At 74.0% G+C, this 53,025-nt stretch carries 42 protein-coding genes and 1 rRNA gene; 25 read left to right on the plus strand and 18 right to left on the minus strand.

Annotation, left to right across the window (positions count from 1 at the left end):
- Positions 1–82: ribosomal RNA gene (gene rrf, locus ACZ5WK_RS36075) — 5S ribosomal RNA — on the plus strand; the annotation flags it as partial.
- 172 nt (positions 83–254) lie between these two features.
- On the opposite strand, the gene ACZ5WK_RS36080 is transcribed toward rrf, so the two are convergent.
- Positions 255–1,943, minus strand: a complete 1,689-nt coding sequence (locus ACZ5WK_RS36080) for a proline--tRNA ligase (protein WP_465554088.1) — start codon at positions 1,941–1,943, stop codon at positions 255–257.
- A 299-nt stretch (positions 1,944–2,242) separates the two neighbouring features.
- Between ACZ5WK_RS36080 and ACZ5WK_RS36085 the strand changes: the two genes are divergently transcribed.
- The 4 genes from ACZ5WK_RS36085 (at position 2,243) to ACZ5WK_RS36100 (ending at position 7,445) form a co-directional block, all read left to right on the plus strand.
- Entirely contained in the window at positions 2,243–3,685 is a 1,443-nt protein-coding gene (locus ACZ5WK_RS36085) for a glyceraldehyde-3-phosphate dehydrogenase (RefSeq protein ID WP_405362084.1), read from the plus strand.
- A 260-nt stretch (positions 3,686–3,945) separates the two neighbouring features.
- Positions 3,946–5,610 (plus strand): peptide-N4-asparagine amidase, encoded by a 1,665-nt coding sequence (locus ACZ5WK_RS36090; protein WP_465554090.1) that lies wholly within the window; start codon positions 3,946–3,948, stop codon positions 5,608–5,610.
- 177 nt (positions 5,611–5,787) lie between these two features.
- On the plus strand, positions 5,788–6,516 hold the full coding sequence (locus tag ACZ5WK_RS36095) for a DUF5995 family protein (protein WP_465554092.1): 729 nt from the start codon (positions 5,788–5,790) through the stop codon (positions 6,514–6,516).
- A 200-nt stretch (positions 6,517–6,716) separates the two neighbouring features.
- A complete protein-coding gene (locus ACZ5WK_RS36100; RefSeq protein ID WP_465554094.1) occupies positions 6,717–7,445 on the plus strand; it encodes a flavodoxin family protein in 729 nt (242 codons plus the stop codon).
- 257 nt (positions 7,446–7,702) lie between these two features.
- On the opposite strand, the gene ACZ5WK_RS36105 is transcribed toward ACZ5WK_RS36100, so the two are convergent.
- From ACZ5WK_RS36105 to ACZ5WK_RS36130, 6 genes are all read right to left on the minus strand, one after another.
- The gene (locus ACZ5WK_RS36105) at positions 7,703–10,591 is read right to left on the minus strand and encodes a serine/threonine-protein kinase (RefSeq protein WP_465554096.1); all 2,889 of its coding nucleotides are present in this window, start codon (positions 10,589–10,591) and stop codon (positions 7,703–7,705) included.
- A gap of 163 nt (positions 10,592–10,754) precedes the next feature.
- Positions 10,755–11,933, minus strand: coding sequence for an FHA domain-containing protein (locus ACZ5WK_RS36110; protein WP_465554098.1), 1,179 nt, complete (start codon positions 11,931–11,933; stop codon positions 10,755–10,757).
- 308 nt (positions 11,934–12,241) lie between these two features.
- On the minus strand, positions 12,242–13,147 hold the full coding sequence (locus ACZ5WK_RS36115; RefSeq protein ID WP_465554100.1) for an arginase family protein: 906 nt from the start codon (positions 13,145–13,147) through the stop codon (positions 12,242–12,244).
- Between the two features lie 109 nt (positions 13,148–13,256).
- Complete coding sequence (locus tag ACZ5WK_RS36120; RefSeq protein WP_465554102.1) at positions 13,257–13,730, minus strand: SsgA family sporulation/cell division regulator; 474 nt, start codon at positions 13,728–13,730, stop codon at positions 13,257–13,259.
- Positions 13,727–13,957: a hypothetical protein gene (locus ACZ5WK_RS36125; protein ID WP_465554104.1), complete on the minus strand. Its 231-nt coding sequence runs from the start codon at positions 13,955–13,957 to the stop codon at positions 13,727–13,729. Before ACZ5WK_RS36125 ends, ACZ5WK_RS36120 begins: the two co-directional genes overlap by 4 nt.
- A gap of 86 nt (positions 13,958–14,043) precedes the next feature.
- On the minus strand, positions 14,044–15,336 hold the full coding sequence (locus ACZ5WK_RS36130; RefSeq protein WP_465554106.1) for a chitinase: 1,293 nt from the start codon (positions 15,334–15,336) through the stop codon (positions 14,044–14,046).
- 260 nt (positions 15,337–15,596) lie between these two features.
- Here ACZ5WK_RS36130 and ACZ5WK_RS36135 point away from each other — a divergent pair, with 260 nt between their 5' ends.
- Together ACZ5WK_RS36135 and ACZ5WK_RS36140 are read left to right on the plus strand one after the other, a co-directional pair.
- Positions 15,597–16,919, plus strand: coding sequence for a sensor histidine kinase (locus tag ACZ5WK_RS36135; protein ID WP_465554108.1), 1,323 nt, complete (start codon positions 15,597–15,599; stop codon positions 16,917–16,919).
- Positions 16,907–17,563, plus strand: coding sequence for a response regulator (locus ACZ5WK_RS36140; protein ID WP_465554110.1), 657 nt, complete (start codon positions 16,907–16,909; stop codon positions 17,561–17,563). Before ACZ5WK_RS36135 ends, ACZ5WK_RS36140 begins: the two co-directional genes overlap by 13 nt.
- On the opposite strand, the gene ACZ5WK_RS36145 is transcribed toward ACZ5WK_RS36140, so the two are convergent.
- Positions 17,487–18,695: a glycosyltransferase family 4 protein gene (locus ACZ5WK_RS36145; RefSeq protein WP_465554167.1), complete on the minus strand. Its 1,209-nt coding sequence runs from the start codon at positions 18,693–18,695 to the stop codon at positions 17,487–17,489. The two genes, ACZ5WK_RS36140 and ACZ5WK_RS36145, sit on opposite strands and share 77 nt — an antisense overlap.
- A gap of 1,362 nt (positions 18,696–20,057) precedes the next feature.
- Here ACZ5WK_RS36145 and ACZ5WK_RS36150 point away from each other — a divergent pair.
- From ACZ5WK_RS36150 to ACZ5WK_RS36180, 7 genes are all read left to right on the plus strand, one after another.
- A complete protein-coding gene (locus ACZ5WK_RS36150; RefSeq protein WP_465554112.1) occupies positions 20,058–20,999 on the plus strand; it encodes a GNAT family N-acetyltransferase in 942 nt (313 codons plus the stop codon).
- Complete coding sequence (locus tag ACZ5WK_RS36155; protein ID WP_465554114.1) at positions 20,992–21,780, plus strand: aminotransferase class IV; 789 nt, start codon at positions 20,992–20,994, stop codon at positions 21,778–21,780. The genes ACZ5WK_RS36150 and ACZ5WK_RS36155 overlap by 8 nt, the downstream gene beginning before the upstream one ends.
- A 134-nt stretch (positions 21,781–21,914) precedes the next feature.
- Complete coding sequence (locus tag ACZ5WK_RS36160) at positions 21,915–22,727, plus strand: ABC transporter ATP-binding protein (protein ID WP_396319680.1); 813 nt, start codon at positions 21,915–21,917, stop codon at positions 22,725–22,727.
- Positions 22,724–25,264 carry an ABC transporter permease gene (locus ACZ5WK_RS36165; protein WP_465554117.1) on the plus strand — a complete coding sequence of 847 codons (2,541 nt, stop codon included), beginning with the start codon at positions 22,724–22,726 and terminating at the stop codon, positions 25,262–25,264. Before ACZ5WK_RS36160 ends, ACZ5WK_RS36165 begins: the two co-directional genes overlap by 4 nt.
- A gap of 307 nt (positions 25,265–25,571) precedes the next feature.
- On the plus strand, positions 25,572–26,060 hold the full coding sequence (locus ACZ5WK_RS36170) for a hypothetical protein (RefSeq protein WP_465554119.1): 489 nt from the start codon (positions 25,572–25,574) through the stop codon (positions 26,058–26,060).
- Entirely contained in the window at positions 26,057–27,685 is a 1,629-nt protein-coding gene (locus ACZ5WK_RS36175) for a multicopper oxidase family protein (RefSeq protein WP_465554121.1), read from the plus strand. The genes ACZ5WK_RS36170 and ACZ5WK_RS36175 overlap by 4 nt, the downstream gene beginning before the upstream one ends.
- Positions 27,686–27,984: 299 nt before the next feature.
- Entirely contained in the window at positions 27,985–29,346 is a 1,362-nt protein-coding gene (locus ACZ5WK_RS36180) for a DUF2252 domain-containing protein (RefSeq protein WP_465554123.1), read from the plus strand.
- Between the two features lie 35 nt (positions 29,347–29,381).
- Here ACZ5WK_RS36180 and ACZ5WK_RS36185 read toward each other — a convergent pair whose 3' ends face one another.
- On the minus strand, positions 29,382–30,320 hold the full coding sequence (locus ACZ5WK_RS36185) for an LLM class flavin-dependent oxidoreductase (RefSeq protein ID WP_465554124.1): 939 nt from the start codon (positions 30,318–30,320) through the stop codon (positions 29,382–29,384).
- A gap of 86 nt (positions 30,321–30,406) precedes the next feature.
- On the opposite strand from ACZ5WK_RS36185, the gene ACZ5WK_RS36190 reads away from it, so the two are divergent.
- Positions 30,407–31,168 (plus strand): helix-turn-helix domain-containing protein, encoded by a 762-nt coding sequence (locus tag ACZ5WK_RS36190; RefSeq protein WP_465554126.1) that lies wholly within the window; start codon positions 30,407–30,409, stop codon positions 31,166–31,168.
- On the opposite strand, the gene ACZ5WK_RS36195 is transcribed toward ACZ5WK_RS36190, so the two are convergent.
- The gene (locus tag ACZ5WK_RS36195) at positions 31,147–31,569 is read right to left on the minus strand and encodes a hypothetical protein (protein ID WP_465554128.1); all 423 of its coding nucleotides are present in this window, start codon (positions 31,567–31,569) and stop codon (positions 31,147–31,149) included. The two genes, ACZ5WK_RS36190 and ACZ5WK_RS36195, sit on opposite strands and share 22 nt — an antisense overlap.
- Before the next feature lie 363 nt (positions 31,570–31,932).
- On the opposite strand from ACZ5WK_RS36195, the gene ACZ5WK_RS36200 reads away from it, so the two are divergent.
- The gene (locus ACZ5WK_RS36200) at positions 31,933–33,486 is read left to right on the plus strand and encodes a hypothetical protein (RefSeq protein ID WP_465554130.1); all 1,554 of its coding nucleotides are present in this window, start codon (positions 31,933–31,935) and stop codon (positions 33,484–33,486) included.
- Positions 33,487–33,824: 338 nt separating this feature from the next.
- Here ACZ5WK_RS36200 and ACZ5WK_RS36205 read toward each other — a convergent pair whose 3' ends face one another.
- Genes ACZ5WK_RS36205 through ACZ5WK_RS36215 form a run of 3 tightly spaced genes read right to left on the minus strand, consistent with a single transcriptional unit; the run spans position 33,825 to position 37,028 of the window.
- Complete coding sequence (locus tag ACZ5WK_RS36205; protein WP_465554132.1) at positions 33,825–35,360, minus strand: Clp protease N-terminal domain-containing protein; 1,536 nt, start codon at positions 35,358–35,360, stop codon at positions 33,825–33,827.
- Positions 35,357–36,676 carry a caspase family protein gene (locus ACZ5WK_RS36210; RefSeq protein WP_465554134.1) on the minus strand — a complete coding sequence of 440 codons (1,320 nt, stop codon included), beginning with the start codon at positions 36,674–36,676 and terminating at the stop codon, positions 35,357–35,359. Before ACZ5WK_RS36210 ends, ACZ5WK_RS36205 begins: the two co-directional genes overlap by 4 nt.
- Position 36,677: 1 nt before the next feature.
- Complete coding sequence (locus ACZ5WK_RS36215) at positions 36,678–37,028, minus strand: effector-associated constant component EACC1 (protein ID WP_465554136.1); 351 nt, start codon at positions 37,026–37,028, stop codon at positions 36,678–36,680.
- 113 nt (positions 37,029–37,141) lie between these two features.
- Here ACZ5WK_RS36215 and ACZ5WK_RS36220 point away from each other — a divergent pair, with 113 nt between their 5' ends.
- The gene (locus ACZ5WK_RS36220; protein WP_465554138.1) at positions 37,142–37,732 is read left to right on the plus strand and encodes an HAD family hydrolase; all 591 of its coding nucleotides are present in this window, start codon (positions 37,142–37,144) and stop codon (positions 37,730–37,732) included.
- 71 nt (positions 37,733–37,803) lie between these two features.
- Here the strand turns inward: ACZ5WK_RS36220 and ACZ5WK_RS36225 are convergent, their stop codons facing one another.
- Together ACZ5WK_RS36225 and ACZ5WK_RS36230 are read right to left on the minus strand one after the other, a co-directional pair.
- Entirely contained in the window at positions 37,804–38,721 is a 918-nt protein-coding gene (locus tag ACZ5WK_RS36225) for a diacylglycerol kinase (RefSeq protein ID WP_465554141.1), read from the minus strand.
- Between the two features lie 58 nt (positions 38,722–38,779).
- Positions 38,780–40,402, minus strand: a complete 1,623-nt coding sequence (locus ACZ5WK_RS36230) for an FAD-binding oxidoreductase (protein ID WP_465554143.1) — start codon at positions 40,400–40,402, stop codon at positions 38,780–38,782.
- Between the two features lie 20 nt (positions 40,403–40,422).
- On the opposite strand from ACZ5WK_RS36230, the gene ACZ5WK_RS36235 reads away from it, so the two are divergent.
- Both ACZ5WK_RS36235 and ACZ5WK_RS36240 read left to right on the plus strand, forming a co-directional pair.
- On the plus strand, positions 40,423–41,112 hold the full coding sequence (locus ACZ5WK_RS36235; protein WP_465554145.1) for a TetR/AcrR family transcriptional regulator: 690 nt from the start codon (positions 40,423–40,425) through the stop codon (positions 41,110–41,112).
- A 145-nt stretch (positions 41,113–41,257) separates the two neighbouring features.
- Positions 41,258–42,844 carry a glycerol-3-phosphate dehydrogenase/oxidase gene (locus tag ACZ5WK_RS36240; protein ID WP_465554147.1) on the plus strand — a complete coding sequence of 529 codons (1,587 nt, stop codon included), beginning with the start codon at positions 41,258–41,260 and terminating at the stop codon, positions 42,842–42,844.
- A 31-nt stretch (positions 42,845–42,875) separates the two neighbouring features.
- Here the strand turns inward: ACZ5WK_RS36240 and ACZ5WK_RS36245 are convergent, their stop codons facing one another.
- Together ACZ5WK_RS36245 and ACZ5WK_RS36250 are read right to left on the minus strand one after the other, a co-directional pair.
- The gene (locus ACZ5WK_RS36245; protein ID WP_465554149.1) at positions 42,876–43,169 is read right to left on the minus strand and encodes a hypothetical protein; all 294 of its coding nucleotides are present in this window, start codon (positions 43,167–43,169) and stop codon (positions 42,876–42,878) included.
- A 177-nt stretch (positions 43,170–43,346) separates the two neighbouring features.
- Complete coding sequence (locus ACZ5WK_RS36250; RefSeq protein WP_465554151.1) at positions 43,347–44,111, minus strand: SDR family oxidoreductase; 765 nt, start codon at positions 44,109–44,111, stop codon at positions 43,347–43,349.
- Positions 44,112–44,222: 111 nt separating this feature from the next.
- On the opposite strand from ACZ5WK_RS36250, the gene ACZ5WK_RS36255 reads away from it, so the two are divergent.
- Together ACZ5WK_RS36255 and ACZ5WK_RS36260 are read left to right on the plus strand one after the other, a co-directional pair.
- Positions 44,223–45,128 (plus strand): LysR family transcriptional regulator, encoded by a 906-nt coding sequence (locus tag ACZ5WK_RS36255; RefSeq protein ID WP_465554153.1) that lies wholly within the window; start codon positions 44,223–44,225, stop codon positions 45,126–45,128.
- A 198-nt stretch (positions 45,129–45,326) separates the two neighbouring features.
- Entirely contained in the window at positions 45,327–45,902 is a 576-nt protein-coding gene (locus ACZ5WK_RS36260; RefSeq protein WP_465554155.1) for a TerD family protein, read from the plus strand.
- A 29-nt stretch (positions 45,903–45,931) separates the two neighbouring features.
- On the opposite strand, the gene ACZ5WK_RS36265 is transcribed toward ACZ5WK_RS36260, so the two are convergent.
- Entirely contained in the window at positions 45,932–47,260 is a 1,329-nt protein-coding gene (locus ACZ5WK_RS36265) for an FAD binding domain-containing protein (protein ID WP_465554157.1), read from the minus strand.
- Between the two features lie 200 nt (positions 47,261–47,460).
- Here ACZ5WK_RS36265 and ACZ5WK_RS36270 point away from each other — a divergent pair, with 200 nt between their 5' ends.
- The 4 genes from ACZ5WK_RS36270 (at position 47,461) to ACZ5WK_RS36285 (ending at position 52,831) form a co-directional block, all read left to right on the plus strand.
- Positions 47,461–49,500 (plus strand): oxidoreductase, encoded by a 2,040-nt coding sequence (locus tag ACZ5WK_RS36270; protein ID WP_465554159.1) that lies wholly within the window; start codon positions 47,461–47,463, stop codon positions 49,498–49,500.
- Positions 49,501–49,534: 34 nt separating this feature from the next.
- On the plus strand, positions 49,535–50,092 hold the full coding sequence (locus ACZ5WK_RS36275) for a PadR family transcriptional regulator (protein ID WP_465554161.1): 558 nt from the start codon (positions 49,535–49,537) through the stop codon (positions 50,090–50,092).
- A 240-nt stretch (positions 50,093–50,332) separates the two neighbouring features.
- Entirely contained in the window at positions 50,333–51,043 is a 711-nt protein-coding gene (locus ACZ5WK_RS36280) for a hypothetical protein (protein ID WP_465554163.1), read from the plus strand.
- Between the two features lie 150 nt (positions 51,044–51,193).
- Positions 51,194–52,831 carry an amidohydrolase gene (locus tag ACZ5WK_RS36285; RefSeq protein WP_465554165.1) on the plus strand — a complete coding sequence of 546 codons (1,638 nt, stop codon included), beginning with the start codon at positions 51,194–51,196 and terminating at the stop codon, positions 52,829–52,831.
- The last annotated feature ends 194 nt before the right edge of the window (positions 52,832–53,025 follow it).

The raw sequence follows: 53,025 nt of genomic DNA on the forward strand, positions 1-53,025 counted from the left end.
CATTCCGAACCCGGAAGCTAAGCCTCACAGCGCCGATGGTACTGCAGGGGGGACCCTGTGGGAGAGTAGGACGCCGCCGAACAATCATTCACAAATAGGCTCCATCCGGGAACGGATGGGGCCTATTTGCATTTCTGCTAACGGCCCCACACGAAGGCCGCCCGCCGACGCGCCCCGTGAACCGGGGAAGCGTCAACGGGCGGCCTGCAAAATGGCGTGCGCGCTGGTGCTACGCGGTGGTGCTACGTATGGTGCTACACGGAGAGTCGCGTCAGCGCGTCCTCGACGGTCAGCTCCTCGCGCTCACCGGTTCGCCGGTCCTTGAGTTCGACGACGCCCTCGGCGGCCCGCCGGCCGACCACCAGTACCGTCGGCACGCCGAGCAGCTCCGAGTCGGTGAACTTGACGCCGGGGGAGACGCCGGCACGGTCGTCGACGATGACCCGCACCCCGGCCGCCGCCAGCTTCTCCGAGAGCTCCAGGGCCAGTTCCGTCTGGACGGCCTTGCCGGCCGCCACGACGTGGACGTCAGCCGGGGCGACCTCGCGGGGCCAGCAGAGGCCCTGCTCGTCGGCGGTCTGCTCGGCCAGCGCGGCGACGGCGCGCGAGACGCCGATGCCGTACGAGCCCATGGTGACCCGGACCGGTTTGCCCTCCTGGCCCAGCACGTCGAGCTCGAAGGCGTCGGCGTACTTGCGGCCCAGCTGGAAGATGTGGCCGATCTCGATCGCCCGGTCCAGCCGCAGGCCGGTGCCGCAGCGCGGGCAGGGGTCGCCGGGCTCGACGACGACCACGTCGAGGTACTGCTCCACCTCGAAGTCACGGCCGCACACCACGTTGCGCGCGTGCGTGCCCGGCTTGTTGGCGCCGGTGATCCAGGCCGTGCCCGGGGCGATCCGCGGGTCCGCGAGGTAGCGTACCCCGGCCAGTCCCTGCGGCCCGACGTAGCCGCGCACCAGGTCGGGCCGGCCGGCGAAGTCCTCGGCGGTGACCAGCTCGACCGCGGCCGGGGCGAGGTGCTCGGCGAGCTTGCCGAGGTCCAGCTCGCGGTTGCCGGGGAGGCCGACGGCCGTGATCTCGCCGTCGACCTTGACCAGCAGGTTCTTCAGGGTCGCGGAGGCCGGGACGCCGAGGTGGGCGGCGAGCGACTCGATGGTCGGGGTGTCGGGGGTGGGGATCTCCTCCAGTCCGGGGTGCGTCGCACCCTCGACAGCGGGGACGACCGTGGTGACGGCCTCGGTGTTCGCTGCGAAGTCGCACGCGGGGCAGTCCGCGAAGGTGTCCTCGCCGGCCGCGGCGGGGGCGAGGAACTCCTCGGAGGCCGAGCCGCCCATCGCGCCGGAGACGGCGGAGACGACCCGGAAGTCGAAGCCCAGCCGCGTGAAGATCCTGATGTAGGCCTCGCGGTGCAGCCGGTAGGCCTCGCCCAGTCCCTCGTCGGTGACGTCGAAGGAGTACGAGTCCTTCATCTGGAACTCGCGGCCGCGCAGCACACCGGAGCGGGGCCGGGCCTCGTCGCGGTACTTGGTCTGGATCTGGTAGAGGATCACCGGCAGGTCCTTGTAGGACGAGCACTGGTCCTTGACGACCTGGGTGAAGATCTCCTCGTGCGTGGGCCCGAGCACATAGGGCGCGCCCTTGCGGTCCTTGAGCTGGAAGAGCAGGTCGCCGTACTCGTCGGCGCGGCCGGTCGTCTCGTAGTTCTCGCGCGGGAGCAGCGCCGGCAGCAGGACCTCCTGGCCGCCGATCGCGTCCATCTCCTCGCGGACGATCCGGGAGACGTTCTCCAGGACCCGCTTGCCGAGCGGCAGCCAGATCCACACGCCGGCCGCAGAGCGGCGGACGTAGCCGGCCCGGACCAGCAGCTTGTGGCTGGTGGTCTCGGCGTCGGCCGGGTCGTCCCGCAGTGTCTTGAGCATCAACTGGGACATGCGCAGGACCATTTGGCTCTCCCCGGGGGTTCTTTGAACGCTGCTGCCAAGCGTATCGAGCCCTGTGACGCCCGCTCCGGGAGCGCCGCCGCCCCCCTCGGCCGTACTCGTCGCCCGCGCACTCGGGACGGCCGCCGCCCGTGCCCGGCGGCGGCCGTTGCGGGGCGGCCGTCCGGCGGGGCGGGGCGGTCCCGGACGGGCGGGAAGGGCGGTGTGCCACGGGAAGGCCATGCTCAGAGGGGGTCCGGCCGAGGGGGCACAGCGGCCGGAAGGTAGCATGAGGGCACCCTCCTAGCTCGAAAGATGGACTTGTGACTGTCAACGACGACGTGTTCACGGACTGGAAGAACCGCGAGGAGATCGCGGAGTCGATGATTCCGATCATCGGCCGACTGCACCGGGAGAGGGACGTCACAGTCCTGGTTCACAGCCGCTCCCTGGTGAACAAGTCGGTGGTCAGCATCCTCAAGACCCACCGGTTCGCCCGCCAGATAGCCGGGGAGGAGCTCTCGGTCACCGAGACGCTGCCGTTCCTTCAGGCGCTCACCACGCTGGACCTCGGTCCCTCGCAGATCGACATCGGCATGCTCGCCGCCACCTACGGTGCCGACGACCACGGCCTGTCGGTGGAGGAGTTCACCGCCCGGGCGGTGGCCGGCGCGACGGGTGCCGACAAGATCGAGCGCTCCGGCTCGCGTGACGTCGTCCTCTACGGCTTCGGCCGCATCGGCCGTCTCGTCGCCCGCCTGCTGATCGAGAAGGCCTCCGACAACGGCCTGCGGCTGCGGGCCATCGTCGTTCGCCAGGGCGGCGACCAGGACATCGTGAAGCGCGCCTCGCTGCTGCGCCGCGACTCCATCCACGGGCAGTTCCAGGGCACCATCACCGTTGACGAGGCGAACAGCACGATCATCGCCAACGGCAACGCGATCAAGGTCATCTACGCCAACGACCCGTCCGAGGTCGACTACACGGCGTACGGGATCAACGACGCCATCCTGATCGACAACACCGGGAAGTGGCGCGACCGCGAGGGTCTGTCGAAGCACCTCCGCCCCGGCGTCGACAAGGTCGTCCTGACCGCCCCGGGCAAGGGCGACGTCCCGAACATCGTGCACGGCGTCAACCACGACACGATCAAGCCGGACGAGCAGATCCTGTCCTGCGCCTCGTGCACCACCAACGCGATCGTCCCGCCGCTGAAGGCGATGGACGACCAGTACGGTGTGCTGCGCGGCCACGTGGAGACCGTCCACTCGTTCACCAACGACCAGAACCTGCTGGACAACTACCACAAGGCCGACCGCCGCGGCCGCTCGGCACCGCTCAACATGGTGATCACCGAGACGGGGGCCGCCTCGGCCGTCGCCAAGGCGCTGCCGGACCTCAAGGCGAAGATCACCGGCAGCTCGATCCGCGTGCCGGTGCCGGACGTCTCGATCGCCATCCTCAACCTGCAGCTGGCCCGCGAGACCACCCGCGAGGACGTCCTCGAGTACCTCCGCGACATCTCGCTGACCTCGCCGCTGAAGCGCCAGATCGACTTCACCACCGCCCCCGACGCGGTGTCGAACGACTTCATCGGCTCGCGCCACGCCTCGATCGTCGACGCCGGCGCCACCAAGGTCGAGGGCGACAACGCGATCCTCTACCTGTGGTACGACAACGAGTTCGGCTACTCCTGCCAGGTGATCCGGGTCGTCCAGTACGTCTCGGGCGTCGAGTACCCGACGTTCCCGGCCCCGGTGGTCTGATCCCGGCGGTCTGCTTCCGGGGTTCGATCCCGGTCCTGATCCCTGATCCCGGACCCTGATCCCGGACCTCGATCCAAAAGCGCAGGCCCGAAGGCCGCTCCCGCTTCCGGCGGGAGCGGCCTTCCTGCTTGGCCGGGGTGCCGGCCCTGGCGTTGCGCCGGCCCGTCCGTGAGGCGAGGATCATCTCCGCTATTGACGGTGGCATGCCAGTGTCGGGAGGATGCCGGGGTCGTCCGTCCGGGCCGAGGAGAGGGACACCGATGGCTGTTCGTCCGCTGATTCGCCGAACCGGCCGCCTGCTGGGGGCGGCCGTGCTCGCCCTCACCGGGGCGCTGGCCGCCGCCGGGCCCGCGCAGGCCGACTTCGGGAGCGACTATCACGACCCGGTCAGCGCGGCCAAGCCGCTCACCAGGCCGGACACGCGCTCCTGCACGGTTGAGGTGATGCACGACCAGCCGTTCCGGGACGGGTACGGCAGCCCGCCGGACACGCCGTACAGCGCCACGGTGGTGCCGCCCGCGGGGTGCACGGGGCCGTGGTCGGCCGTGGTGATGGAGCTGCGCGGGCAGGTGGCCGGGCGGCAGTTCGACCGGCTGTTCAGCGTGCGGGTCGGCGGGGTGCAGGTACTGCTCTCGTCCACGCCCGAACCGTCCAAGGACGGGATCGAGTGGGCGGTCGAGCGGGACGTCACCCGCTATGCGCCGCTGTTCGCGGGCGGGGCGCAGCCCTTCTCCTTCGACCTGGCCAACGTCACCGACGACACGTACACCGGCGTGTTCCGGATCTCGGCGAGCTTCACCTTCTACACCACCTCCGCGCGCTGGCCCGCCGCCCGCACCGCCGACCGGGTGCTGACCACCGGGGCGTTCGGGCTCACCCAGGCCGCCCCGACGGCTGCCCGCGAGCTCACCTTCCCGCAGAACCTGGAGCGGCTGACCGCCGAGGTGTACGCGCGGGGCGGGGGCGCCTGCGAGGAGTTCGCGTACGCCTCCGCGCCGGACGAGTTCGCACGCGCCAACCCGGGGACCGGCATCTGCGGGAAGGGACCGTTCCGTGAACTGCGGCTCAGCGTCGACGGGCGGACGGCCGGTGCGGTCTGGCCGTACCCGGTGATCTACACCGGCGGGTGGGACCCGCTGCTCTGGCGGCCCACGCCCGGCATCTTCGCGTTCGACCTGCCCGCCTACCGCCTCGACCTCACCCCGTACGTCGGCCTGCTGCTGGACGGCCGCCCGCACAGCGTCGGCATCACCGTCAACGCGGCCGAGGCCCAGAGCAACGACGTCTGGAGCGGTCAGGTCAACCTCTTCGCCGAGACCGACCACGGCGCCGCCCGCACCTCCGGGCAGCTCACCGAGTACCGGGTGGCCCCCGAGGCGACGGTCGGGACGGTCCTGGCCGACCACGGCGGCGGCAGTGGGGACTGGGACGTGACGGCGAACCGGCACGACCTGGCGCGCGGCTGGGTGCAGACCTCGCACGGGCGCATCACCACCGAGGTCCGCGACGACCTCGTGTTCGGCTCGGCCCAGCAGCTGCGCGACAGCGGCAACGACCTGACCCTGCGGGACCGCACCGACCTCACCCGGACCACCGCCACCTGGGGCGCCGGCCCGCGCCGCACCACCACCGTCCACGAGGGCGAGCCGCTGGACGTCACCTACAAGGTCACCCACGACGCGGCCGGCAACAGCGACCAGCGGACGGCCATGGAGCTCGGCTACCACCGCGGGTCCACCACCACCGTCGGGGCCCGGACCACCGAGCGTTCCACCGTCGACCACACGCTGCGCCCGACCGCCCACCGGCACGACGGCGACACCACCGTCCGCACCGGCGGCTCGGCGGAGGACTACCGCAGCACCGGGCCGGACGGGCCGTACCACCGCAGCATCACCACGGTGGACGGCTGGCCCGTGGGGTAGGCCCGGCGGCTGCCGGGGTGGCGGCGGTTCCGAGCCGCCCCGGTGGTCCCCGCGGGGGCGGTTCGGGTGAACGGGGGCGGTGTGTCCGGGACGGTGGCGGGCGTGGCGGCGACAGCCTGTCTGTATAGGTGGCAGTCGGACCGAACGGCACCGCCGAACGCCTCGGAAGGGGACACCATGACCCGGTCGAAGACCAGGGCCGCGCAGAGCGTCGAGGAGGTCATCGGGCGGATGCGGGCGATCAAGGCCCGGCTGGACCCCCGGGACGGCGTGGCCTGTTTCAACCGGATGTACCTGCGGGTCACCGAGCTGGTCGGCGAGCGGCTGGTGGCGGGCTACTTCCAGGACCAGGCGTTCATCGAGCGGCTGGACGTGGTCTTCGCCAACCTCTACTTCGACGCGGTGGACGCGGACGAGACCGGCCGGCCGGTGAACCCCTCCTGGCAACCGCTGTTCGAGGCGAGGGACAACCGGGTGGTCTGGCCGGTCCAGTTCGCCTTCGCCGGGATGAACGCCCACATCAACCACGATCTCCCGCTCGGGATGGTGGCCACCTGTATCGATCGCCGCACCACCCCGGACACCCCGCCCGTGCACGCCGACTACCTCAGGGTGAACGAGCTGCTCGCCCAGGTCGAGGCGGAGGTCCGGGCCTCGTTCGAGGCGCAGACCGTCAAGGTCACCACCGGAGCGGCCGAACCGCTGAAGCACATCGTCGCCAGCTTCTCCATCGCCGGCGCCCGCGACGCCGCCTGGGCCACCACCCAGACCCTCTGGCACCAGCGCAACCTGCGCCCGCTCTACGACGCGACCCTCACCACCGTCACCGCGGGCACCGTCCTGGCGGGCCGGATGCTCCTCACCCCCGTGCTGCCCCCGGTCGACCGGCCCGACGGTGGCGCCTGACGGATCCCTCTTCCCCCTGGCCCGCCCGCCGGGGTCAGGCAGTCGGCCCAGTCCGACAGGCGGCGGCGGAGCGGGACGGTTGGACTGGTGGGCGACCCGTCCCGTCGCAAAGCCCCGCAAGGCCCCACGGGGTCACCCGAAAAAGGCTCCGCGGGGCCACCCGCAAGGCCCTGCAAGGCCACCCCCGAAAGGCCCCGCCGATGTCCCAGCCGGTGTCCGCCCCGCCCCACCGCTACGACGACCTGCGCGCAGTGGTCCTCAACTGCACGCTCAAGCGCTCACCCGAACGCAGCCACACCCAGGGCCTGATCGACGTCAGCACTGGCATCATGCAGCGGCAGGGCGTCCAGGTCGACGTGCTCCGCGCGGTCGACCACGACATCGCCACCGGTGTCTGGCCCGACATGACCGAGCACGGCTGGGAGACCGACGACTGGCCGGTCCTCTACAGCCAGGTGATGGCCGCCGACATCCTCGTCCTCGCCGGCCCGGTCTGGCTCGGCGACAACTCCTCCGTGATGAAGCAGGTGATCGAGCGGCTCTACTCCTGCTCCTCGCTGCTCAACTCCGAGGGCCAGTACGCCTATTACGGCCGAGTCGGCGGCTGCCTGATCACCGGCAACGAGGACGGCGCCAAGCACTGCGCGATGAACGTCATCTACAGCCTCCAGCACCTGGGGTACGTCATCCCGCCGCAGGCCGATGCGGGCTGGGTCGGCCCGGCCGGCCCCGGGCCGTCGTACCTCGACGCCGGGTCGGGCGGTCCGGAGAACGACTTCACCAACCGCAACACCACCTTCATGACCTGGAACCTGCTCCACCTGGCCCGGATGCTGAAGGACGCCGGCGGCGTCCCCGCCCACGGCAACCAGCGCTCCGAGTGGGACGCCGGCTGCCGCTTCGACTTCGAGAACCCCGAACACCGCTGACCGCGCCCGACCCGGCAGGCCCCGGATCTGCCCGGGGAGCGGTGTCGGCGCTGTCGACATGGTGCGGCCACTGTTCGTAGACCGTCGGTGGCCATGATGGCGATCTCCCGGCAGCGGGTGAGCGACTCCGGCGCCACGCTGGCCAGAAGACCCGGGGCCGCCGCGATCGCTGCCGGCCGCATCGGCCCGTGGGGCTCCACGCTCTACCGTCGGGATGGTGCATGGCCATTCCTTCTCGAGAGTGAAACAGGGCCGGGTCAACCCAACGAGCGGCGCAAGCGTTCCAGAAGTTCCGACCATCGATGCAAGCGCGCGGCCCCCGGATGTTCAGCTGTCACACGGGCTGCTTCCGCGGCCGCGCCGATCACGCCGTTCTCGTCGGCCCAGCGGTACCAGCCGATGGCCTCTCCATATGCGCCGCGACGTTCATGCGCCCGGGCGCCGTCCAGAATGGCCGCCGCCTCGCCAGCCTCTCCGGCTCTGCGTAGCCAGGACAGGGCGGCCTGGACGTGCTCGTCGCTGCCTGCCTTCAGCTGGGCCCGGGCGACGCTCCGCATGGCCTGGGGGTTGCCGGCCTCTGCGGCCCGCAGCCGCCAGTCGAATGAGTTGGCCGAGTCCAGTCCCACCAGGGCCAGCATGGCCTCGATCTCCCCGGCCTCGGCGAGAGCGCGGTACAGCCCTATGGCCTGTCTCATCAGCTGTTTGCGCTCGCCAGGGCGGTTGGTCCGGTCGCGCAGTGCGAGGCACAGCCGGGCGGCGTCCCACCGGACGGTGTGGTCATGCAGTTCCTCGGCCTGAAGAAGGCACCGCAAGGCGTCCTCCAGCCGGCCACTTGTCTCGTGTTCCATGGCGGTGGCCCGCAGCGACGCGGGATCCGGCTGCCCTGCTGCCGTCGGCGCCTCGGGCTTCCGGCCAGGCGGAGTCGTGGTCCTTGGCGCGGCAGACTTCGGCCTGCCCGTCTCGTCCCTCCCCACCGTGGGGTTCGGCGCCGTCTGTCCCGCGGCCTTCGTCGGGACGGGACCGGCGGACGCGGGCTCTGATGACGTGGACGTGGACGTGGCCGGGCCGGTGTCGGCCAGTGCCGCGCGAAGGCGTCTCACTTCGCGGGGGGCCTTCGGAAACCCCTTCTCGGCGGCGCGAAGGTACCACTTGAGCGCTTCCTGCCCCCGCCCCGTCTGTTCCAGGACCTCCGCCGTGTCGGTCATGGCGCCGAGCAACCCCTTGTCGGCGGCTGCGCGGAGATGGGCCAGCGCTTCGGTCGGCCGACCCTCCCCGCGATGCCAACGCCCCATCCAGTGCTGTGCCGTTGCGTTGTCCGCAGCGGCCGCTCGACGGTACCAATCGAGTGACTGGGCCTGTTGGTTCGGATCCTTGACCAGGATCTGGGCGGTCATCACCATGGCGTGGGTATGGCCGGCCTCGGCGGCGCACTGGTACCAGGCGAGGGCTTCTTGCTCGCGCTTCGCTCGCTGATTCCAACTGGCGAGTGCCAGCATGGAGTTGACCTGGCCGTGGCGAGCTGCGACCTCGTGCTCGCGCATCAGCGCGTCGTCCGCACCGGGCACCTGGGCGCGGGCCAGTGCGGCTCGGACGCGGGCCACCGCCTCGGGGGCCTTCTCATGCTTCCAGGCGGCGGCCTTCTCGTACCATTCGAGGGCTTCTGGCAGCTCGTCAGGTTCCTGCTCCAGTAACTCACCGAGCCGCATCGCGGAGTCGACGAGTCCTCCCTCGGCCGCCCTCCGATGGAGGGAGACGACCTGGTCCTGCCGTTCCGGGAAGTGCTGCTCGATCAGTTGCGCCGCCTCCAGTGCGCCGGTGGGATTACCGGATTCAGCCGAGCGCAGGTACCAGTGCAGGGCTTCCTGCCAGTCACGGACAGTACGGTAGGCGGTCCCCAGCCGGCGCATGGCATGAGAGCTCCCTGCCTCGGCAGCAGCTCGGTACTGGGAACCCGGCCCACTTGCGGACACCTGAGCGGCCGCAGCCTCGTCAGTGGGCGTTGCCGGCGGCTGCGGCGACGGTTCAGTCTTCGGCGCAGTCTGCGCGGGCACCCGGTGCACGGGCCTGGCGTTGGTCGCCGACCGGGTAGTTGCCTCGTGAACCGACGGTCCAGGCGGTGCAGGCGGAAAGTCACGTTCGCGGGCTGGTCGGGCAGCCGGCGACGTGCCGGCGGCTGGGGGCCGTCCGGCACCGGGCCCGGGGCGGGACGGCGGTTCCTGCTCGGGGCACCGATACCGCATGGGCTCGGCCAGGTCAACGGCGAGATCGGACAGCCCGGCCAGCGCGCGTCGAAGCCCGGGTGGCAACCACTCCTGCTCCTTCGGTGACACGCTCGGCGGCAGCAGTCGGGTGAGCTCCTCAGGGGTCGGCCGGTTCTGTGGCGTCGGTTCCAGACAGGGGAGGACGACCTTTTCGACGGCGGACGGCAGGCCGGCGAGCTGCCAGCGTCCGTGCAGGATGTTCGCCCCGATCTGGGTCGCGGATCCCGGCCCGAACGGGTGCCGGTTCAGCGCCGCATACGCCAGCACCAACCCGAGGGAGAAGATGTCGCTCGCCGGCCCCACCCCGGGTTCTTCCTTCAGCTGTTCGGGTGAGGAGAAGGTTTCCGTGCGCGGTGAGGCCCCGGAGCCGGTCAGCGTGACGGCGGCGGGGGAGACGTTCCGTGCGATCCCGAAGTCGATGACGTACGGTCCGTCGCCGGCCAGCAGGATGTTCGCGAGTTTGAGGTCACGGTGCACGAGGTCCGAGGCGTGGATGCTGCGTAGGGCGTCGGCCAGGCCGGTCGCCAGGACTCGCCATGCCCGCTCCGGCAGCGGGGTTCCGCAGTGGTCGAGTGCCTCCGCCAGGTCGACCCCGCGGATGTAACGGGTGGCGAGCCAGGGCTCGGCGGCGCTCGTGTCGGCGTCCACCACCTCGGCGGTGTACGCGCTCTCGACGGCGCGGGCCGCCTCGACCTCCCGGGCGAACCGGCTGCGGAAGTTCTTCGGATTCCTCGCCAGGTGCTCGGGCCGGATCGTCTTGAGCGCGACTCCGCGGCCGAACTCGCTGCGAGCGAAGTAGACGCTCCCCCAGCCGCCCCGGCCAAGCAGGGCGAACAGCCGATACGGCCCGATCGTCTCGGGATCGTTCTCGCTCAGCGGTTCCACCTCGGCTCCCTTCCCCGGTCCTCCGGCCACCACTGCACCCCGGCGAGCGCGTTCTGCGCCCAGCCTGGCAGTCTCATGAGGCCGCCCGCCTGCGTGTGCCGCTGGACGACCCGTGGCGTCGCACCGGTGTGACGCCGCACGACGCTGGACGACTACTCGACGCTCAGTCTGTTCTGGTCATCTGGTCGTCGTCCGTTGCACGCCTGGGCGGTTTCGCCCGCACGCCCTCGTTGCGTTCCCCCGGCCAGCGCTGGCCACTACGCCGGAGGACGACCCCGGGAACGAGCTCGATCTCGTCATCGGGACCGAACCCTCGGAACAGCCGCTCCCGTAGCGCGCCCTCGGAGCGCTGGTCATGATGAGGTAGGGGCTGCCATGGTGTGGGTTCCCGCCCCGGCCTGAGGGTACGGATCCGACTGCGGGCGGTGCTGGTGTCCAGGACCTTGAGTGTGCCCCGACGCGAGACGATGATCAGGTGGGTCCGGCTGATCCTTCCCCGGCGGTCGTCGGAGAGATGGCGCTCCTCGATCTGCGCGAGGTGGCCGCGCCCGAGGACGGACTCCCGGGTGTCGTCCTCCGTGAGGTTCTCCCAGGCTCGGCAGACGCCGTCGATCATGATCTTGAGCTGCACTCGGGGTCGGCGAGGCCCGAGGTCGTTCAGCAGCGTTCCGTGAGACCGGCAGACCACCTTGCCGGCTCGAATCGCCGGGCTGGGGTTGCAGGGTGTGCGCGGGCAGCGCCAGGACCGCTCAAGGATCTCAGAGCGAGGGCGGCCCCGGAAGTCCAGCAGGTTCCGCGCCTTGAGCTCGTCCCGCTCGCCCTCGTGGGAGATCTCCCGGTCCGCGAACACGCGCATGTCGCGCAGGACCAGCCGGACCGTACCGTCGGCGCCGCGCTTCGGCAGGAGGAAGTGCTCGCGGTCGTCCTGGATCCAGGGGTGTTCGCCCCGGTGCCCCCGGAAGTAGTCGCCGCTGATGACCCTGGTGCCGAACACCTTCGCATGGTCGAGGAGGTTCGGGTCCGCCTTGGCGATCGCGGCGATCAGGCCGCGGTCCCGCCACCCGCGGAGCAGCGCACCTTCGGCGGGGTCGGGAAAGTCGGGGTCGGACCGGCGGTACAGGAGGTTGTCGTCGGCGATCGCGTGGACGGTGACCTCCCGGTCCCCGGTCCAGTCCTGCAACGCCTCGAGGACCAGCCGGAACCGTTCGAGCGAGTTCCGCGTGCCACCTCCGAGCGCCTTCTCGCGCACCACATTGGAGAGGTCGACCAGGTAGTCCGCCCGGGCCGCCTCACCCCGTAGGTGACGCTCCATGCGGCGGAACGCCGCCAGGTCGCTCGTCACACCTCTCCCACACACGTCGCCGGATCCATTGTGATGGGAGAGAGGGTACCGGCAACCGGTGCTGCACGCTCCGCAGTTCGTACAGGACGCCTGCGTCCTGGCAGGACCGGAAGGATGACCGAGAGTGCCGTGCAGATGCTGAAGGGTGGCCGGAGTGGGACGCCGGCTGCCGCTTCGACTTCGAGAACCCCGAACACCGCTGAGGACGCAAGCGGCCTGAGCTGACGAGTGCGCCGACGTCGATGGTCAGCCGGCCTCCGGAGGGGCGGCCGGGGTTCGGAGGAGGTACCCGAGGTCCCGGCGGCGGTTCACGGGGTTGCGCGCAGGGCGTGTTGAAGGCTTGCGATGAACCGGTGGAGGACGGCGGGGTCTCCGGCGGCGCGGGAAGGGCTGAGCTCGCAGACCGAGAGTGCCCGGAAGCGCGGGTCCCGGCAGGCGGTGTCCAGCGCCTCGGACACGGCGTCGAGAGTGGGGCCGCTGTTGCGGCCGTCCGTGCTCTCGGCGAGCGGCGCGTCGGTGAAGTCCAGGACGTCGACATCGAGGTGCACGGCCAGGGGACCGGACGGGAGCGTACTGAGGGCCCGCGTCACCTCGGTCGCCGGCGTGGCGGCGAGATCGATGTGCGAGCCCCATCGCAGGCCCAGGCCTCTTGCCTGCTCGCGTTCCCAGGAGGTGGCGGCCTCGGGGTCGATGCCGAGGAGGTGGAGCCGGTCCGGGGTGAGCAGCGGGCGGTGGGCGAAGGCGGCCGCCAGCGGTTCCGCGGTCCCGGGCAGGTCCAGTCCGTGGGCGAGCCCCATCCAGTCGAGGGCGCCGTCGCGGGTGCTCGCGGGTGTGTTGAGATCGAAGTGCCGGTCGATGTAGAGCAGACCGGCGTCCGGGTCGCCTGCCGTGAGAGCTGCCATCACGCCCAGTGCGACGGTGCAGTTGCCGCCGATGACCAGGAGGTCCGCGTCCTCCTGCAGCGCTCGGGCGACGTGGTCGGCGACCGCCTTGACGGCTTGGACCACTGCCGCGAGGTTCTGGGCCCGTGGGTGCTGCGGGTCCGGGGCCCACACCTGAAGCGGCCCGTCCCCGGCGTCCCGTACCCGGCGGCCCGCCGCCCTCAGGCGGTCGATCAGGCCCAGCTCGCGCAACACGCTCGGTGCGGCCTCCTGGCCGGGTGCGTAGCTGCCCGCGCTGGTCGGCGCGCCCACCACAACGAGATCCCGTCGCATCCACCCATCATCGGCGTCCGCCCGGACGGGCGCGAGCGGGCTGCGCCGGCCCCGAGCACCGCTGGCCGCGCCCGACCCGGCAGACCCCCGTGACCTCCGGGGCGGGCGGTCAACGGCCCGGGTCCGGCGGCCGGTCGTCCAGGAGTTGGAGGAGCAGGCCGTCGAGGTCGAGGTGGAGGCGCTCGGTGCCGGACGGCACCATGCGCTCGGTGGCGGCGAGGAAGGTCCGGACGGCTGCGGCCTCCGCCCGGAGGACGACCGTGCCGCTCTCGCCGCCGAGCGCGATGAAGAGGGTCTGCGGGCTCGCCCCCGTGCCCGGGTGGACGGACACGTCGCCCAGGCCGGCCCAGGCGTCCACGCCGGCGGCCAGCAGGTCGCGGGCGAACGTCCAGGTGATCGGTTCGTCGAGGTCGGTGTGGTTGTCCAGGTACACCGCGTACGGCTCGGAGGAGTCGTAGCGCAGGCGGGCGGCGACCGGCACGGTGAGGCCGGGGCAGACGACGGCCTGGAGGACCAGCGGCATGGCGCAGAGCCCGGCGGGCGTGCGCTGGGAGGGGACGCGTGGGGTCTCCGGGCAGGTCACGCCTCCTCCCCGGGGTGCACGGCGGCCGTGCTGCCGCGGCCGGGGCGGAAGTGCTGCGGGGGTTCGGTCAGGTGGCACCACTCCTGGTCGGGGCGGCCGGGCACCATCCGCCCGGCGTTTCGCCAGAGCAGGGCGAGGTCGGCGAAGATCGGGGATTCACGCAGGATCGTTTCATGCAGAATCGTTTCGTCTAGGGCGTTGCCGCTCGCCCGGAAGTCTGAGCTCATACCGGGAACAACGAGCGGAGCCGGCTGCGGCAACACCCCCGCCGCGCGGAAGCGGGCCCGCCTGCGCGCGGCGGGCCCGCCCCGGGTCAGCAGGGACCGTCGTCGGACCAGACGCCCCACTGCCCGCTCGCGGACGGATTCTCGTTCAGCGTCCACCACTTGGCGTGGTACCTGTGGCCGCTGTACGACACCTTGGCGCCGCCGGTGTACGTGGTGGCGGCACTCCACGCCGGATCGGTGCAGACCCCCGGCGAGGAGCTGGTCGGCGGCGGGCTGGTCGGGGGTGTGGTGGGCGGCGTGGCCCCGGCGAACCGCACGGTGAACCTGGTGAAGTCCCAGTCGTTCTGCACCACGCTGGAGCACGACCCGGAGAGCCCCGGGTCGACCGTGCCCGGGCACTGGCGGTCCCGGTTGACCGACCAGTACGTGTACCGGGCCAGCTTGTGCGCGAGCGCGAAGTCCAGCACGGTCTGGAAGTCCGCCTGCCGGAAGTACTCGGCGGCGTCGGTGCGGCCGTTCATCAGCGAAACGCCCTCGTGCGCATAGGCGTTGGCCTCGGACCAGCCGAAGGTGGTCTGCAGCAGCCGGTTGAACTTCACCAGCGCGTCGGTCTGCGCCGCCGCCCCGTTGAACCCGCCGTCGAACGGCATGATCGAGTAGTTGTCCGGGGTGAAGCCCTGCGCCTTGGCCTCGTTGAGCATCTGCTGCCCGAACCACCCGGTGCCGGCGTTGGTCCCGGCCGTGGTGATCGAGACGTACAGCCCCGGGTTGTCCCGCTGGAGGATCCGGGCAGCCCCGACCTCGTTGCGGATCGCGGCCGCGTTCTCGTACTCCGGCTCCTCCAGGTCGAAGTCGACGGCCTTCAGCCCGTACTTGGTGACCACCTTCTGGTACCCGGCGGCCGTGGCCTCCGGCGTCCCGCAGGTCTGGCCCAGCTTGGTGCCGCCGTACCCGCCGACCGAGACCGAGACGTCGCCGCCCTTGGCCCGGATCGCCTGGATCACCGCCGGCATGGTGGTGTCGGCGTCGATCGACGAGGTGCCGCCCCAGGCGGGCGAGCACCCGCCCTTGTCGAGGATGAACGCCAGCTGGAACGCCTTCTGCCCGGTGGCGTCCATCACCGCCGCCGCGTCCGGCGGGCTGTTGTCCTCGGGCATCAGATAGGGCGCCGAGGCGTACCAGTTGCTGCCCAGCCCGGTGCCGGTCCGCGCCGCGTCGGCCGCCGCGACCGCCGGCCCGCTCCCGGCCAGCGCCGCCAGGCCGCCGGCCACCAGGCCGAGCACCCCGGCCACCGCGACCGCGGCCTTCCGGTGCTTCGGCTGCCGGTGCTGATGTCCGGGCTGTCGTCCCGACTGCTGTGGGGGAAGAGCACGTTCCATGGGAGACCTCTCAAGGAAACGGCAGGAGGAGGCCCGCCCGCGCCAACAGTGGGGGAGACGCGCCGGGCCCCGGGGAGGCCGACGGCAACGCCGCGTCACCGAAGGCCCTCACTGGTATAGACCTGTCCCGAGGGGTCGTCAACCCCCGGGCGGCGCACGGCTCCCGGACGCACCGAGCGGGCGGCGGGCCGGTGAGAGGCCGGCCGCCCGCGCCCGCGGCGGCGCCGAAGGCCCGTCAGCCGGTCGGCTAGGCTGGCCGGATGGGTGCGAACGGGGCGGACGAGGGGCAGCAGCCCGTCGCCGTCCGGGCGGCCCTCCGTACGCGGCCGCTGCGGTTCCTCCGGTCGCCCGCCCCGCTGCGCTGCTGGGCGCACGTGCTCAGCGGCGCGGTGCTCGGCCTGCTGCTGTTCGTCGTCCTGGCCGTGCTGTTGCTGGCCGGCCTCGCGCTGTCCGTGGCCGGCGTCGGCCTGCTCGTCCTCCTGCTCGTCGCTCTCGCGGGCCTGCCGGTCGGGGCCCTGGAGCGCCGACGGCTGCGGCTGGTCGAGCCGCTGCCCGTGCCCGACCCGCACCGCCCGCTGCCCGGGGCCGGCCGCCGGGCCCGGATCCGTACCCGGCTGCGCGAGCGGGCCACCTGGCGCGAGCTCGGCTACACCGCCCTGTTCGCGCTGCCGCTGGCCGCCGCCGACCTCGGCCTCACCGTTCTGCTGGTCTTCTCCGGGGCGCTGGTCGCCACGCCGGTCGTGGTCTGGGCGCTGGCCCCGGAGCCGGTGATGCTGATCCCCGGACAGGCGATCCCGGGCCCGGTCGAGGCCCTGCCCGCGACCGCCGCCGGGCTGGCCGGCCTGCTGTTCTGCGCCTACGCGGGCACCCTGCTGACCATCGGCCGGGTCCGGCTGGTCCGGTTCCTGCTCGGCCCGCGGGACGAGGACCTCGGCCGGCAGGTCCTCGAACTGACCCGCTCACGGGCCCGCCTCGTCGACGCCTTCGAGGCCGAGCGCCGCCGCATCGAACGCGATCTGCACGACGGCGCCCAGCAACAGCTCGTCGCGCTCACCATGACCCTCGGCCTGGCCGCGTACGAGCTGGGCGGGAGCGGTGACGGCGGCGGGGACAACCCGGCCGCCGCGCTGGTCGAGCGGGCGCGCGGCGAGGCCCGGCAGGCGCTGGAGCAGTTGCGCGGCCTGGTCCGGGGCATCCACCCGCAGGTGCTCACCGACCACGGGCTGGCCGCCGCCGTCACCGAGGTCGCGCTGCGCCACCCGATCCCGGTCGCGGTCGACATCGACCTGCCGGACCGGCTGCCCGGCCCGGTCGAGACGACGGCGTACTTCACCGTCACCGAGGCGCTCACCAACGCCGCCAAGCACAGCGGGGCCGCCTCGATCACCGTCCACGGCCGGGTCGAGGGCGGCCGGCTGGTGGTCCAGGTGACGGACGACGGCCGCGGCGGGGCCGACCCGGCCGCCGGGGCCGGGCTGCAGGGGCTGGCCGACCGGGTGGCGATCCTGAGAGGACGGCTGATGGTGACCAGTCCGACCGGCGGGCCGACCAGGCTCCGCGTGGAGGTGCCGTGCTCCGGATAGTCATCGCCGAGGACGCCGTGCTGCTCCGGGCCGGGCTGGTCGAACTGCTCACCCGCGGCGGGCACCGGGTGGCCGCCGCCGTCGGCGACGCGACCGCGCTGGCCGACGCGGTGGACGCGGACCGGCCGGACGTCGTCATCACCGACGTCCGGATGCCGCCCGCCTTCCACGACGAGGGCCTGCGCGCCGCCCTCGAACTGCGCGACCGGCACCCGGGGCTGCCCGTCCTGGTGCTCTCCCAGTACGTCGCCACCCCGTACGCCACCCGGCTGCTCGGCGCGGCCGGTGCGCAGCCCGCCGGGCTCGGCTACCTGCTCAAGGACCGCGTCGGCGAGGTCGCCGACTTCCTGGACGCGCTCGCGCGGGTGGCCGCCGGGCAGACCGTGATCGACCCGGAGGTGGTCCGGGTGCTGCTGCGCCAGCAGTCGGCGGAGCGGCCGCCCGACCGGCTGACCCCGCGCGAGCGGGAGGTGCTCGGGCTGATGGCGCAGGGGCTGAACAACCAGGCCATCGGCGCGCGGCTGACCATCACGGAGGCCTCGGTGGTCAAGCACTGCGGCAACATCTTCATGAAGCTGGACCTCGACCCGGCCGAGGGCAACCGGCGGGTACTGGCCGTCCTGGCCCACCTGCGCGGGGAGTAGGCTCCCGGCCCGCGTCCGTGCGTTCCGGGTCGAGCAGTCCGGCCAGCCGGCGCGCGGACGCCTCCCAGGACCACTCCTCCTGCACCCAGCGCCGTCCGGCCGCCCCCGTCCGGGCCCGCTCGGCGGCCGGCGCCCGCAGCAGACTCCCGACCGCCGCGGCGACCCCGGCGGGGCTGCGGCCGTCGACGACCGTGCCGGTGACCCCGTCGAGCACCGCGTCGGGGGCGCCGCCCGAGCGGCCCGCGACCACGGGCAGCCCGGCGGCCGCGGCCTCCAGGAAGACGATCCCGAGCCCCTCGGCCTCCAGCCCGGCCCGCCGGGTGCGGCACGGCATGGCGAAGACGTCCGCCGCCGCGTAGTGGGCGGGCGTCGCGGCGTGCGCGTGGCCGCCGGCGAAGACCACCGACCCCGGCTCGGTGTGCCGCCGGGCCAGCGCGCGAAGCCGCCGCTCGTCCGGGCCCTGCCCGACCAGCACCAGGACGGCGCCGGGCGCGGTCCGCCGGATCAGCGGGAGCGCGCGGATCAGGGTGTCCTGGCCCTTGCGCGGCACCAGCCGGGCGACGCAGAGGACCACCGGCCCGCTGGTGCGCGCCCCGACGTCACCCGGGCGGAACAGCTCGGTGTCCACTCCGGGTACCAGCCGCTCCAACCGGGCCCGCGGCCCGAGCGCCGGGGCGATCCGGGCCCGGGTGTACTCGCCCAGGTAGGTGACCACGTCCACGCCGTCACCGATCCGCCGCAACAGCCGGCGGGCGCCGGGGGTGCGTGCCCACCAGATCTCGTGGCCGTGCGTGGTGGCGACCGTCCGCCCGATCCCGGGGGCCCGGCGGCGCAGGCCGGGTGCCATCGCGGCGAGCGGGGCGGCCGCACCGAACCAGACCCGGTCGCAGCCGTTCGCGAGGGCGATCTCGGCGGCCCGCCGGGTGACCCGCGGGGTGGGCAGCAGCGTCCGCGCCCGGTCGCGGACCACCGGGAAGGGAAGGGCGGCGTCGTACGCGGCCGCGCCGGGTTCGGCCGAGGTGTAGACGACGACCTCGCCGGCGGGCAGGCGGGTGGCCAGGGCGTGGACGAAGGTCTCTATGCCGCCCTGCCGCGGGGGGAAGTCATTGGTGACGACGAGAGTGGTGGCCATGGGGTCGGTGCAACCTCGGTTCGGGGATCGGTGGAGTACGGGGGAGAGGGCGGGCACCCGGGCCCAGACGACGAGCACGAGCGGCAGCGCCAGGTAGCCGAAGCGCCCGGCGGGCGCCAGGAGGAAGGCCAGGCAGAGCCCGAGCGCCAGCCGGTCGGCGGCGCCGGCGGCATCCCGCGGCGGGCGCAGCGCCAGCGAGCCGGCGACGCCCAGGCCGGCGAGCAGCAGCAGCGCGACGGAGGCGTACCAGCCGGCCGGGCCGAGATCCGCGAGCAGCCGCCCGGGCAGCGGGCTGCCGGCCGGCGTGGGCAGCCCGCCGCGCCCGGTGGGGAAGGCGAACACCTGCCGGAGCAGCGGACCGGGCGAGCGCAGTGCCACCGGCAGCACCAGGGCGGCCGTGCCCGCCACGGCGACGGCCGTGGCGCGCAGCGCCGCCCGCCGGCCGGCGGTGGCGGCCAGCAGCGCGGCGGCGACCGCGACCGCCGGCCAGGCCGTCCACTTGAGCGAACAGGCCAGGGCGAGCGCCAGCCCGGCGCGGCCCGGACGGCCCCGGGCGGCGAGGGCGAGGGCCAGACAGCAGAGGCCGGTCATCGGCAGGTCCACCCCGCTGACGCAGAGCGGCAGCGCGACCAGGGGCGAGACGGTCAGCAGGGCGAGCCCGCGCCGGTGCGGACGGCCGGTGGCCCAGAGGCAGCCGAGGAACACCGCGGCACACCAGAGCCGGGCGTCGCCGAGCAGCCGGGCCGGCCACCCGTCCGTCCCGAGCAGGGCGCGCGGCAGGCCCAGCAGCGCCATGGCCGGCAGGTAGGGCGTGTAGTCGGTCACGCTCCGCGGATCGGCCAGGTAGGGCGAGCCGTGTTCCAGGAGCAGCGCGGCCGACCGTTCGATCACGGTGACCTCGCTCTGCCCCTGGCCGGTGAGCGTCAGCCCGAGCAGCGGTACGAGGACGGCGCCGGCCGTCGCGACGGCCACGGAGACCGGCCGGGCCCGCCGCCACGGCAGCACCAGCGTGGCGAAGGCCGCCGCCAGATAGCCGGTCGCCGCAGCCGTTCCCCAGCCGCGGTGCGGCGGGAGCGCGGAGACCAGTGGGAACGAACCCGCCCAGACCGCTGACGCGAGCCAGCCGGCGCACCACCCGGCTCGCCGGCCGAACAGGCTTGTGGGAAAGATGAGTTGTCGGGCAGTGGGACCGCTGCGGGCCCGGTGGATCAGCACCTCTCCATTCCAGCGGTGCGGCCCGGCGGGGTCATGACGGCCAGGTCGAGACCCGGGGTCGGGTTTCCCCTACCATCGCTCCTTCGTGCTGACGTTCGGTGTCTTTCGAGTCACGTTCGGTATCCGCGGCCCGATATCGTGGACCCCGTGGTGAGGTCCTGGGATGCGGCGGTGGAGCGGGCGCAGGAGCGGCTGGGGTCGACGCCCCGGCTGCGGGCGGTGGAGGAGGGGGAGGGGCGGCGGTTCGCACTCTGGGACTTGGCGTCCCGGGCCGAGGGGGAGCTGGCGGAGCGGGTCGACCCCGGGGCGCTGGGCGCGGACGCGGAACGGGCCCTGCGCGAACGGCTCGGCGAGAGCGGCCGGGAGTGGCCGGACGGCGAGCTGTACCGGCGCCGCTACTGGGTGCTGGACGACGGTGGCGGCGCGCCCGTCGGCACCGTGGCGGTCGACAACTGGACGAAGGGGCCGGGCCAGTTGGCCGTCTCCTCCGTCTACCTGCGGCCCTCGGCGCGCGGCCGCGGGCTCGCCGCCGGCGCACTCGACGAGGTCTACCGGGCGGCCACCGCCGAAGGCCTGCCCGGCTACCGGCTGGAGGCGCACTGGACCTGGCGGCACGCCGTCCGCTACTACCTGCGGCGCGGCCTCTGGGTGGTCTCCTGGAAGCATGCCCTCGGCCTCGCCCGGATGCCCCAACTCCCGCCCTACCGGGTGGCGGAGGAGGACGGCCGGCTGGTCCTGCTGGTCGCCGGCGGCCCTCGGGGCTGGGTGCCGCTGCTCGCCGCCGGGCGCGAGGGCCGCTGGCTCCGGCTGGACGAGACGGCCGCGTACCGGCAGGCCGACGGCTGGGTCCACCACTTCGCCCGCTCGACCCTCGCCCTCCATCTGGCCCTCGCCGGCCGCCCCCTGGTCCGCGGCCCGCAGTGGTGGGCCGAGGCCTGGCGCTGGGCGGACATCGGCGAACCGGAGGGGCTGGCCTACAGGATCGAGCACTTCGAGCAGCTCGCCCGTACCGCCGGCCGGCCGGTAGCGGCCGGGGGCACGGCGGCCACGGACCCCGGCGCGGGGCTGGGAGACTCGGGGGATGGCTGAGATCGAGATCGACGGTGTGCCGGCCGACGCCGGCCAGGTCGCGGCGCTGGGGTTGCTGAACTACGGGCACTTCACCACCCTGCGCGCCGAGGCCGGCCGGGTGCGCGGCCTGGCGCTCCACCTCGACCGGCTGGAGCGGGACTGCCGGACGGTGTTCGGCGCCGGGCTGGACCGGGAGGTGCTGCGGCAGCGGATCCGCGGTGTGCTGCCGCCGGACGGGCGGGCGGTGATCGTCCGGGTCACGGTGTTCGACCCGGCGCTGGGCCTGGAGCGTCCCGGTGCCCCCGCCGCGCCCCGGCTGCTGGTGACCACCCGTCCGGCCCCGGCGTCCGCCCCCGTACCGCTGACGGTCCGCACCGCCGTGTACCGGCGCGAGCTGCCCGAGGTGAAGCACGTCGGGCTGTTCGGCCTGGTACGGCAGCGCCGACTGGCCCAACTCGACGGCTACGACGATGCGTTGCTCGTCGACCAGGAGGGCCGGATCACCGAGGGGGCCACCTGGAACGTCGGCTTCCACGACGGCCGGCAGCTGGTGTGGCCGGAGGGCGAGGCGCTGCCCGGCGTCACCGCCGCCCTGCTCGCCCACGTCCACCCCGGCCCGCAGCGGCGCGAGCCCGTCACCGTCGCCGGCCTGGCGCGCTTCGAGGCCGCGTTCGCGCTCAACGCGGGCGTCGGCGTCCGCCCGATCGCGGCGGTCGACGGCACCGCCTTCGACCCGGCCCACCCCGCCGTCACCGCCCTGCGCGCCGCGTACGAGCGGATCGCGGGCGACGAGGTCTGAGCCGAACGGGCAGCCCCGGGGTGGGGATAACCCCACCCTGCGTCCGCCAGCGGCCTCCATGGCCCGGGCCGTCCGGCCTTCCTAGTCTGGAACACGTCGATGACCAGCGATGATTCCCGAAGGAAGGCCCCACCATGGCACCCCGCCGCGACCGCCGCCCGACCGAGCAGTACGGGCAGACCGAGCAGTACGGGCGCCCCGCCCACGCCGCGATCGAGCTGCGGGCGGTCCGGCGCAGCTACGGGCGCGGCGCCGAGACCGTGCACGCCCTGCGCGGCGTCGACCTGGTGCTGGAGCGCGGCACGTTCACCGCCGTCATGGGGCCGTCCGGCTCCGGGAAGAGCACCTTCCTGCAGTGCGCGGCGGGCCTGGACCGCCCGGACGGCGGCGAGGTCTACCTGGGCGGCGAGGAGATCACCCGGCTGAGCGAGAACCGCCTCACCAAGCTGCGCCGCAGCCGGATCGGCTTCGTCTTCCAGTCCTTCAACCTGCTGCCGTCGCTGACGGTGATGCAGAACGTGCTGCTGCCGCAGCGGCTGGCCGGCGAACGCCAGGACCGGGCCCGGGCCAAGGAGTTGCTGGCCCAGGTCGGCCTCGGCGAGCACGCCGGGCGGCGGCCGGGGCAGCTCTCCGGCGGCCAGCAGCAGCGGGTGGCGATCGCCCGCGCGCTGATCACCGCCCCGGACGTGGTCTTCGCCGACGAACCGACCGGCGCGCTGGACACCCGGACCGCGCACGAGGTGCTCGGCCTGCTGCGACGCGCCGTGGACACCATGGGCGCGACCGTCGTGATGGTGACCCACGACCCGGTGGCCGCCTCCTTCACCGACCGCGCGCTCTTCCTGGCCGACGGCGCGCTCGCGGGCGAGCTGCACCACCCGGACCCGCAGGCCGTCGCCGACCGGATGGTCAGGCTGGCCGCGCGCCCGGTCGGGGTGGCGGCATGAGCAACGGACTCGCGCGCGCCGCGGTGCGCTTCCGGCCCGCCTCCTTCGCGGGCACCTTCATCGCCCTGCTGTTCGGCGCGGCCGTCATCATGGCCTGCGGCACCCTGCTGCAGACCGGCCTCACGGCCAGCGTGGCGCCGGTGCGGTACGCGCAGGCACCGGTGGTGGTCGCGGCCGACCCGACCGTCTCGGTCACCCGCAAGGTCGCCGAGAACACCGAGACCCAGAAGCTGACCGTCCCCGAGCGGGCCCGGGTGGACGCGGCACTGGCCGGGCGGATCGCCGCCCAGCCGGGTGTCGCCGCGGCCCGCCCCGACACCGCCTTCCCGATCCCCGCGGCCGCCGGCCTCCCCGGCCTGACCGGCCACGGCTTCGCCTCCCTCGGCATCGCCGGCCCGGACGAGAGGCTGGCCGAGGGCCGCGCCCCCGGCACCGGCGAGGTCGTCCTCGACGCGGACACCGCCAGGGCCGCCCACCTCGCCCCGGGCGCCACCGTGACGCTCACCGCGCCCGGCGGCAGCGGCACGTACCGGATCTCCGGCCTCGCGGCCTCGCCGGGCGGCAGCGCACAGCAGGCGTGGTTCGCCGACCCCGTCGCCGACCGCCTCTCCGGACACCCCGGCACGGTCGACGCGATCGCCGTCCGGCCGCGCGACGGCGTGGACGGCAGGACGCTCGCCGCGCAGGTCCGCCAGGCCGTCGGCGGCGAGGCCAAGGTGCTCACCGGCGACGCCCGCGGTGCCGTCGAGCTGCCCGCGCTCGGCGAGAGCCGGACCATGCTGACCGCCCTCGGCAGCTCCTTCGGCGGCGTCGCCACCATGACCGCGGTCTTCGTCGTGATGAGCACCGTCGCCCTGGCCACCGGCCAGCGTGCCCGCGAGTTCGCGCTGCTCCGCGCGATCGGCGCCACCCCGCGCCAGATCCGCCGCACCATCGCCACCGAGGCGATGCTCGTGGCACCGGTCGCCGGCGCGCTCGGCATCCTGCCCGGACTGGCCCTGGCCCGCTGGTGGTTCGGCGAGATGGTGTCCCGCGGCGCCGTGCCCGGGGCCGTCTCGCTGGACGTCGGCCCGGTGCCGATGCTCGCCGCCGTCGCCACCTGCACGCTGGCCGCCCTGACCGCCGGCTTCTTCGCCGCCCGCCGCCCGGCCCGGCTGCGGCCCGGCCAGGCCCTGGGCACGGCCGCCGTCGAGCCCGGCCGTCCGGGCAGGGTGCGGACCGTCATCGGAGCGCTCTTCACCGCCGGGGCCGTGGCGCTGGCCGGCGTCGCCGCCGGCCTGGACGGGACCAACGCCGCCAACACCGCGCTCGGCGTGGTGATGTGCTTCCTGGTCGCCGTCGGGCTGCTCGGCCCCTGGGTGGCCCGCGCCGCCGCCGGGGTGCTCGGCGCCCCGCTGCGGGCCGCCGCCGGCGCGCCCGGCTCGCTGGCCGCCGACAACACCCGGGCCAACGCCCGCCGGCTGGCCTCCGCGATCACGCCGATCGTCATGGTCACCGCCTTCTGCGGGACCCTGCTCTTCATGCAGGGCACCATCCGCCACGTCACCGGCGAACAGGTGCGCAGCGGCATCACCGCCGACCACGTGGTCGGCCCCACCGGCCCGGGCCTGCCCGCCGCCACCGCCGACCAGGCGGCCAAGGTGCCCGGCGTGGCCGCCGCCGTCGGCGTGCTGCGCACCGGCGCCGTCTACCGCGACGGCGACATGCTCGCCACCGCCACCGCGCTCGGCGTCAACGGAGACCCGGCGAAGCTGCCCCGCGTCCTCGACCTCGGGGTGAAGAGCGGTGCGCTCGCCGACCTCGGCCGCTCGGCCGACACCGTCGCCCTGGACGCGGTGCTCGCCGACGCCCTCGGCGTCAAGGCCGGCGACCGCGCCCCGCTCTGGCTCGGCGACGGCACCAGGGTCGAGCCCACGGTGGTCGCCACCTACGAACGCGGCCTCGGCTTCGGCCAGGTGCTGCTGCCCCGGGCGGCCGTCGCGGCGCACGTCACCGCCGGGTACGACAACCAGGTGCTGGTCGCGGACGCACCCGGAGCCGACCACGCCGCCGTCGCCGCCGGTCTGGCCGGGCTCGCCGGTACCGGCCCGGCCGCCGTGACCGACCGGGCCGGCTACGCGGCGCAGGTCAACCAGGCCCAGGAGATCAGCGCCTGGGCGAACACCGTGATGGCCGGCGTGCTGGGCGGCTTCGCGGCCGTCACCGCCGCCAACACCCTGGTGATGACGGTGCTGGACCGGCGCCGCGAGGTGGCGCTGCTGCGCCTGGCCGGGACCACCCGGCGGCAGGTCCGCGGCATGATGCGCTGGGAGGCGCTGCTGGTCGCCGCGACCGGCCTGGCGGTCGGCGGGGTGATCGCCTGGATCACGCTGGTCCCGATCACCCGGGGCATCGCCGGCGCCGCCCCGCACATCCCGGCCGGCACCGCCCTGCCGCTGGCCGCCGGGGCAGTGCTGCTCTGCCTCGGTGCGACCGGCCTGCCGGCGCGGGCACTGCTGCGGTCCCGTCCGGTGGCGGCGGGCGGCGGCAAGCAGTAGCGGGCACGCGTGGCGGTGCCGGGACCTGGACCGCCGAGGGTTCACGGACGAACGGGCGGTGCGCGATCTCGGCGCACCGCCCGTTCGGGTGAGAAACCGGCCGCGGACCGGCGCATTGGGGTGGTCGCCGGGGACAACGCCCCTGAGGTGCGTTGATCGTGATGTCCGATCAGCTACGCTCGCCGCCGCGCCGCCCGGGGCCGAGCCGCCTCCGGGGGCGTTTCCCGTTCCCCTGCCGGCCCCGTGCCCGCTCCGCGTACCCGTGCCCGTCCCGCCGCCACCCCGGCCGAGCAGAGAGAAGCCCCCCATGAGCAGTCCTCCCGTGGCCCCCGCGCCCCGCTGGCCGCTGATCCTGCTGCGGGCGAGCGCCACCGCGTCGGCCCTCCTGGCCCTCCTGCAGACCGTGCTGGCCGGCGGATTCCTCAACGGCCACTACGAGGCGCTCTCGATGCACGCGGCGGGCGCGACGGCGCTGGCCGTCGTCGTGGTCTGCCAGCTGGTGTCCGGGGCGCTGATCGTGTGGCCCGGCCGCGGCCCGCGCCGGCCGCTCGGCGTCGCGGCGCTGCTGACGGCCGCGGTCATGCTGCAGACCGGCCTCGGCTACAACCGGGCGGTGGGCCTCCACGTGGTGGTCGGGGTGCTGCTGGTCAGCGGCGCCCTGTTCGCCCTGACAGGCGCCTGGCGGCAGCCGCTGCCGGCCCGCCCGGCGGCCCCCGCCGGAGCGGACGGTCCCGAGGACCCCGACGGCGCCGGCCTGCTGCCCCGGCCGGGCGGGCACGTGGAGGTGGCCCCGTGAGGCGCCGCCGGTTCCTGGGCATCGGCGCGGCCGCGGTCGGCGCGGGCACACTGGGGGCGTTCGCCGTCCCGGCCGCCGCCCGCCTGCTGACCGAAGGCCGGCCGGGTCTGCTGCTGAACAGCACGGTGCCGCTGCCGGAGGCGTTCCAGGTGCCGCTGCCGGTGCCGCCGGTCCTGCGGCCGGTGAGCAGCGACGGCGGCACCGACCACTACGAGATCACCCAGAAGGTCGCCCGGCTGGAGATCCTGCCCGGCCTGCGGACCGAGGCGTGGACGTACGGCGGCAGCTACCCCGGCCCGACGCTGGCCGTCCGCTCCGGCCGGCAGACGGTGGTGCGCCACCGCAACGAGCTGCCGGTGCCGTCGGTGGTCCACCTGCACGGCGGGCACACCCCGGCGGAGAGCGACGGCTACCCGACCGACCTGATCCTGCCGGTCGGGTCCACCAGGTCCCCTGCCGCGCCGGACATGGCGGGCATGCCGGGCATGGCCGGGATGGCGGGCATGGCCGGGATGGCGGGCATGCCGGGCATGGAACACCCCGCCGACCTCCCGCTCGGCCGGATCACCGACGGCGACTGCAGCTATACCTATCCCGGCAACCAGCGCGCGGCCACGCTCTGGTACCACGACCACCGGATGGGCTTCACCGGTCCCGGCATCTGGCGCGGCCTGTCCGGCTTCCACCTCGTCCACGACGACGAGGAGGACGCCCTGCCACTGCCGCGCGGCGACCGCGACCTCCCGCTGATGCTCGCCGACCGCGCCTTCGCCGAGGACGGCTCCTTCCGCTACCCGGCCGTCGATCCCGCGCTCGCCGTCCCCGGCGTCACCGACGACTACATGAACGGCGTCCTCGGCGACGTCCTCCTGGTCAACGGCGCCCCCTGGCCCAGGCTGGACGTGGACCGCGCCCGCTACCGGCTGCGCCTGCTCAACTCCTCCAACGCCCGCCTCTACCGCCTGGAGCTCGACCCGCAGCCCTCGGGCGGCGGCGCGCTGGTCCAGATCGGCGGCGACGGCGGCCTGCTGGAGGCCCCGCTCGCACACGACGCCGTCGAGATCGCCCCGGCCGAGCGCTTCGACCTCGTGGTCGACTTCTCCCGCTACCCGCCGGGCACGTCCGTCCGCCTGATGAACCGGTTCGGCAGCGAGCGGACCACCGAGGTGATGCGGTTCGACGTCTCCTCCCGCACCGTCTCGGACGACTCGGCCGTGCCCGAGCGGCTCTCCGACTTCGAGCGGCTCGACCGGGCGGCCGCCGTCACCACCCGTACCTTCGGGTTCCGCCGCAGCCGCAGCGACGGCTGGACCATCAACGGCCAGCCGTACCGGCCGGGCCGCGCCCTCGCCCGGCCCGCCCTCGGCACCACCGAGATCTGGCGCTTCTTCACCGACGTCCACCACCCCGTCCACCTCCACCTGGACCCGTTCCAGGTGCTGTCCCGCAACCGCGCGGACCCGGGCCCGTACGACGCCGGGTGGAAGGACACCGTCGACCTGCGGCCGGCGGAGGCGGTGGAGGTGCTGGTCCGGTTCACGGACTACCCGGGGGCGTACATGCTGCACTGCCACAACCTGGAGCACGAGGACATGGCGATGATGGCGGACTTCGTGGTCGAGTGAGGGCCTTCGGGTCCTTCGGTGGGGCCGACGGGGCTTTCCGGGGCTCGCCGGGGCCGTGGGAGCCTCACCTGTTCGGCCGAGTGCGGGTGGGCGGGCGTGCCGCGCACCCGCCCACGCCTCGACATGCCGGGCCCCGGCAGGTGACCTACCGTCGCGAAGAAGGGAGATGACACCTGCCGAGCGGGATGCCACTCGCGGGCAGAGCCGCCACCCGCCGACCGGGACGCCGACCGGGCCGCCGCCCGCCGACCGGGACGCCGCCCGGCGGAAGATCCGGCCCGCCGACCGAGGAGCCGCGCATGACCACTTCCGCCGAACGCCGCCGGCGTGGCCGGGCCGCCCGTGACCGGGTCTCGCGCTCCGCCCACGGCCGCTGGATCCCGGCCGCCGACCGCCCGGACCCGATCGTCGTGCTGGAGCAGCAGGCCGTCGACCGGGTCCCCGAGCTGCTGCCGATCCGCTACGGCCGGATGGCCGACTCCGCCTTCGCCTTCCTGCGCGGCTCCGCCGCCGTCATGGCGGCCGACCTCGCGGCCGGCCCCGACACCGGCATCACCGTCCAACTCTGCGGCGACGCCCACCTGTTGAACTTCGGGGTGTACGCCTCGCCGGAGCGCGCGCTGCTCTTCGACCTCAACGACTTCGACGAGACCTACCCGGGGCCGTTCGAGTGGGACGTCAAACGTCTCGCCGCCAGCGTCGCCGTCGCGGCCCGGGACAACGGCCACGACGAGGAGCGCGTCCGCCGGGCCGCGCTCGCCGCCGTACAGGGCTACGTCAGCGCGATGCGACGGCTGGCGGCGATGGGTGAGCTCGACGTCTGGTACGCCCGGATCGACTCCGAGGACCTGCTTCCGCTCGTCCGCAAGCCCAAGCACCGCAAGCAGGTCGAGGCCGGACTCGCCCACGCCCGCCGCCGCACCAGCCTGCAGGCCTTCGGGAAGCTCACCGAGGAAACGGAGGACGGCCGGCGCCGGATCATCAGTGAGCCGCCGCTGATCGAGCCGCTGCCGAGGAACGAGCTCCGCCGCGTCGGCAAGATCTTCAGCGACTACCGCGCCACCCTGGCCGAGGACCGCGGCGTCCTGCTCGACCGCTTCCACTTCGTCGACGTGGCCAGCAAGGTGGTCGGCGTCGGCAGCGTCGGCACCCGCTGCTTCATCATCCTGCTGGAGGGCCGTGACACGGAGGACCCGCTCTTCCTCCAGATCAAGGAGGCCGGCCGGTCCGTCCTGGAGGAACACCTGCCGACCACCCGCCCGCACGCCGAGGCGCCGATCGCCCATGGGGGCCAGCGCGTCGTCACCGGTCAGCGCCTGATGCAGGCCGCCAGCGACATCTTCCTCGGCTGGACCACCGGCCCCGCCGGTCGTCACTTCTACGGCCGCCAACTGCGCGACATGAAGGGCTCGGCGGACGTCGCCGACATGACGCCGTCCGCCCTGCGCTCCTACGCCGACCTCTGCGGCCGCGCCCTGGCCCGGGCCCACGCCCGCTCCGGCGACCGCCTGGCCATCGCCGGCTACCTCGGGACCGCCGACACCTTCCCCGAGGCGATCGCCGACTTCGCCGGCCACTACGCCGACCAGACGGAGGTCGACCACGCCGAGCTGCTGGCCGCCATCGCGGACGGCAGGGTCACGGCCCGGCGCGACATCTGACGCGTGATCACGTGGGCCGCGGCTCGGGCGGGAGCTCAGGCAAGCCCGGGCAGGAGCTCGGCGAGCCGCCGGAGCTGCTCGCAATGGGACGGCAGGCCGAGCGCGCCGAGCCGGGCGACGACGTGGCGCGCGCCCGCGTCCCGGTAGCGGGCGAGCGCGGCCGCGACGTCCTCCGGGGTGCCGGTGACCACCGCCTGGATCTTCTCCAACTCCACCAGCGGCATCCCGTAGTTGGCGTGTGCGTAGGCGTCCAGCGCCTCGCGGCCGCTCGCCACGTCCGTGTCCACGCGGACGGAGACGAACAGCGCCGGGGTGATGTCCGCCGCCGGACGCCCGGCATCGGCCGCCGCCTTGTGGACGTCCGCCAGCCCCGAGCGGTAGTCGGCCGGGTCGGGCGGGTAGGGCAGCCAGCCGTCGTACAGCCGCCCGGTGCGGGCGAGTGCGGCCGGCGTCGCGCCGCCGAGCCAGACCGGCGGGCCGCCCGGGCGGAAGGGGGCGGTCGCGGCCGGGATCGCGGCGAAGTCGTGGAACTCGCCGTGGAACGAGCCGGCCCCGCTCCACAGCGCCCGCCAGAGCGCCACCGTCTCGTCCAGCCGGGCGAACCGGCGCGCCCACGGCACCTCCGACAGCTCGTACAGCGGCTGCCCGAACCGCCCGGGGAAGCCCGCCCCGACCGCCACCGCCAGCCGGCCGCCGGAGAGTAGGTCGATCGAGGCGAGCGCCTGCGCGGCCTGGACCGGCCGGCGCAGGAACGGCAGCAGCGCGCCGGTGCCGAGGGTCACCCGCTCGGTCACCGGGGCGAGGGCGGCCAGCATGGTGAGCGTCTCGATGCGCGGGCTGAGCAGGGAGTCGTTGGCGAAGAGCGAGGAGTAGCCCGACTCCTCGGCCTGCCTGGCGAAGGCGATCAGCTCGCGCGGGTCGCCGTCGGTGCCCCACTGGGCCTTGCCGGTCGGGAGAAGTACGCCGATGTCCATGCCGGTGATCGTCCCCGGTGGCCGGTAGTGCCACAATTCCCTTGAAGGAATGGCGAGTACGCCGCGGCTGCGGCTACAACTGGCCTGTGGAATTCTCCCAGACGCTCCGCGAGCGCCGCACCCGCAGCCGTATCAGCCAACTCGACCTCGCCACCCGCGCGGGCACCACCCAGCGGCACCTCAGCTTCATCGAGTCCGGACGCTCGGTGCCCGGCCGGGGCATGGTCGTCCGGCTGGCCGAGTCCCTCGACCTGCCGCTGCGTGAGCGCAACGAGCTGCTGCTGTCGGCCGGTTACGCCCCCGCCTACCCGGAGAGCCGGCTCGACAGCCCCGACCTCGCCCCCGTCCGGACGGCCATCGAGCACATCCTCGCCGGCCATCAGCCCTATCCCGCCCTGGTGGTGGACCGGAGGGGCGATGTCGTCGCCGCCAACGCCGCCGTCGACCTGATCACCGAGGGCGCGGCCCCCGAGCTTGTCGGCCCCGGCACCAACGCCTACCGCCTCGCCCTCCACCCCGAAGGCCTGGCCCCGCGCATCCTCAACTTCGCCGCCTGGGCCCGCCACATCGTGGAGCGGACGGCGCACCTCGGCGAGCTCCACGCCGAACTGGTGTCGTACGTGCCCGAGCTGGAGGACATCGGGGCCGACCACCTGGGCTTCGCGGTGCCGCTGCACCTGCGCACCTCGCGCGGCGACCTCCATCTGATGACGACGGTCACCACCTTCGCGACCGCCGTCGACATCACGCTCGCCGAGCTGAAGCTGGAGGCCTTCCTCCCGGCGGACGAGGCGACGGCGGCCGCGCTGCGGGCCGAGAGCGGCACTCAGGCGCCGGGAAACATGTAGTCGGTGGTGACCCGGTCCTCGTCGTCGAGCAGCAGGACCTCCAGCCCGCTCCCGACCGGCTCGCCGCCGTCGACGGGGACCATCTCCCAGGTGAACCTGAGGCAGTCGCGGAGCCGGACGGCGGTGTCCCGCGCTCGGAAGGTGAACTCCCCGGGGGCGACGAACTCCCGGTAGCTGCGGGAGACCCGGGTCTCGATCGCGTCGTACCCCGCCGCCTCCAGCGCGGTGTCCTCGAAGCCCAGCTCGGCGGCCCGGTCGCGGATCTCCACCGGCGGCTGGAGGACGTGGACGCCGCCCTCCGCCCAGACCAGCTCGATCGCCTTGCGGCGCAGGGCCGGGTCGGGCTCGGTCCAGAGGGCGATGTAGCGGTCGGCGATCTCCTGTGCGGTGAGGGTGGTCATGCTGTGCTCCTCGCGTTGTGTCGGCGGTGTGCCCGGACGACACCCATCCTGCGGGGGGCGGGTGATGGCAACAATTCCCGGCGGGGAATGGCCCGGCGACCGGCGGGGTGGCCACCCCGCCGGTCGGCGGAATGACGCGGTGCTGACACCCGCCGAAGGTCCGGTGCGGCGGAACCGCCTCGCCCCAATTCGGTTGCCAGTGGCCTTGATTGACGAGGTCTTGACGATTCGTTCACAGTTTGCATGTCTTCGACAATCTTATTCCTCGTCAGTAACATGGCGCGTGCGCGGCTGTTCGAGCCGCTGCTGAAGCCACTGGTCCCGGGCGCCCGTGTGCGCGTCCGCCACTTCGAAAGAGCTTCGTTGAAGAGTCCCCTCGGCACGGCGGTCCGCCCTGTCCTCGTTTCGCTGTTGCTTCTCGGTGTCGCTGCGTGCGGCCCGACATCGGGCGCGCAGCAGGCCGCCCCGGCCACCTTTGAGCCCGCCGGCGCCGCCGCCCCGGCCACCGCCTCCTCGCCGGCGAGCCCGTCGGCGGCGCGGGCGTCCGGCGCGCCGCACGCCCGCGCGACCAGCCCGGCCGCCGCCGCGCCGAGCTCCGGCCGCCCGGCGGCCGGCAGCCTGCCGGTGACGGCCGCCCAGCCGGGCGTCCGGCAGGCGGCCATCGGCGCACCCGGGAAGGACGGCGCGGCCGTCGCCCCGGAGGCGAAGAGCCTCCAGCTCACCGCGTACGACCCGGCCGCCGGCACGGCGGTCCTGGCGGCCGCGGGCGGCCCCTCGGCCGGCCCGTCCGCGAGCGCCTCGGCGAGCGCGTCGGCGAGCTCGGCCGCGAGCCCGTCGTCGGCCCCGTCCGCGGCGCCGACGCCGGCCGACGTCGTCAAGCCGGGCCAGCTCCTCGCCAGCCCGCCGACCGACGCCGCGCCGCAGGGGGCGCTGGTCGCGGTCACCGCCGTGAAGTCCGCCGGTGGCGGTTCCGTCACGGTGTCCACCCGGCCGGCCACCCTCTCCGAGCTGCTCGGCAACGCCGAGGCGGACGGCAAGGTCCCCGTCGACCCGGCGGCGATCAAGGTGACGCCGCTGGTCAAGGACCTCAAGGCGACCGTCGCCCGGGAGAACGGCACCACCAAGGCCGACGCCTCCGGCACCCTGGAGGTCGACGTCAAGGCGCCGATCCCGCTGCCCGACGGCCTCAGCGCCGACGCCTCCGCCTCGCTCCAGCTCCACCCGGCCCTGCACTTCGCCTACCACGGCGCCGGCATCGGCAGCCCGCGCACCGCGTCGATCGGCTTCGACCTGGGCGCCCACGCCCAGTGGAAGGTCAGCGGCGACCTCGCCCGCAGCACCGGCTCCGCGCCGATCCGCCTGCCGTTCGCCAAGCTCCAGGCCAGCCCGGTCGTCACGGTGGCCGGCCTGCCGGTCGTGGTCAACCTCGGGCTGACCTGCTACCTGGAGATCGGCGCCGACGGGAAGATCCACGTCGAGGCCGAGCAGGAGATCACCGGCACCTGGGCCGTGCACGCCGACTACACCGGCGGACGCGGCTGGACCTCCTCCACCGACGCGGCCGACACCAAGGTCTCCCCGGTGCACGTCCGCCTCTCCGGCACGGCCGCCGTCCGCGCCGCCCTCGCCGCCGAGGTCAGCGTCGGCCTCTACGACACGGTCGGCGTCGAGGCCACCGTCGCCCCCTACCTGCGGGCCCAGGCGGACGGCTCGCTGGCCGTCGACGTCCCGGGCGGCACACCGCAGCTCCAGGGCAGTTGGGCCCTCCTCGGCGGCGTCGACCTGAACGGTGCGCTGACCGCCCACCTGAAGATCTTCGGCACCCCGATCATCGAGGGCAAGCTCCCGCTGCCGCCGTTCCACCGTGAATGGCCGCTGCTCTCGGGCGCGTTGCCGTCGGCCTCGTCGAAGAGCTGAACCACTGCCCAAAACCGTGAACCCCGGGCCGATCGCGTCGGCCCGGGGTTCGCTGCTGTCGTGGTCTCGACGGACGGTGACGTGGGTGTCCGCCCAGCCGGTGTCGCTGCCGCCCCGGGCGGGTGCCGGGGCGGCCCAGCCGGGCCGGACGTCGGCCGACCCGTGCCCTCGGCGACGGCGGGGCGGGAGATAGCCTGGCCCGGTGATCATCCCGCTGCCGCCGGGCGAGCTTGGCGGGCGTGCGCTGCTGGGCGGGCGGCGTGACGGATGCGGTGGTGCCTCGGGGCTTTCGCCGCTGCGGAGGAGATCGGTCCGGCCGACTTCCCGTGCGCGGGGGCTCAGCTCATCGCCCAGACAAAGGGGTCGTGCGGGACGGGCTGTGCGGGTCGAGCCGGCGGCGGGGCGTGAGGGACGGTTGGGTCCAGCAGGCCGGCGTAGGCGGTGAGGGCCTCCGTCACCTCCGCGGCGGTGACGCGGCGGCCCGGAGGGCCGTCCGGCGCGGTCCTGCGGCGCTGCTCGGCCAGCGCTGCCGTGAGGCTGTTGACCACCTCGCCGTAGCGGCGTGTCAGGACGAGGTCCTGCGACGCGGTGGCCGAGTCGAGGTGACGCCGGCGTTCGGCGAGCTCCAGTTCGTAGGCGTCGGCGACCGGATCGGTGTGTGGAACGACCGTGCGGGCGCCCGCCACGGCGGCCGCCTGGTCGAGCAGGTCGATCGCGGAGCCCGGCAGGGCCTGGCCGGGCAGGTGTTCGCGGGCCAGGGCGGCCGAGGCCTGGAGCGCTTCGTCGGTGATCGCCACATGGTGATGCTGCTCCAGCCGGGGACGGGCGCGCGTGAGGATCTCCTGTACCTCGTCGACGGAGAGCGCGTCGATCTCCAGCGGTTGGAGGAGCCGGTCGAGGCTCGGGTCCGGTTCCCGTCGGCGGAACTCCGACGTCGTGCAGGCCGCGATGACGGAGACGCCGGCGCCGGCGAGCGCGGGCCGGAAGAAGGCCAGGGTCTCTGCTCTGCCGTCGGGGGTGTGCAGGACGGTGAGCGCGTTGTCGAGGAAGAGGATGAGGCCGTCACTGCGCTGGAGCTCTGCGAGCAGACCGGACATCAGCTCGGCGAACCGGCCGTGGTACTGGGGATCGGTGAACAGGGTTCCGGCGTCGAGCGAGTGGACGCGTCGGCCGGTGAAGGCCGCCGGCGCTGTGCCGGCGGCCGCGGCGTGGGCGAGTCCGGCCACGATGCTCGCCTTCCCCACCCCGGGGTCGCCGACCAGCAGCGGGACGTTCCGCTGCCGCCGGGAGAGGATCTGGATGATCCGCTTGATCTCCGTCGTCCGGCCGACGACGGGATCGAGTTCGGAGACGAGTGCCGCCCGACTGAGGTCGCGGGAGAACCGGTCCAGCAGCGGCGTCGCAGCAGGCGGTGGCGGGCCCGGATCGGCCGCGGAGCCCGACAGGGCCAGCACCTGCCGGCGCAGGCGGTTGGGGTCGACGCCCATTTCGGCCAGGACTTGGATGCCGATGCCGTCGCCCTCGCGGAGCAGGCCGAGCAGTATGTGCTCGGTGTCGATGTGGTTGCGGCCCAGCCGCACGGCCTCCCCGGACGACAGTTCCAGGGCCGTCTTCGCCCGGGAGGTGAGGGGGATGTAACCGGCCATGGCCTCCTGGCCCTGGCCCATGAGCTCCACGACCTTCCCGTGGACGGAGCTGTAGGAGAGGCCGAGGCTGTTCAGGGCTTCGGCAGCGGTACCCACACCTTCGTTGAACAAGGCCAGCAGGAGGTGCTCGGTTCCCACGCAGGTGTGCCTGAGCATCCGGGACTCGTGCTGAGCCAGGCCGATGACCCGTCGAGCGTCGTCGGAGACGAGGACGTTGGCTGTGCTCATCCCCTCGCCTCATCGTCGCCGAGAGCCGCCAGATCCGCCCGCGCCCGCCGTGTGTGCGGGTGGTCGGGGCCCAGCACCCGCTCCCGCTCCGCCACCAGCTGCCGCAGCAGCGCCGCCGCCTCGTCGGCCGCCCCGGAGAGTGTGAGGTTGCGGGCGAGCATGTGCCGGGTGCGGAGCGTGTGTGCGTGCTCGACGCCGAGGACGCGGCTGCGGTCGGCGAGCAGGACACGCAGCATGGCGACGGCCTCCTCCCGGTGGCCCGCCTCGCCGAGGTTCACGGCGAGGAACTGCCGGGTGCGCAGAGTGTCCTCGTGCTCGGGGCCCAGTACGCCGTTCTGGTCGACCAGGAGCAGCCGCAGCAGGCGGGCCGCCTCGGCAGGGTCTCCGGCGCCACCGAGACTGTGGGCGTGTGACTGTCGGCCGAGCAGGGTCTCCGCGTGCTCGGGGCCGAGGACGCGGACCGCCTCGTCGAGGAGGGCGCAGAGCGTGTCCGAAGCCCCCTTCCAGTCACCGAGCGTGCCCTGACTCACCGCCGAGACGCGCCGCCTGCGCAGCTCTCGCTCAGCCGCTGCCGCGTACGCGCGGTTGACGCCGAGGGCGGTCAGGCCCGCCGTCCGGGTACCGCGGTTGAGCGGAACCGGCAGGCCCTCGGCGGTCATCGTGGCTGCGAGCCGCCGGTAGAGGTCATCCACGGTGAGGAGTTCGGGGCCGCCCGCCACACCCTCGCGCAGCAGGCGGATCAGCCGTCCGGAGAAGGCAGTGTGGTCCTCCCCGGGCAGCGAGAGGGCGACCTGGTCGCGCTGGGCGGAGGTCAGGACGTACGTCCCCTCGACCTCCAGGCGGTTGAGCCGGTCATCGTCCCCGCCCGCCATCGAGTCGGTGACGACCCGGCCGGAGAAGCAGCAGTCGAGGATGATGATCTTCGCAGCGGCCCTGCTGTCGAGCACCGCACCGCGCAGTTTGTCGTACTCCAGTGAGCTGAACCATGGGGTCTCGAACGCGCTGTCCGGTAAGGCCAGATAGAGGTCGTGGCGGCGTCCGGCGACCAGTCCGTGCCCGGCGTAGTAGACGAGCAGCAGGTCCTCGGCCTCCTGCACGGCGGTGTGCAGCCGTTGGCCGATGCTGCGCAGGTCGCCGTCGTCGAGCAGCACCGTGCAGTGGCCGGCGGGCACCAGCCCGTGGAGGGGGTCGGTGAACAGGTCGGCGAGGTCGTCGATCGTCTGCCGTACGGCGGCGAGGTCCGGGAGTCTCGGGTCGGAGTAGCTTCCGGCGCCGATCAGGACGATCCGGGACCGCTGGGGATCCGGAAGACGCACGTCACTCCTGCTCGGGTGCGCTGCCGTCCAGTACCTGGCGCAGGACGGCCTCCAGGTCCTTGCCGCGGATCCGCTTGGCGTCGAGCTCGACGGTCTCGCCGCCCGGCCGCCGGATCTTCAGCCGGACGTCGCTCCGCTTGGGCTGGGCGAACCAGGTGCGCAGTGAGGCGGCCAGCACCGAGACGGCGCCGCCGGCCCCGGCCGCGACCGTCACGAGGTCCGCCACCGAGCCGAGTTCGCCTGGTGCCGGTGCCGCACCGGTCAGAGTGACGCCCGCCAGCCCCGGTTCCCCCCGAAGCCAGTCCGCGAGCGACTCGGCCTCCGCGGCGGTCTGCTCACCGGTCACCGACATGTGCACGTCCACGGCGCCCCCCAAGTGGCCTGGAAATGAATAAAGTCGATGCCGAAGTCTACTGACCCGGGTGGCCCGCAGGCCCGGAAACGGGCGGGAGATAGCCTGGCCCGGTGATCATCCCGCTGCCGCCGGGCGAGTTCCGGGCCTACCTGTTCGACTGCGACGGCACCGTCGCCGACTCCATGCCGCTCCACTACCGCGCGTGGAAGCAGGCGCTGGACGAGTGGCACTGCGTGTTCCCCGAGGGGCTCTTCTACGCCTGGGGCGGCCGGACCGTCGCCGGCATCATCGCCTCGCTCAACGAGGAGCAGGGGCTGGCGATGCCGGTGGAGGCCGTCGCGCGCCGGAAGGAGGACCTCTACGGCGAGCTGTTGCCGCAACTCACCGCCGTGCCCGGCATTCTGGCGCACGTCGAGTACGCGCACGGCCGGCTGCCGAGCGCCGTGGTGTCCGGCAGCACCCGGGAGTCCGTCACGGCGTCGTTGACCACCCTCGGACTGCTCGACAGGTTCGACCTGCTGGTCTGCGCCGGCGACTACACGAAGGCGAAGCCCGACCCCGAGGCCTTCCTCCTCGCGGCGGAGCGGCTCGGGGTCCCGCCGCAGGACTGCCTCGTCTTCGAGGACACCGACCTGGGGATCGAGGCCGCGACCGCGGCCGGCATGGCGTCCGTGCGCGTCCCCCCGCCCCAGGAGCGCTGAGCGGCGCGGAGGCGGGCGCAGGAGGCCCGGCGGGGCCGGCCTCCTGCGCCGGGGGCGTCGGCGTTCTCCGGTCAGGCCGGGGCGAGCAGGTGGAGGGCGCCCGGGGCGACGGTGACGTCGATCGGCAGCGCCGCCATGAACTCGCCGTCCGCGTAGGCGGTGATGCCCGGCGACTCGATGCGGAGCGAGGCCGTGCGGTGGGTGGTCACCTCCGGGCGGTCGACGTGCGTGCCCTTGAAGAGCGTGGGGAAGAAGCGGGCGATCCTCAGCCGCGGCATGGCGGCGACGAGGGTGAGGTCGAGCAGGCCGTCGGCGGGGTCGGCGGTGGGGCAGATGAGCATGCCGCCGCCGTAGCTGGTGGTGTTGCCGACGGCGGCCAGGGTGAGGTCCTGTTCTATGACCGTGCCGTCGTCGAGGGTGATGCGGAAGGGCAGCGGGCGCAGGTTGGCGAACTCGACCAGGATGGCGAGGTTGTAGCGCATCCGGCCGCGTGGCCAGCGGAGCCGGTTGGTGCGGTCGCTGACGAGGGAGTCGAAGCCGCTGGCGAGGACGGAGCCGAACCAGCGTGACGTGCCGTCGGAGGCCGTGACCCGCCCGAGGTCCACGGCACGGGTGTGGCCGGCGGCGATGACCTCGGCCGCGGCCTCGGGTGCGCCGCGCGGCAGCCCGTACGCGCGGGCGTGGTCGTTGCCGGTGCCCGCCGGGACGACGCCGAGCGGGACGCCGGTGCCGGCTGCCGCCTGGAGGCCGAGGTTGATCATGCCGTCCCCGCCGACCACCACCAGCGCGTCGCAGCTGCCGGAGGAGACGGCGGCGTGGGCCAGCCGGAGGGACTCCTCCGGCGAGGAGCCCGCCCGTTCGTCCACCTCGACGCCGAGTGCGCGCAGGCGGGCGGTGGCGCGGCGGGCCGCGGGCTCGGCGTGGCCGGCGGCCGCCGCGGGGTTGGTGAGGAGGACGACGCGGCGGACGGCGCCTCTCGGACCGCTCATGCGCCCACCTCGCTTCGTCCGGCGCGGGCCCGGGCGCACCCCTCGACCGTTCGCCCGCTCAAGGGATCAGCTTTCCGGGGTTGAGGATGCCTGCCGGGTCGAGCTCGGCCTTGACCGCGCGCAGGATCCGGATGCCCAGCTCGCCGATCTCGTCGGCCATCCAGGGCCGGTGGTCGGCACCGACGGCGTGGTGGTGGCTGATGGTGCCGCCACCCGCGACGATGGCGTCCCCGGCGGCGCGCTTGGCGGCGGCCCACCGGGTGAGCGGGTCCTCGCCGAGGGCGGCGACGACGGTGAAGTAGAGCGAGGCGCCGGTCGGGTAGACGTGCGAGATGTGGCAGAGGACGAGCGCGCCGGGGAGGGCCCCGGTCAGGGCGGAGGTGACGGCGAAGCGCAGGTCGGCGAGCCGGCGCCAGTCCGTCGCCGTCTCCAGCGTCTCGCAGAGCGCGCCCGCGGCGAGCAGTGAGTCCCGCAGGTACGGGGCGCTGAACCGGCCGTGCTCCCAGGCCCGGGCGGGCGCCTCGCCGAGGGAGGTGCCGCCGGCGGCCAGCAGGACGGCCCGGGTGAGCTGGTGGCGGGTGGCGACCTGTTCGGCGGTGCCCTCGAAGACGGTGACCGCCAGGCAGCCGCTGACGGCCGGCTCGCCGCCGATCTTCTCCGTCATGGCCAGGTTGACCATGGTCTCGGCCTCGTCGGAGAGCCGGATGACGGTCGGGCCGGTCTCCTGCTGCTCGACGGCGCGCAGGGCGGCCGCGCCGGCGGCGAAGTCCGGGAAGGACCAGGCCTCGTAGGCCTTCACGGCGGGCACCGCGTGCACCCGCACCCGGACGGCGGTGATCACGCCCAGCGTGCCCTCCGAGCCGAGGAAGAGCTCGCGCAGGTCGGGGCCGGCGGCGGAGGCGGGGGCGCGGCCGAGGTCCAGGACGCCCGCCGGGGTGACGACGCGCAGGCCGCGCACCATCTCGTCGAAGCGCCCGTACCCGGCGGAGTCCTGGCCGGAGGAGCGGGTGGCGGCGAACCCGCCGATGGTGGCGAAGCGGAAGCTCTGCGGGTAGTGGCCGAGCTCGAAGCCGCGCTCGGCGAGCAGAGCCTCCGCCGCCGGGCCGGTCAGGCCCGCGCCGAGGACGGCCTCGCCGGAGGTCTCGTCCAGGTCGAGGAGCCGGTCGAAACGGCGCAGGTCGAGCGAGACGACGGCGGTGAGCCCGCCGCGCTCCGGGTCGAGCCCGCCGACCACGCTGGTGCCGCCGCCGAAGGGGACGACGGCGATCCGGCGCTCGGCGCAGAGCGCGAGCAGCGCGGTGATCTCGTCCTCGCTGCCGGGCAGCACGACGGCGTCGGGCGCGTCCTGCGGCTCGCGGCTGCGGCGGCGCAGGAGGTCGGGGGTGGACTTGCCGCCGGACCGGGGGAGGCGGTCGGCGTCGGCGGCACTCACGTGGGCCTCGCCGACCACGGCGGCGAGCGCCTTCAGGTCGTCCTCGGCCAGCCGCGAGGGGTGCAGCACGACCTCGTCGGCGGCCGGGCCGGGGGCGGCGTCGCCGGTGACGCCGAGGGCGGCGGCGAGCAGGGCCTTGATGTCGGCGGACAGCTCCTTGGCGAGGGCCGGGTCGCCCCAGGCGTCCCACTTCATCGGGGGGAGCGGCAACGCGGCGCCGGCCGGTCCCGCTTGCTTCTCAGGTGCCATGCGTTACAGTTTCACACATCATGTCAAGTAGTAACGCGAGCTCAGGCGGTTCCCACGGCACAGGCACCCCGGGTGGCCCTGGCGTTCCGGGCACCCCCGGCACCCTCGGCGGCGCCGGCACCCCCGGCACTCCCGGCGGCGCCCCGGCGCCCCGCTCCACCGACGACGCGATCCTCGACGCCGCCGCCGAGCTGATCGTCCACCTCGGCGTGCGCCGGACCCAGTTGGCCGAGATCGCCCGCCGCGCCGGGGTCAGCCGGCCGACCGTCTACCGGCGCTGGCCGGACGTCCGGGCGGTCATCGGGGCGCTGCTCACCCGCGAGATCCGGGCCACCCAGGAGACGGTGGCGCTCGCCGGCGAGGACCGCGAGGCTCTGGTGGACGGGGTGGTCGAGGTCGCCGTCCGGCTGCGCGACCACCCGGTGCTCGGCGCGCTGCTGCGTTCGGCCGACTCCGACACGCTCTTCGAGTACGTCGTGGAACGGCTCGGCACCAGCCAGCGCGGCCTGATCGAGGCGCTGCGCGCCGGCATCGAACAGGGGCAGGCCCACGGCTCGATCCGGGCCGGCGAGCCGGTCGAACTGGCCGCTATGGTGCTGCTGATCGCCCAGTCCACCGTGCAGTCGCACCGCATGGTCGCCGCGCTGCTGTCCGAGGAGGCCTGGCGGCGCGAACTGGCCCGGGCCCTGAACGGATACCTCGCGCCGTGAGCCGTCACGAGCGCGCCATGACCGGCCGTGCTGCCGGGACGTGCCGGGTCGCCGGGGCCGACCGGGCCGTCACGGCCGGTCGGGCCGCCACGGCCGGCCGGAGCATCGCAACCGATCGGAACACCGCGACGAACGGAGGCACCAGATGACCACCGCCGCAGGGCCCTACGCCGGAACCACCCGACTCGACGCCAGGCGCAGGGAGTTGGAGCTCGACGCGCTCACCGACGGACCGGCCGTCGACCTGCTGGTGATCGGCGGTGGCGTGACCGGCGCGGGGGTCGCCCTGGACGCGGCCGCCCGCGGCCTGCGCACCGTCCTGGTCGAGGCCCGTGACCTCGCCTTCGGGACGAGCCGGTGGAGCTCCAAGCTGGTCCACGGCGGACTGCGCTACCTCGCCTCCGGACGGGTCGGGGTGGCCCGGGAGAGCGCCGTCGAACGCGGTGTGCTGATGACCCGCACCGCCCCGCACCTGGTCCGCCCGATGCCCCAACTGGTACCGCTGCTCCCGGGGTTGATGAGCCGAGGGCAGACCTCGCTGGTCCGTGTCGGGTTCGTCGCGGGCGACGCGCTGCGGCTGAGCGCCGGGACGCCGGGCGGGCTGCTGCCCCGGGTGCGCCGCGTCGGCGCCGAGCGCGCCCGCCAACTGGTGCCCGGCGTCAGGGCGGAGGGCCTCACGGGTGCGCTCGTCGCGCACGACGGCCAACTGGTCGACGACGCACGGCTGGTGGTGGCACTGGCCCGGACGGCCGCGCAGTACGGCGCCACCGTGCTGACCCGGGTGCGGGCGCAGGACGTCACCGGCACCTCGGCCCGGCTGACCGACGCCCTCACCGGCCGGTCCCTCACCCTCGCCGCCCGCGCCGTGGTCAACGCCACCGGCGTCTGGGCCGGCGACGTCGACCCGTCGATCCGGCTGCGGCCCAGCCGCGGCACCCATCTGATCGTCGACGCGGCCGCCCTCGGCCGGCCGGCCGCCGCGCTCACCGTGCCGGTGCCGGGCTCCACCAGCCGGTTCGTCTTCGCGCTGCCGCAGCAGCTCGGCCGGGTCGCGATCGGCCTCACCGACGAGGACGCGCCCGGCCCGATCCCGGACGAGCCCCAGCCGACCGAGGGTGAGCTCGCCTTCCTCCTCGACACCGTCAACGCCGCCCTGCAGACCGCGCTGACCAGGGCGGACGTGCGCGGCGCCTACGCCGGGCTGCGGCCGCTGATCGACACCGGCGGCGGCGCCACCGCCGACCTCTCCCGCCGGCACGCCGTGCTGGAGTCCCCGACCGGCGTGATCACCGTGGTCGGCGGCAAGCTCACCACCTACCGGCGGATGGCCGAGGACGCGGTGGACACCGCCGCCCGCCTGCGCGGCCTGCCCGCCCGCGCCTGCTGGACGGCCCGGCTGCCCCTGGTCGGTGCACCCACCCACCGCGACAGCCGTCCGGCGCCCGAGGGCGAGGTGCCCGCCTCGCTGATCGCCCGGCACGGTGGCGCGGCCCGCGAGGTCCTGGCGGAGGGGACGGCCCTCGGCGCCGGCTACGCGGCGCCCGTCGTGCCCGGTATCGACGTCACCCGCGCCGAGATCGCCTATGCGGTCACGCACGAGGGCGCGCTGGACGCCGACGACGTGCTCCACCGCCGGACCAGGATCGGTCTGGTGGCGGAGGACGCCGACCGCGCCCGGGCCGCCGTCGAGGAGATCGTGGCGGAGATCGCCGCGGACGCCGGACAGGCGTGAGGACTCGTCCGGTGCCGGCCGCGCGGAGCCCTCAGCGCTCCGTGTGTTCCGGCATCGGGTGGGTGGCGCCGCCCAGCTCCAGCACACAGGTGAGCGGCTGCTCGGGCGCCCCGGTCCGCTCCAGCCGGACGGCGAGCGGCGCCGGCGGCTCCTCGGCCAACTGGGCGGCGAGGGTGAGCGGGTAGACGCCGTGCCCGTGCACGCGGTGGAAGGCGAGCTCCTTGCCGTCCACCAGCAACTCGGTCTCGGTGATCCAGCCGGACCGGACGTTCACCGTCACGGAGTGGTGGCCCCGGTCGAGGTGGAAGCTGTGCCGCTGGCGCATGGGGACCTCCTAGGGACCCGTGCAGGGGAGCGGGAGCGGTGCGCGAACGCCGCACGGTCAGTCTACGTCCGGTCACTGTGGCAGGCCCGGGCCGACGGGCGCCTCCGGCATGCGGCGAGGTGCCCCTGCGGGCGGGGTGCGCGGTCGGGCCGACGGCCGCTCACGCCGGTGGGTGCCTCACGCCAGGCGGCCGCCGCCGTCCACGTGGAGGACGGTGCCGGTGACGAAGGGGCTGGTCATGGTGAACAGGACAGCGCGGACGAGGTCCTCGGTGGTGCCGACGCGGCGGGCCGGGTTGCGTTCGGCGATCGAGCGCAGGAACGGCTCCTTGTCGGTGCCCATGCGGTCCCAGGCGCCGCTGTCGACGATGCCGGGGGAGACCGCGTTGACGCGGACCGGGGCGATCTCGACGGCGAGGGCCTGGACGAGGAACGCCAGCGCGCCGTTGGTCGTGGCCATCACGGTGCGGGCGGGGGCGGGGCGCCAGGCGGCGACGCCGGAGAAGAAGGTGAAGGACGCGCCGTCGGCGCTGCCGGTTGCGGCCTGGCCGGCGAGGTGCTTGGCGAGCAGCAGCGGACCGTAGACCTTGGCGGCGAACGCCCGCTGGACGTCGGCGAGTTCGAGCTCGGAGAGCGGTCCGTTGGCGGGCGTCGCGGCGGTGGAGACCAGGTGGTCGAAGCGGCCGGTGGCACTCGCCAGGGCGGCGATGGAGGCCTCGTCGGCGAGGTCAACCGGGACGACCTCGGCCGGGCCGGTGAGCTCTCCGGCCGTCCACTCCAGCTTGCGCGGGTCGGGGCCGGCCAGGACCAGTTCGGCGCCGGCCGCGGAGGCGGCGCGGGCGAGGGCGCGGCCGGTGTTCGAGCCGGCGCCGACCACGACGATGCGGCGGCCGGAGAGGTCGGTGGAGGGGAGGGCGGTTGAGCGGTGGTCGGCGGAGGTCATGCGGTGGCTCCTGTCAGGGGGTGCGGAGGGGACTTCGGTACGTCCGACCTTCCACCGGCACCCGACGATGAGTCCAAGGCTTGTTTTCTCGCCCACCCATAAACTCCGTGCATGGCTACGCTGCGACAGCTCGAATACCTGGTGACCGTCGTCGACACCGGTTCCTTCACCCGCGCCGCCGAGCAGCTGCACGTCACCCAGCCCGCGCTCTCGCACCAGGTGCGGGCGTTGGAGCGGGCCGTCGGCGGCACCCTGCTGGAGCGGCTGCCACGCGCCGTCCGGCTGACGCCGATGGGGCGGGCCGTCCTGCCGCACGCCCGGGCGGCGCTCGCCGACGCCGAGCGGTTGCGGACGGCGGCCCGCCGTACCGCGGGGCTGGATGGCGGCGAGCTGGAGCTGGCCACCGTCTACTCGGTGAGCCTCGGCATCCTGCCCCCGGTGCTGCGCGCCTGGCGCCGGCTCCACCCGCAGGTGCGGATCCGGCTGCGGGAGTACGCCCACAACGACGAGCTGCGCGCCGCGCTGGCGGCCGGGCAGGCGGACGTCGCGGTCGGCACCCCGCCGGCGGACTGGGAGGGGCCGATCCGGGAGCTCGGTGTAGAGGAGTTCGTCCTCGCCCTGCCCGTCGACGATGAGTTGAGTGATCGTCACGTCATCGGCCTGCCCGACCTGTCCGAGCGCGACTGGGTCCACTACGCGCCCGGCAACGGGCTCGCGGATCTGCTGGACCGGGCCTGCGCGGAGGCCGGTTTCCGGCCGCGGGCCGCGGTGCGGACGGAGCAGACCGCGGCCGTACCGCTGCTCGCCGCCGCGGGGCTCGGGCCCGCCCTGGTGCCCGCCAACATCGTGCCGCCGGGCTTCGACGGCCTGGTCCGCCGGCCCGAACCGCCGGTACGGCGCCCGCTCGCCGCGTACACCCGGACCCGGCCGGATCCGCTGACGGCGGCCTTCGTCGACCTGCTGGCCCGGCAGGCGTGCCTGCTGCCGCCGCACGTCGCCGAGCTGCTGGCGGCATGAGGGTGTCGACGGGCTCGACCACCGCGAGACCCGGGGCCGCTCCCGCCGCCCCGGGCGCACCCGCCCCGCGGCCTCGCGCCCCCGCGCCCCGCCCCCGTGCGCCCCACGTCTCGCGCGCCCGCATCGCTGCAAGCGGATTCTCGTGATCTCTACAGTGTTGTAGATTCTTGGGCAGGGAGAGCAATCGAGGAGGGCATCGTGGGAGTTTCGCTGGCCAAGGGTGGCAATGTCTCGCTGACCAAGGAGGCGCCGGGCCTGACCGCCGTCATCGTCGGCCTCGGCTGGGACGTGCGCACCACCACCGGGACCGACTACGACCTGGACGCGAGCGCGCTGCTCTGCAACGCGCTCGGCAAGGTCGTCTCGGACCAGCACTTCGTCTTCTTCAACAACCTGCGCAGCCCCGAGGGTTCGGTCGAGCACAGCGGTGACAACCTGACCGGTGGCGGCGACGGCGACGACGAGCAGATCAAGGTCGACCTGGACGCGGTGCCGGTCGACGTGGCCAAGGTGGTCTTCCCGGTGTCGATCTACGACGCCGACGCCCGCCTGCAGAGCTTCGGGCAGGTCCGCAACGCGTTCATCCGGATCGTCAACCAGGCCAACGGCCAGGAGATCGCCCGGTACGACCTCACCGAGGACGCCTCGACCGAGACCGCGATGGTCTTCGGCGAGCTGTACCGCAACGGCGTGGAGTGGAAGTTCCGTGCCATCGGCCAGGGTTACGCCTCCGGCCTGCGCGGCATCGCCACCGACTACGGCGTCAACGTCTGAGGCGATGCCGGCGGCAGGCCGGTGAACTCCTACTCCACCCGGGGATTCTGACGGAGGGTCGGCGGCCGCCCGATGGCGTGGCCGCCGAACCCGCCGGTGCCGGCGACCTGCTGCTGCCACCAGGCGGTCATCGACGCCTCGTCCATGGCCGACCAGTCGGGCGCCCCGGTCACCTGGGCCTGCCCGAGCCGGCGCCCCACCTCGACGGTCTCCCGCCCGACCACGCCGCGTTCGGCGTCGTACGCGGGCAGCAGTTCGGCCCAGGAGCCGGCCGCGCGCCACGTCTCCTCGAAGGCGCAGGCGTCCTGCAGCGCCTTGACGACGCCGCTGGTGTTGTGCGGGCGGACGACGGTGGCCGCGTCCCCGGCCAGCAGCAGGCGGCCGGCGGTGCGGCGCGGGACGGCCAGGTCGTAGATCGGCTGCAGGAAGGTCCGCTCACGCGGGGTGAGGGTGACCACCCCCGCCCAGTACGGCGGCAGGTGCCGGTCGGCCAGTTCGGCCAGCTCCTCGAACCGGGCGGTGGTGAGCGTTCCGGCCGGGACGCTGGTCGCATCGTCCAGCCGCAGCCAGGACGGCGTGGGGGCGTAGAAGACCCAGTTGACCTGGGTGGAGCCGGGCTCCAGGCCCGGGATGCGGTAGAGCACCACCTGGCCGCCGGGGTAGCAGACGGTGATCACCTCGCCCTCCGGCCAGAGCGCCGCGCCGCCGGGCAGCCCGTCCAGCAGCCCGGCGTCGAAGCTGCCGCGCCAGCAGACGTACCCGGCGTAGGCGGGCCGGGCCCCGGGGAAGGCGGATTCGGGGCAGACGGCCTCGCGGACCACCGAGCGGTAGCCGTCGGCGCCGACCACCAGGTCGTACGTCTCGCGTCCGCCGCCGGCGCTCTCCACCCAGGCCTGCCCGCCGTTGCCGCTGTTCCCGTTCCCGCCGTCCCCGTCCGCGCCGCCCACGGCGGTGACGGCGTCGCCGAGGCGGAAGGTGACGCTGTCGGGGGTGCGTTCGCGCAGGGCCTGCCAGAGCACGCCCCAGTGGTAGGAGTGGAACGGCATCTCCTGTGCCCAGAGCAGCCGCCCGCGCGGGCTGCCCCCGCCGGTGGCACCCGTCCCGGCCCCGCCCCCTTCGCGGGTGAGCCAGTGGCGGTGGCTGAGCCGGTGGTGCCGGATGCCGTCGTCCAGGTGGCCGGCCCGGACGAGCTCGTCGTAGCGGGGGTCGAGAACGCAGAGGCCGACCCCTCGGTCCTCCAGTCGGCCCGGGCTCCGTTCGAGGACCACCACCTGTTCTGCCCCGCCCCGCGCGGCGGCCCGCGCGAACGCGCACCCCGCGATGCTGCCGCCGACCACGGCTATCGACCCGCCCCGCACTGCCGCCCCCTCCCCGGGGGTCCGCTGCGAAACCCCCTGTCGCGCAACGACCATACGCGTGTTCGGCGGTGGACTGACGGACGGTCAGCGATATTCGGCGGGCGCGGTGGGAATTCCGGTTATGCAACTTGTTGCATAGAGTCCGGCGCATCCCCTACCGTGTGGTAACAAAGAGCCGCCCCCGCCGCCAGGAGACGTCGATGAGCACCACCGCCCAGCCGCCCTACCCCCACCTGCTGAGCCCGCTCGACCTCGGCTTCACCACCCTCCCCAACCGCGTGATCATGGGCTCGATGCACGTCGGCCTGGAGGAGGCCCCCGGCGGCTTCGACCGGATGGCCGCCTTCTACGCGGAGCGCGCCCGCGGCGGCGTCGGCCTGATCGTCACCGGCGGCATCGCCCCCAACGAGGCCGGCCGGCCCTGGGGCGGCGGCGCCATGCTCACCACCGAGGCGGAGGCCGACCGGCACCGCACCGTCACCGACGCCGTGCACGCCGCCGGCGGCCGGATCGCGATGCAGATCCTGCACTTCGGCCGCTACGCCTACCACCCCGACCTGGTCGCCCCCAGCGCCCTCCAGGCCCCGATCAGCCCGTACGTGCCGAACGCGCTCGACCCCGGGCAGGTCGAGCAGACCATCGAGGACTTCGTCCGCTGCGCGGCCCTCGCCCAGCGCGCCGGGTACGACGGCGTCGAGATCATGGGCTCCGAGGGCTACCTGATCAACGAGTTCATCGCCGCCGCCACCAACCGGCGCGAGGACGAGTGGGGCGGCTCCTACGAGAACCGGATGCGCTTCCCCGTCGAGATCGTCCGCCGTGTCCGCGAGCGGGTCGGCCCCGACTTCATCCTGATCTACCGCCTCTCCATGCTCGACCTCATCCCCGGCGGCTCCACCCTCGCCGAGGTCGTCCGGCTCGCCCAGGCCGTCGAGGCGGCCGGCGCCACCATCATCAACACCGGCATCGGCTGGCACGAGGCCCGCATCCCGACCATCGCCACCTCCGTCCCGCGCGGTGCGTACGCATGGGTGACCAAGAAGGTGATGGGGTCGGTCACCGTGCCCCTCGTCGCCGTCAACCGCATCAACACCCCCGAGATCGCTGAGGAGTTGCTCGCCGACGGCTGCGCCGACCTGGTCTCGCTGGCCCGGCCGCTGCTCGCCGACGCCGACTTCGTCGCCAAGGCGCAGGACGGCCGCGCCGCCTCCATCAACACCTGCATCGGCTGCAACCAGGCCTGCCTGGACCACACCTTCAGCGGGCAGATCACCTCCTGCCTGGTCAACCCGCGGGCGTGCCACGAGACCGAACTCGTCCTCGCGCCCACGAAGGTGCGCAAGCGGATCGGCGTCGTCGGAGCCGGACCGGCCGGCCTCGCCTTCGCCGTCTCCGCCGCCGAACGCGGTCACGCCGTCACCCTGTTCGACGCCGCCGACACCGTCGGCGGGCAGCTGAACATCGCCCGGCGGATCCCCGGCAAGGAGGAGTTCGACGAGACCCTGCGCTACTACCGCACCCGGCTGGCCGAGTTGGCCGTCGAGCTGCGCCTCGGCGCCATGGTCGACGCCGGGCAGCTGGCCGCCGAGGGCTTCGACGAGATCGTCCTCGCCACCGGCGTCAGCCCGCGAACCCCGGCCGACCTGCCGGGAGTCGACCACCCGAGCGTGGTCGGCTACCTGGACGTGCTGCGGGACGGCGCCCCCGTCGGCGAGCGCGTCGCCATCCTCGGCGCCGGCGGCATCGGCTTCGACGTCGCCGAGTACCTCACCGACCAGGGCGACGCCGCCAGCCTCAACCCGCCCGTCTTCCACCGCAAGTGGGGCATCGACCCCGAGTACCGGGAGCGCGGCGGCCTCACCAGCCCCGAGCGGCCCAAGCCCCCGCGCAGCGTCCACCTGCTCCAGCGCAAGACCACCAAGGTCGGCGCCGGCCTCGGCAAGACCACCGGCTGGATCCACCGCACCGAACTCAAGCACCGCGGCGTCACCATGGTCGCCGGCGCGAGCTACGAACTGATCGACGACGCCGGCCTGCACTTCGCCGTGGACGGCGAACGGCAGCTGCTGCCCGTCGACACCGTCGTCCTCTGCACCGGCCAGGAGCCGCGCCGCGACCTCGACGCCGCCCTGCGCGAACTCGGCCTCACCCCGCACCTGATCGGCGGCGCCGACGTGGCCGCCGAGCTCGACGCCAAGCGCGCCATCAAGCAGGGCACCGAGCTGGCCGCCGCGATCTGATCCGCTGGTGGGGCGGACCTCTAGGATCGACCCCATGTCGCTGCCGCACGCCATCCTGACCGCCCTGCTGGAGAAGCCGTCCTCGGGGCTGGAGCTGACCCGGCGGTTCGACAGGTCGATCGGTTTCTTCTGGTCCGCCACCCACCAGCAGATCTACCGCGAACTCGGCCGCCTGGAGACCTCCGGCCTGATCCGGGCCCTTCCGCAGACCGGCCCCGTACGCGGCCAGAAGAAGGAGTACGAAGTCCTGCCCGCCGGCCGCGCCGAACTCGAACGGTGGACGGCCGGCGGAGACGACCCCAAGACCGTCCGCGAACCCCTGCTGCTGCGCCTGCGCGCGGCGGCGGTGGTCGGCACGGCCGGGCTGGACGCCGAACTGGCCCGGCATCTCGCCCTGCACCGTACGCAGTTGGCCGACTACGAGGAGATCGAACGGCGGGACTTCCCGCCCGAGAAGGCGGCCGGGGAGAACCGGCTCCAGCACGCCGTGCTGCGGGCCGGGATCGGGCTGGAGGCGTTCTGGGTGGAGTGGCTGACGGAGACGCTCGCCGCGCTGCCAGGTGCTTCCGCGCCGCCGGGCTCTCCTACGTAGCCCGGTGGTTCGAGGTGGCCCGGCTCCAGTGCGCAGACCGGTGCTTTGAGGTGGCCCGGCTCTACTACGGGGCCCGGTGCTCCCGCGCGGCCCGCTGGCCCGTCCTGACCTGCGCTTCTGCCGCCAGGGCGGGCGGTGGGGCGGCCCCGGTGCGACACTGGGTGCCTGTCCCTGTCCGACTCATGATCGGGGGCCCGCATGTCCCGTTCGCGGCCTCTCCTCGCTCTTGCCGCCGTGGCCGTGGCCACCGCAGTCACCCTCGGCGCGGCCGGCAGCGCCCCCGGCGCCGCCCCACCGGCAACGTTCACCGTCCGAGTGGTCCCGGCCGAGCAGTTGCCCACGGCGGACCAGTTGAAGGCGGCCCTGCTCACCGCCGCCGAGCTCGGCCCCGACTTCACCGAGGCCCCGGCGGGCGTCGGCCCCTCGCCGAGCGGCGGCGCCTCCCCGGTCACCGGCTGCGACGCACTGCGCGCCCTGCTGAACCGGAGCGGGGCCCAGGCCTCGCCACAAGCCCCGCATCAGGAAGTCGAGTTCGACGGCCCCGACGGCAACCCGATGGTGACCGAGTCGCTCACCGCCGAGGACTCCGCCCGGCTCACCACCGACTTCGCCACCGTCATCGACGCGTTCGCCTCCTGCCACAGCCTCACCTTCAACGACGACGCCGGCGGGGCCGTGACCTTCACCGTCACCCCCATGACACTCGGCGACCGCCAGGGCGCCCCCGCCGTCCGCCTCGACGGCACCCTGGGCGGCGTCCAGCTCAACGGTTACATCGCCGTCGAACGCTTCGGTTCCGTCGCCATGTCCTACGGCTTCTTCCAGCGCGACGACGGGTCCTCCCAGCTCGCCTCCCTCTACTACCGCGCGGCCGTCGCCGAGGCCGAGCGCACCCTCGGCAGCACGGCCGGCAGCGCCACGGCTCCGGCGGCCCCGGCGGCCCCGGCCTGACCGGGCGGCGAAGGCCCGGGCGACCGGTGCGTGTCCCGCTGGGCATGCCCTGCCGCACTGCGGCGAGGCTTATGACAACACCATTGACGTGTTGAGCGCGGCGGCGCTTTCATGGGCGCCACGGTCCCGACGCCCCCAGGAGCAGCACCCATGTCCAAGGCCGACCTGGTCTTCACCAATGGTCCCGTTCACACCGGCGACCCGGCCCGCACCCGGGCGAGCGCTCTCGCCGTCACCGGCGAGCGGATCACCGCCGTCGGCCACGACGAGGTCCGCGAGCTGATCGGTCCGAAGACCGAGGTGGTGGACCTGCGCGGCAAGCTGCTGATCCCCGGCTTCCAGGACGCGCACGTCCACGCGGTCTACGGCGGGGTCGAGCTGGCCGAGTGCGACCTGACCGGCACCACCGAGGTGGACGAATACCTGCGCCGGTTGGGGGAGTTCGCCGCAGCCCACCCCGGGCGGACGTGGATCACCGGCAGCGGCTGGTCGATGGAGAGCTTCGACGGCGGGCTGCCCACCCGGCAGCTGCTCGACTCGGTCGTCCCGGACCGGCCGGTCTTCCTGCTCAACCGCGACCACCACGGCGCCTGGGCCAACACCCGCGCCCTGGAGCTCGCCGGGCTGGCCGCCGAAACCCCCGACCCGGCGGACGGCCGGATCGAGCGGGAGCCGGACGGCACCCCGAGCGGGGTGCTCCAGGAGGGGGCGACGGCACTGGTCTCCCGGCACGTGCCGCCGAGCACCGCCGCCGAACGGCTGGCCGGTCTGCTCCGGGCGCAGCAGCTCCTGCACTCGCTGGGCATCACCGGCTGGCAGGACGCGATCCTCGGTGTCTTCAACGGCCAGCCGGACCCGTCCGACGCCTACCTCGCCGCCGCCCGGGCCGGCACCCTCACCGCCAGGGTCAACGGCGCCCTGTGGTGGGACCGTTCCCGTGGCGCCGAGCAGATCCCCGAACTCGTCGCCCAGCGCGAGAAGTTGAACGCCGGCCGGTTCCGGGCCGGCTCGGTCAAGATCATGCAGGACGGGATCGCCGAGAACTTCACGGCCGCTCTCACCGGCCCCTACCTGGACGGCTGCGGCTGCGCCACCGCCAACACCGGTCTCAGCTTCGTGGACCCGGCCGCACTGCGCGACCACGTCACCGCACTGGATGCGCTCGACTTCCAGGTGCACTTCCACGCCCTCGGCGACCGCGCGGTGCGCGAGGCGCTGGACGCCGTCGAGGCCGCGCGGGCCGCCAACGGCCGGCGCGGCACCCGGCACCACCTCGCCCACCTCCAGGTGGTCCACCCGAGCGACATCGGACGCTTCGCCCGGCTCGGCGCGATCGCCAACATCCAGCCGCTCTGGGCCGCCCACGAGCCGCAGATGGACGAGCTCACCATCCCGTTCCTCGGCCCCGAACGAGCCTCCTGGCAGTACCCGTTCGGCGACCTGCTGCGGGCCGGCGCCACCCTGGCGGCCGGCAGCGACTGGCCGGTCAGCAGCCCGGACCCGCTCGCCGGAATCCATGTCGCCGTCAACCGGATGGAGCCCGGGGCGACGGACGGGCGGGTCTTCCTGCCCGAGCAGCGCCTCGACCTCGCCACCGCCCTCGCCGCCTACACCGCCGGCTCGGCCCACGTGAACGGCCTGGACGACGCGGGAAGCCTGCGGACCGGCCACCTCGCGGACCTGGTCGTCCTGGACCGCGACCTCTTCGCCGCCCCGGCCGCGGAGATCGCCGATGCCCGCGTCGAACGCACCTACGTGGGCGGCGAGTTGGTATACGCGTCAGCCTGATCCGTTGCCGCCGACCCGGGCCGCCGACCAGGCCGGCCCGGCTCGGCGGCCCAGGTCGGAACGGCGGCGGTCCGGATGGCAGTGCCCCCGTCGAGCGGATGGTGGTCTCTAGTAGTCCTCGCAACACCTGATGGCCTATGCGGTTGCCAGTAGATCACGCAGGCGCTCGGCTGGAGTTCTCCAGCCGAGCGTTT

The sequence above is a fragment of the Kitasatospora sp. NPDC032757 genome (assembly GCF_055579305.1).

Bases quoted from the DNA above. Each gene is read 5' to 3' on its own strand.
- ACZ5WK_RS36215 (WP_465554136.1), bottom strand. From the start codon at position 37,028: ATGTCGGTGACCGGTGAGCAGACCGCCGCGGAGGCCGAGTCGCTCGCG.
- ACZ5WK_RS36115 (WP_465554100.1), bottom strand. From the start codon at position 13,147: ATGCGACGGGATCTCGTTGTGGTGGGCGCGCCGACCAGCGCGGGCAGC.
- ACZ5WK_RS36135 (WP_465554108.1), top strand. From the start codon at position 15,597: ATGGGTGCGAACGGGGCGGACGAGGGGCAGCAGCCCGTCGCCGTCCGG.
- ACZ5WK_RS36125 (WP_465554104.1), bottom strand. From the start codon at position 13,957: ATGAGCTCAGACTTCCGGGCGAGCGGCAACGCCCTAGACGAAACGATT.
- ACZ5WK_RS36285 (WP_465554165.1), top strand. From the start codon at position 51,194: ATGTCCAAGGCCGACCTGGTCTTCACCAATGGTCCCGTTCACACCGGC.
- ACZ5WK_RS36195 (WP_465554128.1), bottom strand. From the start codon at position 31,569: ATGACCACCCTCACCGCACAGGAGATCGCCGACCGCTACATCGCCCTC.
- ACZ5WK_RS36240 (WP_465554147.1), top strand. From the start codon at position 41,258: ATGACCACCGCCGCAGGGCCCTACGCCGGAACCACCCGACTCGACGCC.
- ACZ5WK_RS36250 (WP_465554151.1), bottom strand. From the start codon at position 44,111: ATGACCTCCGCCGACCACCGCTCAACCGCCCTCCCCTCCACCGACCTC.
- ACZ5WK_RS36155 (WP_465554114.1), top strand. From the start codon at position 20,992: ATGGCTGAGATCGAGATCGACGGTGTGCCGGCCGACGCCGGCCAGGTC.
- ACZ5WK_RS36225 (WP_465554141.1), bottom strand. From the start codon at position 38,721: ATGAGCGGTCCGAGAGGCGCCGTCCGCCGCGTCGTCCTCCTCACCAAC.
- ACZ5WK_RS36270 (WP_465554159.1), top strand. From the start codon at position 47,461: ATGAGCACCACCGCCCAGCCGCCCTACCCCCACCTGCTGAGCCCGCTC.
- ACZ5WK_RS36095 (WP_465554092.1), top strand. From the start codon at position 5,788: ATGACCCGGTCGAAGACCAGGGCCGCGCAGAGCGTCGAGGAGGTCATC.
- ACZ5WK_RS36255 (WP_465554153.1), top strand. From the start codon at position 44,223: ATGGCTACGCTGCGACAGCTCGAATACCTGGTGACCGTCGTCGACACC.
- ACZ5WK_RS36205 (WP_465554132.1), bottom strand. From the start codon at position 35,360: ATGAGCACAGCCAACGTCCTCGTCTCCGACGACGCTCGACGGGTCATC.
- ACZ5WK_RS36080 (WP_465554088.1), bottom strand. From the start codon at position 1,943: ATGGTCCTGCGCATGTCCCAGTTGATGCTCAAGACACTGCGGGACGAC.
- ACZ5WK_RS36090 (WP_465554090.1), top strand. From the start codon at position 3,946: ATGGCTGTTCGTCCGCTGATTCGCCGAACCGGCCGCCTGCTGGGGGCG.
- ACZ5WK_RS36275 (WP_465554161.1), top strand. From the start codon at position 49,535: ATGTCGCTGCCGCACGCCATCCTGACCGCCCTGCTGGAGAAGCCGTCC.
- ACZ5WK_RS36165 (WP_465554117.1), top strand. From the start codon at position 22,724: ATGAGCAACGGACTCGCGCGCGCCGCGGTGCGCTTCCGGCCCGCCTCC.
- ACZ5WK_RS36170 (WP_465554119.1), top strand. From the start codon at position 25,572: ATGAGCAGTCCTCCCGTGGCCCCCGCGCCCCGCTGGCCGCTGATCCTG.
- ACZ5WK_RS36145 (WP_465554167.1), bottom strand. From the start codon at position 18,695: ATGGCCACCACTCTCGTCGTCACCAATGACTTCCCCCCGCGGCAGGGC.
- ACZ5WK_RS36180 (WP_465554123.1), top strand. From the start codon at position 27,985: ATGACCACTTCCGCCGAACGCCGCCGGCGTGGCCGGGCCGCCCGTGAC.
- ACZ5WK_RS36100 (WP_465554094.1), top strand. From the start codon at position 6,717: ATGTCCCAGCCGGTGTCCGCCCCGCCCCACCGCTACGACGACCTGCGC.
- ACZ5WK_RS36230 (WP_465554143.1), bottom strand. From the start codon at position 40,402: ATGGCACCTGAGAAGCAAGCGGGACCGGCCGGCGCCGCGTTGCCGCTC.
- ACZ5WK_RS36245 (WP_465554149.1), bottom strand. From the start codon at position 43,169: ATGCGCCAGCGGCACAGCTTCCACCTCGACCGGGGCCACCACTCCGTG.
- ACZ5WK_RS36160 (WP_396319680.1), top strand. From the start codon at position 21,915: ATGGCACCCCGCCGCGACCGCCGCCCGACCGAGCAGTACGGGCAGACC.
- ACZ5WK_RS36185 (WP_465554124.1), bottom strand. From the start codon at position 30,320: ATGGACATCGGCGTACTTCTCCCGACCGGCAAGGCCCAGTGGGGCACC.
- ACZ5WK_RS36235 (WP_465554145.1), top strand. From the start codon at position 40,423: ATGTCAAGTAGTAACGCGAGCTCAGGCGGTTCCCACGGCACAGGCACC.
- ACZ5WK_RS36130 (WP_465554106.1), bottom strand. From the start codon at position 15,336: ATGGAACGTGCTCTTCCCCCACAGCAGTCGGGACGACAGCCCGGACAT.